Origin of the sequence: Streptomyces sp. NPDC048277 (genome assembly GCF_040652235.1) — a bacterium.
GTDB lineage: Bacteria > Actinomycetota > Actinomycetes > Streptomycetales > Streptomycetaceae > Streptomyces.
This window is the reverse complement of record NZ_JBEZLQ010000015.1, coordinates 189,952-246,845: the sequence shown is the minus strand read 5'-3', so window position 1 is coordinate 246,845 and position 56,894 is coordinate 189,952. Positions and strand designations below refer to the sequence as shown.

The following is a 56,894-nucleotide window of genomic DNA, read 5'->3' as shown; positions in this document are numbered from 1 at the left end:
TGTGCACCCCGCTGCTCGGGGAGGACCTCGCCGAGCTCCTCCCCCGCTACCGCCCCGACTCCCTGCTCGCCCGCGAGACCAACGGCGACCTGGCCCTGTTCCTGCCGCGCTGGCGGGAGCGGATCGCGGCCGCCGGCGACACCGAGGAGGCCCTGCGGCCCCTGGTGCGCTTCATGTCACGGCACCTGGTGCGCACCGGCTTCACGCTCGTCATGCCCCGCTGGAACGGCTGGACCAGCGATCTGCGGGAGATGGCCGGGGCGTTCGCCGGCTACTACCCCGAGCGGGGTGAACAGCTGCGCCGGGCGGCCGAGTCGGGGTACGAGCCGGTCGGCGACCGCGCGGTACTGCGCTCGTACGTCGACGACCTCGGGCCATGGCTCGCGGACGAGTACGCGCGCGTGCACGGCGTGAAGGCGCCGAGGCCCTGACCGACAGGCCCTAGATCAGGCCGTGTTCCCGGAGGTAGTCCAGCTGGGCCCGTACCGACAGTTCCGCCGCCAGCCACAGGGAGCGGTCCACGTCGGCGTAGACGTGGGCGACGACCTCGGCGGGCGCACGGTGGCCGTTCTCGACGGCCGTCTCGACCTGGGCGAGCCGGTGGGCGCGGTGGGCCAGGTAGAACTCGACGGCGCCCTGGGCGTCCTCCAGGACGGGACCGTGGCCCGGCAGGACCGTGTGCACGCCGTCGTCGACCGTCAGCGAGCGCAGCCGTCGTAGCGAGTCCAGGTAGTCGCCCAGACGGCCGTCCGGGTGCGCCACGACCGTGGTGCCGCGCCCCAGGATGGTGTCGCCGGTCAGGACCGCGCGGTCGGCCGGGAGGTGGAAGCAGAGCGAGTCGGCGGTGTGGCCCGGGGTCGGTACGACCCGGAGCTCCAGGCCACCGGTCGTGATCACGTCACCGGCGGCCAGGCCCTCGTCGCCCAGGCGCAGCGCCGGGTCGAGGGCACGCACGCGCGTGCCGGTCAGTGCCGCGAAACGGACGGCGCCCTCGGCGTGGTCGGGGTGGCCATGGGTCAGGAGGGTGAGCGCGACGCGCCGGCCGGCCTTCTCCGCCGTGTCGATGACCGCGCGGAGGTGGTCGTCGTCCAGCGGCCCCGGGTCGATCACCACGGCCAGGTCGGAGTCGGGCTCGGCGACGATCCAGGTGTTGGTGCCGTCCAGGGTCATCGCGGAGGCGTTCGGCGCCAGCACGTTGACGGCCCGCGCGGTGGCGGGCCCCGAGAGGACTCCGCCACGGGGCTGGCCGGGCAGGGCTGCTGCGTCCGTCATGCTCGGGCTCCACCGGTCATCGGGTCGGTCGGTATGTGCTTGGTGAACTCGTCGTGGCCCGGCCAGGTCAGGACGATCTCGCCGTCCGCCAGGCGGGCGCGGGCCAGGACCGGGGTCATGTCCCGCGCGGGCGCCGCCGCGAGCGTGTCGGCGGCGGAGACGTACGGCGTGAGCTGGCGCAGGGTCGCGACGGTGGGCGGCATCATCAGCAGCTCGCCCTTGTCGTAGCCGGCGGCGGCCTCCGCCGGGCGGATCCACACCGTGCGGTCGGCCTCCGTGGAGGCGTTGCGGGTGCGCTGGCCCTCGGGGAGGGCGGCGACGAAGAACCAGGTGTCGTAGCGGCGGGTCTCGAACTCCGGGGTGATCCAGCGCGTCCAGGCGCCCAGCAGGTCCGAGCGCAGCACCAGGCCCCGCCGGTCCAGGAACTCCGCGAAGGACAGGTCACGGGCGACCAGCGCGGCCCGGTCGGCCTCCCAGTCCTCCCCGGTGGTGTCCCCGACCACCGCGTCGGCGGCCGGGCCCGCGAGCAGGACGCCCGCCTCCTCGTACGTCTCCCGCACGGCCGCGCAGACGATCGCCTGGGCGCCCGCCTCGTCGACACCGAGCCGCCCGGCCCACCACACGCGCGTGGGGCCCGCCCAGCGCACCTGGTGGTCGTCGTCGCGCGGGTCGACACCGCCGCCCGGATACGCGTACGCGCCTCCGGCGAAGGCCATGGAGGCGCGTCTGCGCAGCATGTGGACGACGGGACCGTCCGGGGTGTCCTTCAGGAGCAGCACGGTGGCCGCGCGCTTCGGGGGCACCGGCACGAGGGTGCCCTCCGCGTGTGCGCGGATCCGGTCCGGCCACTCGGGGGGATACCACTGTCCATCGGCCATTACCGGAGGCTATCCCGTGGGAAGCGAATGTTCGAGAGGGGCTTCGGGGAAGGCCTCGGAGGGCTTTCGGAGGGCTACGGCAGCAGCTCGACCTGGACCTCGACCTCGACCGGCGCGTCCAGCGGCAGCACCGCGACGCCCACCGCGCTGCGCGCGTGCACGCCCTTGTCTCCGAGGACCTCGCCGAGCAGCTCGCTGGCTCCGTTGATCACGCCGGGCTGGCCGGTGAAGTCGGTCGCGGAGGCGACGAAGCCGACGACCTTCACCACGCGCGCGATGCGGTCCAGGTCGCCGGTGACGGACTTCACGGCGGCCAGGGCGTTCAGCGCGCAGGTGCGGGCCAGTTCCTTGGCCTCCTCCGCGGTGACCTCGGCGCCCACCTTGCCGGTGACCGGGAGCTTGCCGTCCACCATCGGCAGCTGGCCGGAGGTGTAGACGTACGCACCGGACCGCACGGCGGGCTGGTAGGCGGCGAGCGGCGGGACGACCGCGGGCAGCGAGAGACCGAGTTCGGCCAGCTTGGCCTCGACGGCGCTCATTACGGCTTCTCCCGCTTCAGGTAGGCCACGAGCTGCTCGGGGTTGTTGGGCCCGGGCACGACCTGGACGAGCTCCCAGCCGTCCTCGCCCCAGGTGTCCAGAATCTGCTTCGTGGCATGGACGAGCAGCGGCACGGTTGCGTATTCCCACTTGGTCATGGGGCGACTGTAGCCGCTGTGACGGAAGGGACACGTGGCCCACCGCATGCGCGGTTATCCACAGCCTCCCGCGTGAGTGTCCGGCGGACTGGTTAGTCTCGAAGACGTGAGCAGGCTCCAGGTCGTCAGCGGCAAGGGCGGGACCGGAAAGACGACGGTCGCCGCCGCACTCGCGCTGGCCCTCGCGACCGAGGGGAAGCGGACGCTTCTCGTGGAGGTCGAGGGCCGGCAGGGCATCGCCCAGCTCTTCGAGACGGAGGCATTGCCGTACGAGGAGCGGAAGATCGCCGTAGCCCCGGGAGGCGGTGAGGTCTACGCACTGGCCATCGATCCCGAACTGGCCCTTCTGGACTACCTCCAGATGTTCTACAAACTCGGCGGGGCGGGCCGGGCGCTGAAGAAGCTCGGCGCGATCGACTTCGCCACCACCGTCGCGCCCGGCCTCAGGGACGTCCTGCTGACCGGCAAGGCGTGCGAGGCGGTGCGCAGAAAGGACAAGGCGGGCCGGTTCGTGTACGACTACGTCGTCATGGACGCCCCGCCGACCGGCCGCATCACCCGCTTCCTGAACGTCAACGACGAGGTGGCCGGGCTCGCCAAGATCGGCCCGATACACAATCAGGCGCAGGCCGTGATGCGGGTGCTGAAGTCCGGGGAGACGGCGGTGCACCTGGTCACGCTCCTGGAGGAGATGCCGGTCCAGGAGACCGCCGACGGCATCGCCGAACTGCGGGCCGCGCGGCTGCCGGTGGGCCGGGTCATCGTGAACATGGTCCGCCCGGAGGTGTTGGACGCGGCCGACCTGGAACTCGTACGGACGGCACCGCGCACCGCCCTGGCGCAGTCGCTGTCGGCCGCCGGGCTGGGCGGCGCGCGCCGCGGCGGGAAGGCCGAGCAGCTGGTGGCCCCGTTGCTCACGCAGGCCGCCGAGTACGCCGAGCGGTACGCGCTGGAGCACGAGCAGCGCGCGGTCCTCGCCGAGCTGGACCTGCCGCGGCACGAACTGCCGCTGCTCGCCGAGGGGATGGACCTGGCGGGCCTCTACGAACTCGCCCGCGAACTGCGGAAACAGGGGATGTCATGACCACGGACCCGGTCGAGGCGCAGGACGCCGCCCGCCGTCTCACTCCCGCGCCCGCACTCGACGTCGACCCGCTGCTGGACGACCCGAAGACCCGGATCGTGGTGTGCTGCGGATCGGGCGGGGTCGGGAAGACCACCACCGCGGCGGCACTGGGGCTGCGGGCGGCCGAGCGCGGCCGCAAGGTGGTCGTGCTGACCATCGACCCGGCCAGGCGGCTGGCGCAGTCCATGGGCATCGACTCGCTCGACAACGTGCCGCGGAAGGTGAAGGGCACCGACGGCGACGGCGAACTGCACGCCATGATGCTCGACATGAAGCGCACCTTCGACGAGGTCGTCGAGGCGCACGCGGACGCCGAGCGGGCGGCGGCCATCCTGGCCAACCCCTTCTACCAGTCGCTCTCGGCGGGCTTCGCGGGCACGCAGGAGTACATGGCGATGGAGAAGCTGGGCCAGCTGCGGGCCCGGGACGAGTGGGACCTGATCGTCGTCGACACCCCGCCCTCCCGCTCGGCGCTGGACTTCCTGGACGCACCGAAACGCCTCGGCTCCTTCCTGGACGGCAAGCTGATCCGCCTGCTCACCGCACCGGCGAAGCTGGGCGGCCGCGCGGGCATGGCCTTCCTGAACGTCGGCATGTCGATGATGACCGGCACGCTCGGCAAGCTGCTCGGCGGGCAACTGCTGAAGGACGTGCAGACGTTCGTGGCCGCGATGGACACGACGTTCGGCGGGTTCCGCACGCGCGCGGACGCGACGTACAAGCTGCTGCAGGCGCCGGGGACGGCGTTCCTGGTGGTGGCGGCTCCGGAGCGGGACGCGCTGCGGGAGGCCGCGTACTTCGTGGAGCGGCTGGCCGCGGAGGACATGCCGCTGGTCGGTCTGGTCCTCAACCGTGTCCATGGCAGCGGCGCCGTCCGGCTGTCGGCCGAGCGCGCGCTCGCCGCCGCGGAAAATCTTGAAGAGGCCCGCATTGTCGATCAGGGTGGCGGGAAAGCTGGACTTCGTAACTCTCCCGACACGTACGGCAGTTCTGAATCACCCGCGCCCGTGCCGTCCGCGTCCCGGCCCGACGAATCCCCCTCGTCAGGGCCTGAGGACATGACTGACGAATCCCCCTCGTCAGAGACCCCGGACCGCACCGTAGACCAACTGACCGCAGGCCTGCTGAGGCTGCACGCCGAGCGCATGCAGCTCCTCTCCCGCGAGCAGCGCACACGTGACCGCTTCACCGCGCGCCACCCCGAGGTGGCCGTGGTGGAAGTGGCCGCGCTGCCCGGCGATGTGCACGACCTCACGGGGCTGCGGGACATCGGCGACCGGCTCGCGGCCGGCCGGCCGGAGCTGCCCTAGTCACCTGGCGTGTGCGGTTCAGCTCACGGCTGCGTAGTGCTCGTACACCTCGTCGCTGTCGAGGGGGACGATGCCGGTCCCCCGCTCGTATTCCGAGCGCGCTGTCTCCAGGAGCCTGCGCCAGGAGGTCACGGTGGGTCGCCTGCGCAGCAGTGCGCGGCGCTCCCGCTCGGTCATTCCTCCCCACACGCCGAACTCGACGCGATTGTCCAGCGCGTCGGCCAGGCATTCCGTGCGTACCGGACATCCGGTGCACACCGCCTTGGCCCTGTTCTGCGCTGCTCCTTGAACGAACAGTTCATCCGGATCGGTAGTGCGGCAGGCGGCCTGCGCACTCCAGTCGGTTACCCAGCCCATACCGGCGCCGTCCTCTCCCGAATCGAGGCTCCCCCACGGCGGCAGCGGCATATTCACCGCCGCCAGTTGAGGACGTTACGGAAGGTGGGCACAGCGCAACACCCCCTTCGGGCCCAATCTTGAATGGCCCGAACGGACTATGGGTAAGCGGCAGATCACCCGCGGGAGTGAGCTGGCGACATGCGTGATCATCCCGGCAAACCGGGACAGCTATGGTGCGTCACAAAGGACGCCGGGTGACACACGAGGCGGATTCGGACACGTCGCCAACACATCGCCCGAAAAAAAGTGGGCTGGTTCCAGAACGATTCGGGGTCGCCGGACGTATTGATACGTGGCCGCACTGCTGTGACAGTTGAGAGCAGCTTAGGCCAAGGCCTGTACGTGTGTCCGGCGAATGGCAAGGTAGACCGTTCATGTCGCCGTGCCGTGCGCCGAGTCGCGCCCACTCCGCGGGACCTGTTCCCGTATGTCACGATCCGGCACTCGAACATCCCGAGAGCCACCCGCTCACCCGGAATGCTCATCCCCACGGATTAGGCTGCCCCCATGCCAAAGAAGCGCTCGGGCGGTGGTCTGTCGGCCACGCAGCAGGCCGCCAAGTTCCTCGGTGTCAGTGTGCTCGCGGGAGCCGTGATGGCGGGCATCGCGCTGCCCGCGGCCGGTGCCCTGGGCCTCGCGGCCAAGGGTTCGGTCCAGGGCTTCGACGAGATCCCGGCCAACCTGAAGAGCCCGCAGCTCAGCCAGCGGACCACGATCCTCGACAGCAAGGGCAACCAGATCGCCCAGGTCTACTCCCGTGACCGCACGGTGGTGGACCTCAAGGACATCTCGCCGTACATGCAGAAGGCGATCGTCGCGATCGAGGACTCGCGCTACTACCAGCACGGTGCCATCGACCTGAAGGGCGTGCTGCGGGCGCTGAACAAGAACGCGCAGAGCGGCGGGGTCGCCCAGGGCGCCTCCACGCTCACCCAGCAGCTGGTGAAGAACTACTTCATCGAGGAGGCCGGCGACGACCCGACGAAGGTCGCCCAGGCCACTCAGCAGACCCTCGGCCGCAAGGTCAAGGAGCTGAAGTACGCGATCCAGCTGGAGGAGAAGCTCGGCAAGAAGAAGATCCTCGAGAACTACCTGAACATCACCTTCTTCGGCGAGCAGGCCTACGGCGTCGAGGCCGCCTCCCAGCGCTACTTCTCCCAGCACGCCAAGGACCTGAGTCTCCCGCAGGCCGCTCTGCTGGCCGGCATCGTCCAGTCGCCGAGCCGCTACGACCCGGTCAACGACGAGGCCGAGGCCACCAAGCGGCGCAACACCGTGCTGGAGCGCATGGCCCAACTGGGTGACATCTCCCAGGCGGAGGCCGACAGGGCCAAGGAGGCACCGCTCGGGCTGAAGGTCACCCAGCCGAAGAACGGCTGCATCACCGCCGTCAAGGGCGCCGGGTTCTTCTGCAAGTACGTCGAGAACGTCTTCCTCACCGACCCGGTCTTCGGCACGACCCGGGAGGCGCGCGCCAAGCTCTGGAACCAGGGCGGTCTGACCATCCGCACCACCCTGGACCCGCAGGCCCAGGACTCGGTGCAGTCCTCGATCAAGGACCACGTCTACAAGTCCGACTCGGTCGCGGCCGCCGCCACGCTCGTGGAGCCCGGCTCCGGCAAGATCCTGGCGATGGGCCAGTCGAAGCCGTACGGCTACAACAAGAACGAGACCGAGTACAACTTCTCGGTCGACCGGGACTACGGCGGCTCCAACTACGGCTTCCCGACGGGTTCGACGTTCAAGCCGTTCGTGGCCGCGGCGGCCATCGAGGGCGGCAAGTCGGCGACGCAGGAGTACTCGTCGCCGTACAAGATGAACTACCCGAGCCCCGTGCAGCAGTGCGACGGCAAGCAGTGGGTCAACACGACCGGCGAGCAGGTCGAGAACGAGAACGAGTCCGAGGTCGGGCCGTACCAGATGAAGAAGGCGATGGCGAAGTCCATCAACACCTACTTCGTCCAGCTGATCTCCGACATCGGCCTGTGCCCGGTGGTCAAGATGACGGACGCGCTGCACGTCCACCAGGGCGACGGCTCGAAGCTGCCGGAGACGCCGGCCATCGCCCTCGGCGCGATCGGCCTCTCCCCGCTGACCATGGCGAGCGCGTACGCCACCTTCGCCGACCGCGGTATGTACTGCACGCCGGTCGCCATCGAGTCGATCACCCAGAAGGTCGGCAACGAGCAGAAGTCCCTGGCCGTGCCGAAGTCGACCTGCTCGCGTGCGATGAGCGAGAAGACCGCCGACACGATCAACACCCTGCTGCGCGGTGTGATCGACTCCGGTACCGGTCAGCAGGCCGGCCTGGACGACCGGGAGAGCGCGGGCAAGACCGGTACCACGGACTCCCGCAAGAACGCCTGGTTCGTCGGCTACACGCCGAACATGGCGGGTGCGGTCTGGGTCGGCAGCGCCAAGCAGAACGTCGAGATGACCCACATCAGCATCGGCGGCGTCTACCACGACCAGGTCTACGGCGCCGACACGCCGGGCCCGATCTGGAAGGACGCCATGACCGGCGCCCTGGAGGGCAAGCCGGACGAGTCCTTCAACCTCATCGACATCCCGGACGAGAACGACAAGAGCAAGGGAAACGGCGACAACAACGGCGACACCACGGGCGGTCTGATCGGCGGTCTCATCGGCGGCACGAATGACGGCGGTACGACGAACGGCTCGACCGGCGGCTCCACCCCGACCCCGACCTTCTCCTTCCCCGACGGCTTCATCCAGGGGAACGGGAACGGGGGGAACGGCCGAGGCCGAGGCTGACCCCCTTCCGAGTCACTAGCTACGACGGCGGGGCCGCACCTCTGGAAAAGAGGTGCGGCCCCGCCGTCGTACTGCCGTACTCCCGTACTGCCGTACTGCCTGGTGTCAGCCCTGAAGGTGTTAACCCTGCAGGTGCTTCTTCACCGCGGCGGCGACGCGGCCGCCCTCGGCCAGGCCGGCCACCTTCGGGTTCACGATCTTCATCACGGCGCCCATGGCCCGCGGCCCCTCCGCGCCCGCCGCCTTCGCCTCCGCGACGGCCTGGGCCACGACCGCGTCCAGCTCCTCGTCGCCGAGCTGCTTCGGCAGGTACTCGGCGAGGACCCCGCCCTCCGCCTTCTCCCGCTCGGCGCTCTCGGCACGGCCGCCCTGCGCGAAGGCCTCGGCCGCCTCGCGGCGCTTCTTCGCCTCCTTGGCGATCACCTTGAGCACCTCGTCGTCGGAGAGCTCGCGCTTCTCCTTGCCCGCGACCTCTTCGTTGGTGATCGCGGCGAGCGTCATCCGGAGCGTGGCCGAGCGGAGCTCGTCGCGCCCCTTGATCGCGGCGTTGAGGTCGTCCTGCAGCTTCGACTTGAGCGTGGTGGTCATGACACCGATTGTCGCAGGTGCCGCACGCCGGACGCCCGCCGTTTTACCCATGCCCGTTGCGCAGGCCGGTCTCGGGGCCCGCTCCACGTCTGACACGATGGTCGTATGCGCGCTCGATACGGAGTACCCCTGGGAATCGCGGCGTTCGGCGCCGCCGGTGTGTTGTACGCGGCTGGATTCGAGACCCGTTCCTTCCGCCTGCGCCGAGTGACGGTCCCGGTCCTCCCGCCGGGCATGCGCCCGCTGCGCGTGCTCCAGGTGTCCGACATCCACATGGTGGGCGGCCAGCGCAAGAAGCAGCGCTGGCTGCAGTCGCTGGCGGGCCTGCGCCCGGACTTCGTGATCAACACGGGCGACAACCTGTCCGACCCGGAGGGCGTCCCGGAGGTGCTGGACGCGCTGGGTCCCCTGATGGAGTTCCCGGGCGCGTACGTCTTCGGCTCCAACGACTACTACGGCCCGCGGCCCCGCAACCCCGCCCGGTACCTGCTGGAGAGGACGAGCGGCAAGCACGGCCTGAACGGCAACCCGCCGGCGGTCGGCGTGATCCACAACCCGTGGGAGGACCTGCGGGACGGCTTCGACGGCGCCGGCTGGCTGAACCTGACGAACACGAGGAGTGTCCTCAAGGTCGAGGGCGTCTCGGTCGAGCTGACGGGACTGGACGACCCGCACATCAAGCGGGACCGCTATCCGCAGGTGGCGGGTGGCCCGTCCGGTACGGCGGACTTCTCGATGGGCGTCGTGCACGCGCCGTACCTGCGTGTCCTGGACTCCTTCACGGCGGACGCCTACCCCCTGATCCTGGCGGGCCACACCCACGGCGGCCAGCTCTGCATCCCCTTCTACGGCGCCCTGGTCACCAACTGCGACCTGGACACGGACCGGGTGAAGGGCCTGTCGACGCACACGGCGGAGGGCCGCACCTCCTACCTCCACGTCTCGGCGGGCTGCGGCACGAACCGCTACACCCCGGTCCGCTTCGCCTGCCCGCCGGAGGCGACGCTGCTGACGCTGGTGGGCCGGGAGTAACTCTCCCGGCGTAGCCCGATACGCCCCTTATGCCCCCTTCTTCTTACGTTGGGGGCATGACGACTCCCACACCCCCGATACCCAGGGACATCCCGGACCTCCCCGCGGTCCCGGGCACGCCCGTGCTGCTGCACGCGCCCGTTCCGGCGACGGCGGTGGTGGCCCCCGCCCGTCGCCCCGCGATCGCGGTGTTCCGCCTTGCCACGGCCGTACTGGCGGCGGTGGGCGTGGCCCTGGAACTGCTGCTGGGCAGCCCGGACCGGGTCCTGAGCTACTTCGGAGTGCAGGCGGCGATCCTGCTGACCCTGGTCAGCCTCGCCTCGGCCCGCCGCGCGTGGCTGGCGGGCCGCCCCGTGCCCTCGTTCCTGACGGGCGCCGCAGCGCTCTATGCCGTGGTCTCGGCCCTCGTTTACCACCTCCTCCTGGGCCACACGACCCCGCCGTTCCTGATGACGGGCCCGGCGCACCCCCCGGTGACCTGGCACCCGCAATGGGTGGCCCTGCAGCTCCTCTATGTGGCGGCGCCGGCGGCGGCGGTCATCGACTGGCTCCTCCTCACGCCCCCCGGCCGCCTCCACATCCGCCAGACGGCGGGCTGGATGCTCTACCCCCTGGCCTACCTGGCCTTCTCCCTCACCCGGGCGGAGCTGCTCCTCCCCGGCACCCCGGGCCGCTACCTCTACCTCTTCCTGGACGTCCAGCAGCACGGCTACCGCGGCACCCTCGCCAACGCCCTCCTCCTGGGCCTCTCCTTCTACGCCCTGGCGGTCCTCATGGTGACCCTCGACCACATCCGCCCGAACCCGGTCGGACGCCGCCCCTAAACCGGATTTCGTCTCCAGCCACCAGTGGGCTAAAGTAAACGACGTCGCCGCGACAAGCAGGACAGCAGCGACACCGGGGTGTAGCGCAGCTTGGCAGCGCGCTTCGTTCGGGACGAAGAGGTCGTGGGTTCAAATCCCGCCACCCCGACGCCGAAGTACCAGGTCAGGGGCCTGATCCACTTGATGGATCAGGCCCCTGAGTGGTTCCTGGAGATCGCTTGGGAGAAATCTGGGAGAAGATCTTGGTCGGCTTCTCCCAGGAGCAGTCTCCAGTGCCGCGGGAAGAGCGGCGCTCAAGCGCCCTCGGACCTGCGCGTTCGCGAATCCAGGGCTCGTAGCTGACCAGGAAGACCGCGGCGGGCCGCCCCAACGGTCGTTAGGAACACCGCACATGGCAGGTCATCGCTCAGCGCCTCCCCACGACCACGCCCGTGAGCTCGCCCAGCAGGTTCGTGCGTTGCGGGAGGACCGCGGGTGGACGCGTGAACGGCTGGCCAAGGAAGCAGGCATCGCCGTCGGGACGCTGGGCCGCCTGGAGAGCGAGGGAGCGATCCAGCCAGGTTTCTTCACGGTCGGCGCGGTGGCCAAGGCTCTTGCGGTCTCCCTCGATGATCTGTTCCAGGTGGCTCAGGTCCAGCCCGTCACGCCCGGTCTCTGGTCAGCCGGATACGAAGGGCGGGACATCGATTCGTTCGTCGCCTCGCTCGTCGACAGCCGTATCGGGGTCGTGGCGGATGTGCGACTCACCCCGATCAGCCGCAAGAAGGGCTTCAGCAAGACCCGCCTCGGGGAGGCTCTGGCCGAAGCCGGCATTGAGTACACGCACCTGCGTGGCCTCGGCAATCCGAAGGACAATCGGGAGCCCTTCTGGGACGGCCGCGTCGAAGTGGGCCGGGCGCGCTTCCGTGGCCTGCTGCGGTCCGAGGAGGCCCAGGCCGACCTTGACCGCCTCGCAGAGCATGCCCAAGCGTCGCGGGTCGCGGTGCTGTGCTTCGAGAAGGACGAGAGCCGCTGTCACCGGCAGGTCGTCCTGGAAACGATCCGCAGCCGGGTCTCAGTCCCGGTGAATCCCTTGGCCTGACTTCGTCCCCGGCTTTCGCACGCGCCCTTGCCAGCGGTGCATGCCTCTCTTCCAATCAGATCGGGGAGATCGATGGAGGGGGCACACCATGGCGTCGTCGGCATTCGGGAAACGGCAGCGCGCACGGATCATGATCACGGTCAAGACGTATCCGGAGCTGTCCAACAAGTACCGCGAGACCAGCTGCGTGGCCGGCATACGCCTCGACCAGGGCGAGCCGCAGCACGTGCGCCTCTTCCCAGTGCCCTTCCGGCTCCTGAGCGAGGACGCCAAGTTCTCCAAGTACTCGATCATTGAAGTCGACGTCGAACCGCACCGCCGGGAGCGGGACTCCCGACCGGAGAGTCTCCGGCCCGACCTCGACACGTTGGAAATCGTGGGTGAGGTACCGTCCGACGGCGGCTGGAAGAAGCGGTACCGGTATGTGGAGCCGCTGGTCGCCCCGTCGCTCTGCGCCATCAAGCGAGATCAGGAGAAGCGAGGAACGTCGCTCGGCGTCTTCCAGCCCGCCGAGATCACCCGTTTCCGGCTGGAGCCCGCCGAACCCTGGTCCATCTCCAAGGCCGCCCTGGCCGACCAACTCGACCTGTTCGAGCAGGAACTGAACCCGTTGGAGTGGGTGCCGCTCGACTTCCGCTACAGCTTCCGCTGCGCCGACGACGACTGTCCGACCCACGACATGGGACTGAAGGACTGGGAGGCCGGCCAGTCGTACCGCAACTTCCTGCGCAAGTACGGCGAGCGCGGTGTCCGTGAGGCACTGCGCGAGACTTGGTACGACCGAATGTGCGCCCCGAACCGCGCCGTCCACTTCTTCGTTGGCAACATCGCGGCCCATCCCAAGACCTTCATGCTGCTGGCTGTCTTCTACCCGGAGCGGAGGGTCGTCGAGTACGTACAGGACAGTCTGTTCGGTGAGTGATGCGCTCCTGCAGATTCTGGCGGACCTGCCCTACTGCCGCGCGTCGCTCGCTGCTCGTCGCCCGGACTGTTTCGGAAAGTGGTCACCTTCTTCGGGCGGGCTCCCGGCCGGAGAACGCTCGGTACGTCTCGACGGTGTCGATTCCCCTGACGATCTTCTTTACACAGGCAGGCAAGGCTCGGTCTAGGACGCTTTGCGGAACTGTTGTGGCTCCTATAGCCCTAACCAGCTCACAATACTTGCTTTTCACCTTCCAATTAGACTATCTGGGATGCTAGCTAGGCAGGCAACATGCAAGAGGGCAGTGGCCCTACTCGCACAATAGGCAAGATTGTAGCTCCAGGGGCGTATCTCCCCTGCCTCAAGCGCAAGAATCGTATGTGAAATATCGCCATATGTTTCGACGATGGATGGCAACAACTCCTCGAGGCTCGAATCGTTATCTGCAACAGTGCCGTGACGATCTTCACTCCACAGAATTTTACCTATGGAATCATAACGCTCCATAAGAGCCCTGACGGCAGATTCATTCGAGAATTCCACACCAATGTGTCTCAAGCCAAGCCACGCCTCGCGAATTTCGGAATCCAGAGAGTCAGAACCAATCGCCTTCCACAACTGCCTACAGGCCGATGCGAGACGCCACCCACCAGAGTCACCGGGCTCAGGCGAGGCGTTAGCCGCAATCACCTCCAAAAGGTGGCGTCCAGGACTATTCATGGCCGAGTTGATGTCGATGTCCAGGCCCAGATCAAACCCTGAAGGAACATCAGCTTTGTCCAGCGTGTAGAGGCGAGCGTGGACATTGGTGTCAATAACCTGCACGGCAATCTGAGATTTCGGACTATCGCCGAACACAGGAACCAGCGGATTGTCTGCTACCGTGGCCTGTCCACCCACCCATGGAACTGCTCTCCCACCAGCACGCGCGGGGTGGGTATCCAGAGCCAGAAGGGCACCAAGAATTGCTTCCACGTGATACACCGCAGCCCACACTGCGGGATATCCGATCCCCTTAACCGGCACCGCTATAATCACCCATGGCCAGCTGCCCTGCTCGTTATAGTCCTCCAGGATTTCCGGGATCACATCCGGGTCATTTATAGAAGCCCAGTAGTCCGCAGTCCACCAAACTTCATCGAAGCGAAACCCTATCAAGCCAAGGGCACGCGCATGTTTGCTGAGTTCCGTCGCATACGCGTCATCAAGATGACCAGCAATTACTCTATCAGCAATCTTAAGCGGGACTGCGGCGCCCTGTGCATCAATAGCAGAATTAAAAATTCCCCCAACAGCCACAGCAACGAGAGACTTTTCCGTTGCCTCCCGCACGTGTCTCAGCAAGGCTGTAACATCAGTTGGATGGTCCTCCTTGCCAGCGGCAACGTAGGCCAAGCGCCGCAAGAGAACGTCCTCCAGTTCATAAGGACTCGCTTCAACGTTTGGCACGAGCAACTCGCGCAACGTTTCGACAGCTGAGGCCAACGCTGCAACACCCGAAGAGCTGAGTCGCACATCGATGTCGCCCACCACATGCGTTGTCAAGCCACCGTCATCAGCGAGTCGGGGCATCGGAGGTTCGTTCCACTCATCGTCGTCACCTGGTGCCACGATCGCCTCGCCCAGCGCCGCCGTCCAAAGATGCCATAGCTGATCGCTAGAAGTCATGTCAGATTCCTCCCTCATGAGAGATACTGCGTATGTGATCAACGCAGGAGTACCCGACCCTAGTCTGGCGGATGCAGCCGCCGAATTGCAGACACTCGTTGAAACTGACGGACACAAGGACGAGAAGGTTCTACAGGAGTGGCTGGAGCGGCACCCCGCATTTGTACCAGGTGCATTCGGGCCGCATGGCGCCTCAGGATGGCTTCCATGGCCAAATGCAGTAATCACTCAACCGCCCCTCACGGGCTTGCTCGAGCGTCGACCGGACTTCATGTGGTTGGCTAGCGACAGTCGCTACTTGACTGTTGTATGTGTCGAAATCGAAACCCCGGCGAAGAAGTGGTTGAGGGAAGATAATAAACCTCATGGAGACTGGGTTCATGCTCGCGCGCAACTGACCGAGTGGCGTTCTTGGTTTCGCGAACCACTCAATACCGCTCGTCTCCTGGACGAATATCAAGTACCAGAACATATGCGGTCACTCGAGGTCCGGCAGCACTACTTCTTCGTCATGGGTCGACGTTCCGAATACGACGGAGATCGGCGACGGACCCGGCTACTTGCGGCGGATGATCGGCCTGACGAAACCGCAATGTCCTGGGATCGCCTGGTTGAAAGCCCGCACCCACGTGCGACGACACTCGGATGTGTCCGCCTGTCAAAGCACTCTGGGCAGTACGAAGACGTATACCGCCCTCAGACACGCGCACCAGGCGAAAGCGATCCACCTGAAGACCCTCATCCTTCCAGGAAACTTCGCTTTATGCCTCGGCGCCCCAGTTCCGGCCCAGCTTGAACTCAGCCGACTGCTCGGATGAGCTGGCTCGCGGTGCGGGGTGTCTCCGGCTTCCAGGTCAGGAAGGTCCTCAGGCCGCGGGACAACTCACTGCGCTGCCCCCTCCGGTTCATCAGCCGCAGACGGGTGGACGTACCTGCCCTCGTTGAACGGAGTGAACCACGCCTTGAACGCCATCGGTGCGATGCCGAGAGCCGCTCCGACGGCGCTCTCGTCGATGCCGTCCATGGAGTCGTCGTAGAGCCACTCGTGGTCCATGTCTTCGTAGACGTTGTCGGCGAACGATTCGAGCGCGGCCGAGACGCCGTCGTCGAGCAGCCCGAAAGTCTCCAGGGTCACGTTCGTCTCATTCAGCAGCAGCTTCAGCGCGAGTTCCTCAGCGACGCAGCTCAGCTGCTGGAAGCTGCCATCGGTGAAGCGGGTAGTCATCGCGATCACCGTCACCAGGAAGCGTCGGGCGAAGCGGGCGTCGTATTGGAGGGCGTATCGCTCGGGAAGGTCCTCGAAGTGCCACAGGGACCCGTCACATTCGGCAGCGGTGGTGTCCTCCTCCGTCAGGGTCTGCACGTCTTGGAAGAGCTCGTCCACCAGGATGTCCGTCGCGTACACCAAGGCACCGGCAGCGAGTTTGGCGTCCTCCGGCGAGACGGCGAACTCGTTGTCACCGTCTTCTTCCTCGTTGTCTTCGTCGTCGAGGACGCCGAACATCACGGGCGGGAAGGAGCGCAGCTCGTCTGCCAGTGCCAGCATCTGACCGCGTACTGCCCTTGCTTTCGCCTCGGCGTCGTAGCTCTCTTTGTCGTCCTCGGCCGTGGGACGCTCGGTATGCCGGGCCTTACGGTCAGCCGGATCATCGGGCGGGACATCGGGGCCGTCGGCGGCGTCGAGACTCTCCTGCGCGAGCTCTGGGTGCAGCTCGACCTCGCATCGTCCGATGTGCCAGTCGGCCAACAGCTCTGACCGCTCCAGCAGTTCACCCACGACCGACCGCACCGCCTTCTCGGCGAATTCCAGGGCCGGAGCATCAACGAACACTTTCAGAAGCGCTCCGCCCGGGTAGACGGCCACGATGCTGTCGAGGAGATCGACTTCCATGCCGTCGGGTCCCTCAATGGCCTCGACCGAGTCAAAGCCGTCCTGGATGAGCGCCACGGCGCCGGCGCGCTGAAGTGGGTCCATCTCCGGAGTGCCCTCCGCGATGTGGGCATCTACGGTCACTACGTATGTCACGTGTCCGATCCTGGCAGGGATGTCCCACGCGACGGGGAGGAATCCACTCAATCACGAGCGCTGCGCATCGAGCCTGGGCGATCGGCCGGAACTGTCTGCGGCGCAGCCGTCGAGCAGGCCGTGTTCAGCAACTGGCCAATGCTTCGGCGTCTTCACAGTAGGGGCCGTGGGATGCAATCGGCTCCGTCAGGCGCCAAAGCCATCTGCGCACGCACCGTACGCGGGGTAATCCTCGGCCGGCTGCGGATCCGCACGGATCCGTTCCAGGCGTCGCCCCTCATCCCCCGCGTATGTACCGCTGCGCCGACAACGGACGTGGCCGTGATCACGTGTAGAGACTCGGCCAACTTGCCTTATGTGCATACGTATTGGAGAAGGATCACCTATAGGTTCCCTGTGACCAATCTTGACCGTTCCAAGGGGGAACCTTGTCGCGTTCGCGCGCGAGATACTTGGCCTCGGCGTGCGCCGGGGTCACCGCACTCACCGTTCTCGGCACCGCTCCGTCAGCGAGTGCCGCCGCACCCAAGGAAGCCTGCACCGGCATCTACAACGCCCCCGTCACGTCCTGGGCGATGACGTGCAGCCAGCCGGGCGAGCCGATGATCGGCGGCTTCGCCACCTGGCGCAACATACCGATCACCTTCGACCAGGTCGACGCCGGCTCGGCGACCGTGCAGGTGGCCAACTACCTGCGTGTCAGCCCGAACACGTCGAGCAGTCCGCTGGCTCCCAACATCGAGATCGGCCTGTACGCGGAGAAGACGGGGAAGACCACCCACACCTACGGGCCGCGCTGGTCGGAGCTGACCACCAGCGGCGGTCGCACGACAGCCATCAAGGCCGGGGTCGACCCGACCCAGCCGGACAAGCGCAACCACACCTACATGACCGTCCGACAGGACAGCGGTAACCAGTGGGACGTCCTCTACGACTTCAACAAGGTCGGCTCCACCACCAAGCAGCTCAAAGTGATCGGCGGCAATACCAACCGCATCGACGTGGGCCTTGAGGTGACCGGCCCGAAGTACATCAACGTCCCCTCGATCGCGAACCGTATGCAGTTCATGACCGGGAACAAGGCATGGCAGCAGGTGGCGACGGGGAATGTGGCCAAGTCCGTCACGCTTCCCGTGTGCAGCACGACCCACAAGCCACCGAGCTGCTTCACCACCAAGCTGACCGACAACAGCAAGTTCACCCAGTGGACGGTGAGCAAGCCGCGCCGACAGGCCGCCGCCGTAGCCTCCCCGACTGCCGCGCCCGCTGCCCCGGCGCGCACCCCGGGCGCGGCCGATCAGCCCGTCACGTTCAACGGCGTGGACCAGCAGGCGCTCCAAGCCTGCCTGGAGAATGACCCCGACAGCTGCCTGACCACCGTGCCCGGCCTGTCGGAGTGCATCGTCACCGTACGGGTCTGCAACGCCGCCGCTCTGCCGTCTGGCGAGGCATCAGAAGACGCCGCAGCCGACGCAGACGTGTCGGCCGCCGACATCCGCGCCCAGGCCGCAGCCGCCTTCGACGTCCCAAGCGACGCCCTTGCTGTCGAGCCGCCCGCTTCACCCGCCGCGCTCAAGACTCGCTCGAATGCCGCCGACGGCAGCAGGGACGCCGCCTGGACGGTGACCTCAACCAGCTCTACTCCCGGGCTGCAGCGCACCGACCGCCGCTTCGACGGGTTCACCGCCCGCTACTCCGCACACACCGGCGCACTGCTGGAGGCGTGCTGGGGCGACCTCTGCGACGCCTCGTGACCACCGACATCACGACATGCCGCAGACAGCCCACCGCTTCCTCACGCCCGCAAGGAATCCACTGGTGAACATACGCACCGCACTCATACGTATCGCCCGCGCCAGCGCCACCACGGCGGCTCTGACCTTGCTCACCGCAGCTACCACCACCGCCACGCACGCAGCCTCAGCCCCCAACGACCCGGCCGCCGAGGGCACGATGTTCGTTGACGCCGCCTCGCTCCCCGCCGACGAACTGCGCGGCCTCGACCAGCCCATCTCGTACGCTGAATACGCCGGATCTCACGGATCGAACTCCGTGAACCTGAAGGCGACGGCAGACCCGGATCCTGGCGATCAACAGGATCTGCGTCAGCAGTGCGCCAGCCACGAGGCGCAAGCCAAGGCCGCCGCCGGGTGGATCAGGTCCCGCTTCGAAAGCTGCCAGAAGCGCCCCTTCGATCTGGTCCTCCGGGATGTCAGGGGCACCACCACACTCGGCCGCCTCTGGTTCGACCAATGGGTCTTCGGCTTCGCCTACGACGGCAGCCGACGCGTCGACTACGTCGCCAGCATCGAGAACATACGCGTTCAGCCCATACCTACAGAAGACGCGACCAAGTGGCGCCTCGGGCAGCATTTCCGCGACGACATCTACGCATCCACCAGCGATCCGGACCCCCAGGTGACCGCACCGCAGACCGCGGACCGCGACGAACTGCTCGGCGTATGGGACACCAGCCCCCACTGGAGCCTCACCTACACCTCCCCGGACAAAGGCCCCCTGTTCGACCAGGGCAATCAGCAGCGCGTCTTCTCAACCGTCGCGATGGATCTGAGCGCCAGCTCCCCCAACGCCGCCCCCTTCACCGGGGGAGGCAGTGTCTACGACTCCAGCGTCCGCTACGACTACGCCGGAAAGATCGCGGGCAAGTTCAAGGGCACGGTCTTCACCAAGGCCCGGGTGGAACTCGTGATGAGCCAGAAGGACCCGGCCGTCAACGAAAGCGCCCTGCACATCTACGACGCCCTGAACCACCCCGAGCGGACCTTCCCCTCCTGGCCCGGCAAGACCGTTCCAGGGGCGAAGGAGCCGCTGCACCGGCTGGTCGACAAGGAGAAGCAGCAGAAGAACCGCGCGCGTTCGATCAAGGAATGCGAGAAGGTGTGGGGCGACTACAAGGGAACCGACCTGCAGTGCGACGAGTACCCCTTCGCCTCCACGAAGGAAGGTTCCACCAAGGGCGACAACCGCTTCTCCGTCCGGCTGATCGACGGCGACGACAATGAGACCGGCGGCCGCAGGCTCGACCAGATGTACACCCTCAACCGGATCCTCGACGGTGACGCCTTCTACATGAAGATCACCAACTAGCAGAAGGGCAGCGGCTCATGGCGCTCCTGGCCGAATACAGCTGCAAGGCCACACCGGCCCGCCGTGTCGTGGAGGTGTACGACGCCGACGCCTACCTGAGCGACGACGAGGCCATGGCCGCTGCCCGCAGGCAGGTGGTGGCCGGCAACGGCTACCACCTGTACATCCGCAGTCTGCAACCCGACATCGACGTCGAGGTCACCATCCGTGTCTGGGACACCCCGCCGGCCCCGCCCGCCGACGCGGAAGGCCAGGTCCCCGTGAGTATCGAGTCCGAAACCGGCATCCTCGTCGTCAACCAACTCGAATACGGCCCGGCAGGAGAAATGCCCCTGCCTCGCCCCGGCGTCTACGAAGGCCACGCATGGTGGGAAGGCCGCCAGGCGACCGCCGACTACTACGAGAGCAGCCTCGACCACCCCACGGACGACACCTTCGAAGACCACCTCACCCAAGCATGGAACAACTGCCCCGTCACCGAACGTTACGTCCTCGACCTCGCCTACATCCGCGAACCCGAACCCGTTGATGAAGACGACCTCTGAAATCCGTACGTGCCGGCGTGACAGCAGCGTCAAAGGACCTGCCTCGATGCCTGCGAACGCTGGCATGATGCGCGCACATGGGAACCAGAGACGACAGTGACGAGGCGTACGTAGTCGGCTTGTGCGACCAGGTGCTCGGCGAGACCGCGCTGACCCAGCACAAGTTCGACTGGCTGCAGGGCGACCCCGGGACGGGCGGCCGACGTGCCAAACTCCCGGTCGACGCCTACTGGCCCGGCCACCAACTCGTGGTCGAGTAACGAGAACTCCAGCACGACCAGCCCATGCCCCACTTCGACAAGCCCGACAGGCTCACCGTCAGCGGCGTCCACCGGGGCGAGCAGCGGGCACTGTACGACGCCCGCCGTGATGCGGAGATTCCCGCGCACGGACTGCGGCTGATCGTGATCCGGCCGGCCGACCTCGATGCGGACGGTCGCGGACGACTGCGCCGTAACCAGGAGGCGGACCTGGCTGCGCTGAAGAGGATCCTGGCACGCCACAGCGACGAGGACCGGGTCACCGACGCTTTCCAAACGTGGCTTCTTGCCGAGGGCTGGACACCGGTTGATCCCACGGACCGTTGGACCGACCTCGAAGCCGTGCGTGGCGATGAGCGGCTGATCTGCGAAGCCAAGGGCCGCACCAGTGAGAAGGGAATCGACGCCGACATCGCCTACGGGCAGTTGCTGCGGCGGATGACGAGCCAGGAACCCCACACGCGGTACGTGCTGGTGGTGCCGTCCTCGTCCGTGCAGGCCGTCGAGCGTGTTCCGGCGCATGTTCGCAGGCTGTTGCGCATCGACGTGTACGAGGTGACGGACGACGACGTGGTACACCGGCTGCCGGCATAGACAGGTTCCTGTCCCGGACCACTGGGCCCCAGTGCAAGGCGAGCCAGCCGCAGGGCAGCCCGTTCGGCGTTGATTCGCGGAGCTGACGCTGGCGGGCGACCCGGGCTCAGGATGTGGGCCAGTGCTTCGGCGGGGATGCCTTTGGGTCGGTGATCTGCAGACGGTTGTGGCGCGAGGGGTCGACGGCGGTGAGGGCCACCAGCCGCTGCCCGTCGGCCCCTTCGAGTTCGGCAATGGCGTGCGGCAGCGCGGCACACACGGTGGCTATCGCGGTGCCGAGGCCGACCAGGCCGCCGTGCTTGTTGTTCTGGCGGTACTGGATGCGGTGGAGTCCCGACCGCGCGATCGCCTCGACTTCCATGGGCCGGTTCAGTTGCTTGGCGTCATTGGTGATGATCGCCTGGAAGCCCTCTGTCCTGGCCTTCGCGTACAGCTCGATGTCCTTCGTGCCGGCCCAGCCGTTCAGCTCGTGGACGTGCACCACGTCGTGCGCGGTGAGGAGAATGCGCACGATCTCTGCCATGGGCCTGGGGACGTTCTCGTCGAGCAGCAGCTTCAAGCGGCAACCTGCCGAGAGCCATCGACGTAGCTGTCCACGTAGTCGCTGAAATCGACCGCGTCGCGTGCAGCCGCAGCACTGACCCCTGGGTAGAAGTCGCCGACCCGGTCCGGGGGGACACCATCCCGCACCAGGGCGGCCACCTCAGCCGCCGGGATCCGCGTTCCTTCGATGACGGGTTCACCGCCACGCACCGCGGAGTCGACGGCGACGTGGTCACGCGGCTTCAGCAAGTCCGGGATGTGGCGGCCGTCCTTGTAGAAGGGCGCGAGTACATCCACCAACTGGTGGATGACCACGTTCCCGCCTCTGATCAGATCGACCGCCTGTTCGGGCTCCGCAAGGTAGATCGTGTCCGGTCCCGCGACAAGCGCGTAGGAAGACAGGTGCTCACGCTCGCCCAGGTCCTCTCGGAGCGTGTCCACCGCCCTGCGGATCTTCTGCAGCGACGTCTCCTTGCGAAGCTTCACGCAGGCCCGCAGGGCGACCACGTCGCGGAAGGAATAAAGGATCGGACGTGAGTCAGAGACCTCCGGAACGAGGAGCGCGCCCTTCGTGCCGGAAGCACGGCGCCAGTGGGAGAGCTGCCGCAGCGTGGCACCGGAAAGGGCTGCCGCGAGCTTGGGCTCATACGACACCGCGTTCCTCCTCTCCGCCCCCATCGGATCTTTGGTGACCGTACTCCATTCTCATGCCTTCCGCCGAGATCGGAAAAGACAGGCTCCATTCGAGGTAATCGGAGCCCGCCTCCCGGCCATCAGGCCATCGTCGTGGCACGAGCGCGCAGCAGCCGATCGAGTACGGCGACCGGCGAGCGCTGGTGCAGGTTCCGGCGGACGTCGAGCGCTGCTTCCCACTGCACGGTCAGGCCGGCCTTGAGACGTTCACGCATGCCAGGGGTCACGTGGGCGTACCGCGCCGAGACTGAGCCGTCAATGTGGCCCATGCGCTCGTCCATCAGCACCTTCTCGGTGCCGAGATCCTCCATGTGCGTGCGGTGGGAGTGGCGCAGGCCATGCGGGGTGAGCCCTCTGGCGATGGGCAGCCAGCAGGCGTCGGCCCGGCCTTGGGCGTTGCGGCCACGCACTGGGACACCAGGCCAGGGCTCGCCGAGCAGCGGGACCGGGCGGGCCTCCTGAGGCGCCTTCTTCGGGTACCAGCCGGAGGTAGCGGGCGCAAACAGCCAGGTGGCGAAGCCGTTGCGGCGCCAGTGTGCGGCGTTCTCCGTCGGGGTGCCGCCACGGACGAAGTTCAGCTCGACGATGGCGAGGCCGACGCGAGCGCGGGTGTCCGCCCGTACGCGTTCGGGATGGTTGAGGACGTTGGACACGGTGCCGCTGGAGACGCCCGCGCGGCGGGCGACGTCCACCAGCTTGGCGCCGGTGTGTCCGCCGGTGCGGACGGTGCCCTGGCCGTGGAAGACGTAGCGCTTGCCGTGGCAGGGGCACGGCGTCGGTTTCGTACGGGCGATGTGGTCGGCGACCAGGGCCGACAGCCAGTCCATCGCGTCGATGGTGCGGTAGCTGTCATCCTTGGGCGGGCAGCGAATCAGCTCACCCGAGTCCAACTCGTACAGCTGGTGTTCCACGCGTATGGCGCCGGGCCGGGCGAACTCGGTCTCCAGTCCGACGATTTCGCCCCACCGCATACCCGTGTAGCCCTTGAGGATCACGGCGACGAACTCGTCGTCGCGGCCGGACAGCAGGGCCGCGCGTTCGGCGATGAGGAGCAGACCGAGCGGGTCCGTGATGACCTTCTCCGGACCTCGGTCGCGGGAGCGGCCGGCGCGTTTGCCGCGCCCGCGCCGCTTCGCTGCGGGGTTGGACGCGATGAGGCCCTCGTCCACGGCGTCTTCCAGGATGAGGTGGAGCGTCGAGCGCCACGTCTTGACACTGGATGCCGCATAGACGGCCTTCTCCCGCTTCTCCCAGGTGTCCACGTCCGTGCGAAGGATGCCGACGAGAGCCTTGTCCTCGAACTCCGGGAGCAGATGCTCCTCGATGTGGCGCCGGTAGTTCTGCATGGTGGACGCGGCCAGGTCCTGGGCGTCGTACCAGCGGCTGGCGTACTCGCCGAACGTCTCCTGTCCGGCCGCCGGATCGCGCCAGGTGCCGCGCCGGACCTTGGCTTCTTCCTCGTCCGCGGCCTGCTTGGCCTCCCGCTTGGTGGCGAACTTGAGCACCGCGCCCGTCGGGTCGACGACGGTGCCGTACTTGCCCTCGCTGACCTTGTATCGACCGCGCCAGTAACTGCCGCGCTTCTCTGCGAAGCCCACGCCTCGTACCCCTCCTTCCTCGGATGTGCCGGGTACAGCTACGCAGCAGTGCCGTACTGGGACCTGCGGGGCGGTCGAGCCCTGAGACGTGGGACGGAGGACGTGGAGGGCCGCGTCTGCCGAGTCGGACGCGACGACGTCATAGCCGACTCCGGCGGACTGGCCGGTGGCAGCGTCCCCTGGGCTCGCTGTGGCGTCGGCTCCTCGTGGATGCGGATGATCTCGGCGAGGTGGTCCGCGGTGAAGCGGTAGGCACGGCCGACTCGCGTGTGCGGTATCAGACGCCGGCGCGCGCGGTCCTTGACCCACCAGGCCGAGCAGCCGAGGGTCTCGGCGATCTCCTCGGGGCGGTAGAGACGGGGCAGGGCGGCTTCACCATCCGTGCGGTGCGGAAGGCGTGCGTGGGCGGGGGGCATCGCGGGGTGAGGCAAGAGGGGTGAGTCCTTACTCGGTGGATGATGCTCGGTCAGGGGCGGTGGGTGGCGGGCCCGTCTCAGGTGGTGCTCGGTCCCTCCAGCAGCACGAGGGGTGAGACGAGGAGTGCTTCGGCTATCGCGACGAGGTCGTCGACGTCGCAGCGCCGCTGGGCACATTCGATTCGGGACAGCATCGTGTTGGACATCGGACGGCCAAGGGCCGTGACGCGGTCGGCCAACTGGCGCTGGGCGAGACCGCGTTCGGTGCGGAGGATTTCGATGGTGCGGGCGGTCCGTATTCCCGCCGGACCCATTTCCAGAGAACGTGCTGCCATAGCTCCATTTGTAGCGTGCATTCCCCGGTTTGGTTAACCGGGGATCGTCGGCTATGTTGCGCCCGCTTGGTCAGCGAGCAGGGCGAAATTCCAGTCCCTCACCCTGACGTCACGCAACCCGACACAGACACCTCGATGCGCTTCTGAAGTGGGGTGTTGTGTTGTAGCTTCGCCATGGCCAGCGCGTCAACGACTTCCCGGTGTGATGCTTCTGGCTCGGCCGTCAGGGCAACTATTTGGTCAACCGGCGATCGTGCCCTACGGTTTTGGTCCCGCCCGCTACCGGCCTGATTTCCTGCGGCCTTTCTGCCGTGAGAGATTGCGCCGGATCAGGCTGGACTTGCGCGACCCGGGTGTGGCTATGTTGACGACACCCCCGGAAAACGCAGTCGGTTCGCGGCGCACCCCGCGCCAACAGCCCGACCCCTCCGTTCGAATCCCGCCCCGACCGACGGTAAGCCGTGGTGTCCGCCCACAGGCCGCCGAGTAAGGACCGCCCCGCTCTTGGCACGAATCCGCACCATCAAGCCCGAAGCCTTCGTCTCCGAGTCCCTGGCCACCGTCTCCCTGACCGCGGAGCGCACCTTCCTCGGCCTGCTTACCCAGGCCGACGACCAGGGCCGCCATCGCGACCACGCCGCGATCATCGCGGGCCAGTTGTGGGTCCTGCGCCCGGAGCACACCCCACCCGATGTCGAGACGGACCTCGCCCAGCTCACTGACGCCGGGCTGATCTGCCGCTACAAGGGGCCGGACGATAAGCGCTACCTGCACATCGTCACCTGGCACCAGCACCAGAAGATCAACCGGCCCAGCAAGAGCCGCCTCCCCGCCTGCCCCCACCACGACACACCGGTCGGCCCCGCGCCAGGCGTCGTCGCGCTGACCGCGCGGGCCAGCATCACGGAGCCTGCAGTGCAGCCTCACGGAACCCTCCGTGACAGCTCCGGGCAAGTGCGCGAGCCTGCGATGAATCCTTGCGCCGATGACGAACCCGCAGGTCAGAGCGATTTCACGGAGCCCTCCGTGAGCGAGCAGGGAGGGCTCCGTGAGACAGCAGTGACGCCTCACGGTCCGGATCTAGGACCTAGGATCATGGATCTAGGAAATACCCCTTCGGGGGGCGCGAGCGCCCCCGCACCCGACACCGCCTCGGCACAGCAGCTCATCGCCGAGTACGCCGCCGCCTGCGCACACCGCCCGCCCAAGGGCGTTCTGGGCCACCTCGGCCGGGAGATACGCAAGCTCGTCGACGAGGGCATCGCCCCCGCCCACATCCGGGCCGGACTCGAACGACACCGCGCCAAGGGCCTGCACCCCAGCACCCTGCCGAGCCTGGTGCACGAGGCCATGAACGCGACTCCCGCCACACCAACCGCGCCGGTTGCCCACAGGGCGTGGACAAACCCCACCGACGTCGAAGCCGCCTTCGGAGGTGACCTCTGACCCCCACCCTCACCCGCGAGCCCCACCGGGTCGGCCCGCTCGCCGACCGGCTCAACGGCATCCTGGCCAGCCGCGGCATCGACCCTGGTGTCACAGCCGAGAAACCGCTGGCGGAGCCTGTCACGGCCCTGGAGCTGGCGGACGCCCGCATCCCCGCCCGCTACCGCCGTGCCATGGCCGACCAGCCGCAGGTCACCGCCTGGGCTGACGACATCGCCCGCGCCGGACGCCCCGGCCCCGGTGGACCCGGTATCGCCGAAGGCCCGTCGCTGCTGATCGCGGGCCCCACCGGCACCGGCAAGACGTACCAGGCGTATGGCGCCGTCCGCGGTCTCCTCAGCCGCGGCGTCCGCCTGCGCTGGGAAGCGACCACCACCGCCGACCTGCACGCGCGCATCCGTCCGCGTGCCGGCCACGACGCCGAACGAGACCTGCAGACTCTGGCCCGCTGCCCGCTACTGCTCCTGGACGACCTCGGTGCAGCCAAGACCAGCGAGTGGACCGAGGAGCTGACTTACCGGCTCATCAACCACCGGTACGAGCACATGCTCCCCACCCTCATCACCACCAACCTCCCCACCGCCGAACTGCGCACCGCGCTCGGCGACCGCGTCGCCTCCCGCCTCGCCGAGATGACCAAACGCGTCATCCTCACCGGGCCCGACCGACGCCGCACCGCGCCAGCCGTCTGACCGGCCGGCGCTCCCTCCCGCACCGTCTCGCATCGCCCGCCCGCGCTTCCGCCTGCCCTCGAACGTGAGGGCCCCTTGGAGAGCCTCTGCATGACACCTGGCACCACTACGCTCATCAACGCCAACGGCACCGGCACATCCGTCCTGCCGCACTGGATCACCGCTCCTGCGGCCATCGCGGTGCTGCTACTCGTCGCCGCCCTGCCTGCTGCACGGCTCCTGCGCCAGCGCCGACGAAAGCAGGACGCCGGACGGCGCCGCGACACCGCCGCGATCCCAATCGCCGCCGTCGCCGCGATCGGCTGCACTGCCTACAGCGCCGACACCAGCTGGCGGTTCGCCGCCGACTACCTCGACATGGGCAGCACCATCGAGCGCGCCGCGATGTTCGCCGCCGCCGAGCTCGCCCTGTTCGCGACCGCCCTGCTGGCCCGGCAGAACCTCAACGGCCCGAAGCAGGCACCCGGCCTGCCCGGCACCCTCACCTGGGTGATCACCGCCGTGCAGGTCCTGCCCGCCTACGCCGAATCCGGGCCCGTGGGCGGAACGGTGCGGGGCTTCGTCGGCCCGGTCATGGCGGCCATGCTCTGGCACCTGGCCATGGGAATCGAGCTGCGCCACCGCAGCCCGCACGCCGACTCCCGGAGCCTGGCCGCCGTCCTCGCCCGACAGGCACGCGAACGGCTCCTCGCCCGGCTCTCGATCGCAGACCGGGACGCGGACGCCGCCCGGATCATCCGCGAGCGCGCCCTCGACCAGGCCGTCACACTGATTCTCCGCGCAGAAGCCATGACGCCCTCGAAACGCACCAAGTGGCGAGGCCAGCGCCTCACCCGCCGCCTGCACCAGGCCCTGGAGCAGGCCGACATCGACCGCGACGAACGCCAAGACGAGCTGCTGCTACGCAAGCTCGCCACCCGCCAACAGGCCACTGCCCTGGCCTCCAAGCCACTGCCCGCGCGCTGGCCCGATACCACCGCGCTCACGAGCGGCGGCTCCGCGACGGCCCGCCCGCGGGCCACGGCAGAAGAACAGGCAGAGGCTCCGGGCCGCCCGCCCACCAAGGTCCCGGGCGATGACACCGTCGACCGGGCAGCCCGTCCGCACCCCGAAACCCGCCCGCAACAGCCCGCCCGCACCACCGTCAGCCCGGAACCAGAACCGGGCGAGGGGCCACCGAGCGACGCTCCAGGCACGGCCTCGCGGGCGGAGTCGAATCGCCCGGGCTCCAAACCGCGTGCGACACGGGCCCTCCTCAATAAATACGCCCAGGACCTCTACCGCGAGCAAGGACGTCTCTCCCGTGACCTGCTGGAGGAAGCCGTGCGCAAGGACGGCTACAGCGTGGCCAGCGACACCGCCGGAAAGGTGGTCCGCACCGTCAAGGCCGAGCTGCCGACCGCGCCCGCCGGCCACCCGCGCTGAGACGCCACCCAACATCCGAGGAAGACCGCTCAATGCACGACTCGTACCTCGAACTACACGACGCTCAAAGGGAGATCACCACGCCCACGTCGACGGCAGCAAGCAATGGCGATGGACCGTCCAAGGGCCGGTCCATCGCAGACTCCTCCGCTCCGGGGGTGGCGGAGGAAATGCTCCGGCGCGAGGGCGCGCCGGAGCAGGAGGGGGTGGGCGAAGACGCTGTCGCCGAACAGCAGCCAGTCGTCGTACGCGCTGCCGACGAAGCCGCGCTCCACCGCGTCGCCCGTCGCCGAGAACGTGACGACGAGCGCCGCGAAAAGCGCGTCGACGTGCGCTACAGCGTCGAAGAGAAGTCCAAGATCCTCGCCAAGGCCAAGACGTTGGGCATCACCGGCGCGCACCTCGTCGGCGCGGTCGTCATGGCCTTCGTCAACGGCGAGGCACACCTGCCCGACCAGCGCACCGTCTACGACGACGCGATCGACGAGTTCGCCGCCCTGCGCACCCAAATCGCCCGGATCGGCACCAACGCCAACCAGATCGCCCGCCGCCTCAACTCCGACGGCGATCCACACCCTGTGGACGCCGCCGTCCTGGAGCGGGCCGAACGCCTCCTGACCACTGCCCAGGACGCGGTGAAGGCCGTGGACGACGCCGCGTTCCGGGCCGCCGGGCAGAAGGCGGGCCGAGCGTGATCGCGAACATCGTCAAACCGGGCAGCAAGACCCAGGGTGTGCTGATCTACCTCTTCGGGCCGGGCACGGCGACCGTGCACACCGACCAGCACATCGTCGCCTCTTGGGACGGCTTCGCCCCCGACCCCGGCCCCAAAGGCAGCCCGGGCCATACGGAGCGGATGGAGCAGCTCGTCAAAGCCCTCGACCTGCGGGTCAAGCAGGCCGGCGACCAGGCCCCAGAGGGACACGTGTGGCACTGCTCGCTCCGCGCCGCACCCGAGGACCGCACCCTGACCGACGCCGAGTGGGCCACCATCGCCCGCCGTGTCCTGCACGCCACCGGCATCGCCCCAGACGGTGATCCGGACGGCTGCCGCTGGATCGCCGTACGCCACGCGGACGACCACATCCACATTGTGGCCACCAAGATGCGCGGAGACCTGCGCCCACCGCGCAACTGGAACGACTACCACCGCGCCATGACAGAACTCAGCCAGATCGAGACCGACTTCGACCTCCACCAGGTCAACCGCGACCGTGACACCTGGCCCGCCGCCAAGCGCCCCACCCGGGCGGAGACGGAGAAGGCTGCCCGTAACGGACGCGACCAGCCCGTGCGCGAGCAGCTGCGCCTCATGGTGCGCACCGCGCTCTCCCACGCTCACAGCGTGGAGGAGTTCCTCAACCTGCTCGCCGACGCGGGTCTGCAGGTCGAAACCCGCACCCTGCCCTCCGGCGACCTCAAGGGCTACAAGGTCGCCCTCCCTGACGACACCAACACCGACTTCGAACCCGTCTGGTACTCCGGCTCCAGTCTCGCCACCGACCTGTCCCTACCCAAGATCCAAGAACGCCTCGCCGCCATCGAACCCGCCAGCCCACAGCCAGAAAACCGGCCTCGGCCGAATCCATGGCACCAGGCCACCGCCGACATCGATCGCATCCCCCACCACCTCGCCCAGGACGACCCGGCGGCAGCCTCGGCACACCTGGCGGCATTCGGCGAGGTCCTCTACGCCCTGCCCGCCCTCGCCCCCGCTCACCTCCGCGCCGAGTTGCGCCAAGCGGCCTTCGCGTTCGAGTACGCGGTCAACACCCGTGCCTGCGTGGACCATCAGCATGCCCGCCCGCTGCGCGGCGCCCTGAAGACCATGCGCTCCCACCCTGCCGACAACGGCCTCGTGGCCATGCTCGTGGACGCCGCCATCCTCGTGGTCATCGCCGTGCGCCGCAGGAGTGCTCTGCAGCGGCACGATCAGCAGGTGGCTGCAGCTCAACAGACGCTGCTCCACCTTCAGGCCGTGTATGGGCAGGCTGCACCAGTCCCGCTGTCGCGGCTCGCCGAACGAAGGCCGCCGGCCGACGTCACGCGCCGATACGCCGAGCACCTGTGCAAGGCCGTGCCCGCCTACGCCGAGAAGGTCCTCGGCGAGACCGCCTGGGACGCACTGGCGGCCGTGCTCGCGGACGCCGAGCGCGCGGGCCACGACCCCACCACCCTCCTCCAACAAGCAGCCGGGCAACGCCCGCTGGACGATGCCCGCTCCCCGGCGGAAGTCCTCACCTGGCGCATCCAGCGCCTTGGTGAACGCCATGTGCTCAGTCCCCGCGCCCGTGCCGCACAAGCGCGCAGCACCACTGCTAGCGCCCGCTCCACCCCGAGGGCCGCTGAGCAGACCCCTTCGGCGGTCACACCGCCAACGCCTCATCCGCAACGGTCACGATGACCACCCGGTCACGACCAGCGGCTTCCCCAGGTACAGAGGTCGTCAGCTGCGGCGCCGACCCATGGCGCTTTCAGGCACGATACGACTGGGCACTGGAACCAGCGAGGCGAGCACTTGAAGGCATTTCGGCTATTGGTAGCCCTGCTTGGAGTGACCTACAAGCGCCGCCGCGTACACCCCTACCTGGCACCAGCCAGCGCGGAATCGGCCCGGCGGATTCGGGCTTAGCCGCTGGGTGTTGAGCCGTAGACTTCGGCAGTCAACGCCGACGAAGTCCGGCCGTTGCGCGCGCTTGCGGGGGAGGAGATCACATGCAGGACCCTTCGGATTCGATGGAGATCGCCGAGCCTGAGGAGAACGGCCGGAGCAATACCGCAGACTCACCCGTTGTGGACGGTCCGACGTCCAACTCGGATATCGACTCAACGACGGCGTCGACGGTCCTGGTGGAAGTGCTCCCAGGGGTGGCTGTCGTCGCCGGCGAGGTCCCGCCGGAGCTGAAGCCCGACCTGATCGACTTCGGAATCGTGCCAGCTGTCGACCGCAAGCAGATCTCAGCGATCCTCGCCTCGATCGGGAACGCGGCGACCGTGGTCGGCAATCTCGGAATCGCGTTCGCCAGCGTGCAGGGGCTCTACAGGATCGACAACGCGGCACAGGCTCTGCTGAACAGCGGCGCGACACTCGCCGTCAAGGACGGCGGGAACCTCGGAGCGGTGATGGTTCCTGGCCGCATCCTGCGTCAGGCTCGCTTCTACTCCGTGAATACGGTGAGCAAGGCGCAGACCGCGGCCTCGATCGGGCCTACGCTGGCCCTGGTCGGCCTTCAGATGATGCTGAGTGAGGTCTCGGGCCTCGTCAGGACCAACCTCGCAGTGACAAGTCAGGTCCTCACCAGCATCCGCAAGGATCAGTGGGCCGAACTGACTGGGCTCGTCGCCGCCATCGATCGCGCGGTCGACCAAGCACGAGAGATCGAATCGGTCCCGACGTCCTTGTGGGAGGACGTCGCGGGCAGCGGAGCACTGTTGCAGAAGCAGCTTGAGCTCTACCAGGGGAACGTCCGCGACCACGTCAAGCAGATCGATCGGGCCGACACACGCAGCCACCGTGAGTATCTGCAGACGAACGCCGAGGCGATCGCCTTCGACGCCTACGCCCTCCTGTCCTCCCTCAAGGCATGGACCGGGTATCACGCGCTCCGCGCCGCGAGGGCGAGAGCCGCTGGACGCGAAGACGCCGCCGAGGCGCAGTACGCCGAGGTCATCGCCCGCGACGCCCGAGCGGAGTTCGACTCCGTTCTCGCCGAGACAACAAGCCTCGTCAAAGCGTTGACGCGGGAGCTGCGGATCACCGCCGAGCTCTCCGGACCCGACGCATGGCCGCTGCTGGGGAAGCGGAAGGACGGAAAGGCAGCCCGCGAAATCTCCGCCCATCTTCTAGAGGCGGTCGAGCCGCTTGCCGATGCTCTCCGTCCGCCAGCCCCTCCGCTTGAGGCTCCGGACGTCGTCTGCGCACCCAAGTCGCTGGGTATCGAGCCGTACCTTCGCATCCTGCGATGGCTCCTTGAGGACGGTGAGACCCTACGTGTCCTCGGCTTCTCCGACCAGCTCGATGCCCCTGATCCAATTTCTGCGATTCTCGGTGGAGCGAAGGGGATGTTGGCGGCAGCGATGGACAAGGTTGCAGAAAAAACACTGGTCGCCGTCACGGATCGCCGCATCATCACGGCCAAGACGAACGCATTCCTTGAGCAAGGCGCGGTGCTTCAAGGCATCCCGATCGACCAAGTGCGATACGTCCGAGCGCCGACCTCACAGGACAAGAGCACACGCTGGACGATCGACCTCATCACGCGCGACGAGAACATCCAGTGGCTCTTCCACTCTGACATCGACAAGACTCAAGTGGACGCACTCGCCGCCGTGCTTGCCGAGTCGATGACGATCCCGGACGTTGAACGCGAGGAGCTTCATCGGCGGCGCTACGTCCCCATCGAGGCGGGCAAGAAGAGCGACAGTGCTGGCACGAGGTCCACGAAACCGACTGGATCCGAGGCCACGACCCGCGATGCCGAGTAGGTCCCAAGCCGATTGACCAGTTCGCAGCCGGGGCCGATAGCGAAGCGGCCACTGCGTGATCATCAGGAGCTGCGTGAACTTCTGAAGATGGTGCGGTGGACGCGGGTCAGTGTGCCGTGCGGAAGCCGGCGCGCCCCATGGCTCAGACGCGCTCTTGACCAAGGTCTACGAGGACTGTTCCGTTAGGGAAGTTGGGGCGTCGGACTCGGGGGTTGCCTTCGTGACCAGGTCGGTTGGCGGTGCGTGGTGTCTCACCAGCGGCACCACGGGGGAATCGGCCGCTCCCCCGGCTGGTGGGGCCTCCGTATGAGACTCCGGCGCGGGATCGCGATCGCCGTCGTCGCCGGAGGCGGCGCTGTGACAACGCTGCTGGTCGGGCTTGTCACGAATGCCGTGTCCAACCAGTCGCGGTGGCCCGGCTGGCTGGGGTGGTTACAGGAGCACGCCTGGTTCTCGTTCGTCGTGTTGGGCGTGACGATGGCCGGGATGACTGCTCTGCTCGCCGGGCTATCCGAGTCGCGGCCTCCCGCGCCGACGGCGAGGCCGGAGGATGGAACGGGACCGCCGGGGGCCGCCCAGGTACTGCGTTCGTTGCCGCGCGACACCGTCGCGTTCACCGACCGGGCTGCGGAGCTGGAACAGCTGGTGGGCTCGGTACGGGCATCGCAGGAGCAGGGCGAGGGGCTGCCCGTTCACGTGATCGACGGAATGCCGGGCGTCGGAAAGACTACTTTCGCCGTGCACGCCGGCCACCTGCTCTCCGAGCGGTTCCCCGACGGACAGCTCTTCGTGAACCTCAACGGGTACACGCCGGGGCGCACTCCGGTGCAGGCCGGCGAGGCTCTGGCCTCTCTTCTAGCGGCTGCCGGCGTGCCAACGCAGCAGATACCCGTCGGGGATGACGTCGGAGCGGTCACGGAAGCCCGGGCCGCCATGTGGCGGAGCAGGCTCGCGGACAAGAAGGCACTGCTGATTCTCGACAACGCGGCCAGCTACCGGCAGCTGGAGCCTCTGCTTCCCGGTGGGAGCGCATGTCTGGTCTTGGTGACCAGCCGCAAGCGGCTGGTGGCGAACGAGGAGGTGGTCATGTCGGTGGACGCGCTGCCGCCGGATCACGCAGTCGATCTCTTCGTGCGGCTCAGTGGGCGGCCGACCGATGCGCTCGGTCGGGATGTGGTGGACGAGTTGGTACGGCTGTGCGGGTGTCTGCCGCTGGGGGTGTCTCTGCTCGCGGCGCGGTTGCGGCACCATCCGTCCTGGACCGCCGAGGACCTGCGTGGGCGGCTGATGGCGGCACGGGACCGGCTAGGAGAGCTGCGGGCTGGGGAACGCGCCGTCACCGCGACGTTCGATCTCTCCTACCGGGACCTCGCGCCGGAACGGCAGCGCTTCTTCCGGCAGCTCGGCTTCTTTCCCGGCACCGATCTCGACGCGCACGTCGGTGCGGCTCTCGGTGAGGTCCCGGTCGTGGTGGCACGTCGGTACCTTGAGGCGCTCTACGACGACCACCTGATCGACGAACAACCGGGGAGTCGCTACCGGCTGCACGATCTCCTGCGCGACTACGCTCGCGGTCTCGCCGCCGAGGGGGACAGCATGGACCACGTACAGGCCGTCCAGCGTGTGTGTACCTACTACCTGGCCGCTCTCGCCGTCGCGAACGGGCACATCGTGCGTAGCGGTGCCTCGGTGCCACTGGCGCCGGACGACGCCTCGCGGGTGGAAACTCCGGTCCTGGAGTCGCGAGCAGACGCCCTGGGCTGGCTGGAGACCGAACGGGCCAACATCCTCGCCGCCGTCCGGCGGGCGAACGGCTTCTCCCTGTACGACCTCGTGGTCCGGCTCGCTGCGGCCATGGCGCCCTTCCTGCGCCAGGCCGGTCCCTGGGACCAGGCCGTCGGGCTCCATCGCACCGCCGCCGAGGCCGCCAGCCACACCGGCGACCAGCGGGCCCGGGGCGACGCTCTCGCCGAACTCGGCGTCGTACGCCGCTTCATGGCCGCCTATCCGCAGGCGATCGACGCCCTCAGTGACGCCGTGACGGCGTACGAAGCGGTCGACGAACGGCGGGGCAAGGCGGACGCTCTCAACCAGCTCGGCATCGTCTGGTATCTGACCGCTGACAACGAGGACGCGGCCCGTGCCCAGGCCGAGTCACTCGCCCTCTACCGTGAGCTGGGCTACCGGCTCGGACAGGCGAACGCGCTTGCCGATCTCGGCATGACACACCGGCAGCTGAGCCGGTTCGATGCCTCGCTGGAGGCACAGAGCGAGGCCCTGACGATCTACCGGGAACTCGGTGACCGGTACGGGGAAGCGAACTCCCTGCGCGACCTGGGCGTCGTGCACTGCCTCATGGGCGCATACGACGTGGCCGAGCGGAATCACCAGGAAGCGTTCGACATCTACCTGGAGCTCGACGACCGTACTCACCAGGCTTACGCACTGAACGAGCTGGGCGTCGTCCGACGGCTGACCGGAGACATCGAGGGAGCTCGGACGGCACACAGCCAGGCCCTGACGCACTTCACCGAGCTCGGTGAACGGTTCGGCCGCGCGAACAGCATCCGCCACCTTGGCGTCGTGGACCGCGTCTCCGGGGACGCGGCAGAGGCGATCCGGCTGTTGGAGGAGGCCCTGGAGACCTACCGCGAACTCGGCAGCCGCGGGGGTGAGGCCGCCTCGCTGAGTGAGCTGGGCGTGGCACGCGGCATCGTCGGTGGGCTCGACGGAGCGATTGAGGCGTTCCAGGATGGACTGCGGATCTTGCGGAGCCTGGGCGACCGGTGCGGCGAGGCGGAGGTGCTGAACCACTGGGGGATGCTGCTGCTCACCTCGGGTGAACCGGCAGCCGGTCGTCGGCACTTCGATCAGGCCCTCGCACTCGCGCGGGACATCCGCTACCCGCTGGAGGAGGCACGGGCGTTGGAGGGCATCGGCCGCTGCGACTGGACGGTTGACGGGCCTGGTCACGGCGTGGGCTCACTGCGAGCCGCCGTGACCGTGTACCGGCGGCTGGGGGTGAGCGTGGCGGTGGACGACATCGAACGGTTACTGGTGTCGCGGTCCGGTTGACGCCAACCATGTGGCCGAATTTCCGGTGCTGGATGGGCGGTTGAGGATGCTACGTTTCCGGCTGATCTGTCGCTTCAGCCCCGTCGCACCGTGCCGCCTCCCGCACGTATCTCACGAGGAGCGTTGGATGCCGTCACCCACGTCCGTCACCGAGCCACACGCCATCACGCCCGTCAGCCCGGACTCCGCGGAGCCGACGCCTGCCGGAGCCGCCGTCCTGGACCGCGTGGCCGCCCGCGTACGGCAGCGGCTGGAGGCCGAGGAGAGCGTGACGGGTCGGTTCGGTGACGGTACTCACGCGGCCTCCCTCATCTGGCCCTGGCCGTTGTGAGCACGTCCGCTCAATGACAGAACCCGAAGGCCCCGTTCCTTTCCGGACGTTCATCCTCAAGGTCGCCAACCGCTGCAACATCGACTGCGACTACTGCTTCGTCTTCAACTCCAAGGACCAGGTGGCGCGGCGCCTCCCCGCCCGGATGGACCTCGCTGTGGCCCGGGCTGCGGCCCGGAAGATCGGTGAGCACGCCTCCACGCACGGACTTCGGACCATCCACGTCGTCTTGCATGGCGGGGAGCCGCTTCTCGCCGGCGTCCGGCACATGGCCGAGCTGTTGGAGGCCGTCCGGGACGAGGCGCCGACCGAGACCCGGGTTCTCTTCGAGCTCCAGACCAACGGGACGCTTCTGTCCAGTGCCTGGCTGGACCTCTTCGAGCGGTACGAGGTCGCGGTGGGCGTCAGCCTCGACGGACCGCCGCGTGCGAACGACCGGCACCGGCTGACTCACGCCGGACGGTCGAGCGCCGCCTCCGCCGTGCACGGCATCGAACTCCTGCGGTCGCGGCCGCACCTGTTCGCGGGGCTGCTCGCCGTCGTGGACCTGGCTAACGACCCTGTGGAGGTCCACGACTACCTGGCGGCGTTCGAACCGCCCGTGATCGACTTCGGCCTACCGCACGCGACTCACGACGACCCACCGCACCGCGCCGACCCCAGCGTGCCCGAGTACGGGATGTGGATGAGCAGGGTGTACGACGCCTGGCTCGCCCGGCCGGAGTACGGGCACAGTGTCCGGATGCTGGAGGACATCGTGGCCCTCAGCTCTGGCGTGCGCGGCTCGGTGGAGACGCTCGGTCTGGCCGCGCCGACGAGCGTCGTGATCGAGTCCGATGGCTCCATCGAGGCGGTGGACACCCTGCGGTCGGTCGAGGAAGGTGCCTCCTGGCTCGGGCTCGACGTCCTGCGCCACTCCTTCGACGAAGCTCTGTCGCATCCAAAGCTGTTGCACCGGCAGCACGGCAAGGATGCGCTCGCCGAACAGTGCCGCGCCTGCCCACTCGTGGAGGTGTGCGGCGGTGGCTACCTCCCGCACCGCTTCAGCGAAGCCCGGGGCTACCGGAACCCGTCTGCCTACTGCGCGGACCTGGAGTACCTCATCCGGCACGTGCAGGGCTCCCTGTGGCAGCACGGCTGGAACCCGTATGCGCGGGCCGCCGGGTCGCCGTAGGCGCGTGTGCCGTACCGCCGGGAGGGGATCACGCGTTGGAACGAGCGAATACAGCAGATACCGAAGCAATCGAGAATGGACAGGAGGCGCCGATGACCGTGACGATCCGCCCCGCGGAGAAGCGGGACGTGCCAGCCGTGGCCGAGCTGATCGAGGAGGTCGAGCGGTTCTACGGAGCGACCGACACAGATATCCAGCCGATCGAGGAGCGCCGCCTCCAGGTGGAAGAAGCCCTCTTCGGCGCGCCACCGCTGGCGTCCACCCTTCTCGTCGAGGACGAGACCGGGGACATCGTGGGTCTCGCCGCCTACTCCTTCCTCTGGCCGGCCGCCGGCTCCACGCACTCCCTGTTCCTCAAGGAGCTCTACGTCCGCGACAACCTGCGCCGGCAGGGCATCGGTGCTCGCCTCATGGACGAACTCCGCGCCTTGGCCGCCGCGCGCCCCGGGTGCAGCCGGGTGGAATGGATGGCTGACCGCGACAACCCAGGCGCACGGGCCTTCTACGAGTCGCGCGGGTTTACCGAGTCCGACGGGAAGATCGTCTACCGGATCGACTCCGGCACCGCGTGAGGGTGAGTGGGACTGTGAAAGTGGAGCGCTGCGAGGAGTGCGGCAGCCAGATCGTCATCGGGCTCGGATGCGACTGCCCGCCGGGCTCGTCCGCTTCGGCGGCCCCCCGTTCGGCAAGGACGTCCGTGAAGAGGGAGTGGCGTGCTCATCCGGACGACACGATCCTGATCTCCCCAGGGCAGTGCGCGCACCTGCCCGGCTGGTGCGACCACATGACCGAGGACGACGTACGGCCCCCGCGGTGGGGGTGGATCCCGAATCCCCCGCACGGGCTCTGGGAACGGTTGAGCAGTACCTACCCGGCGACTGCCACCGTGGGCAATCCGAAGCGGATGGCCGTGCGGCGGTGCACCACCTGTGAGGCGAACCTCGCCCAGGGATGACCGCTGCCCTCCAGCACCACTGTGCTCCGGCTTCGGTGGGCGCGGCCGTACCTGCCGACAACCGCGCCCGCCTGCGTCTGGATCAGCAGGCTCAGTAGGCGATGACGAGCCGCGCAGACGGCCGGTCGATCACGGCTCCGTCGGCGAGGTCGCTGTCCGGTGTGTCCGCAGGGTAGGCCGTGATCTCGGGTTCGACTGCCCGGGCCGGACTCCAGGCACGGATCTGCGCGCAGATTCGCTCGGCGAGCTCGGCGCCGGCCGGGCCGTAGCCGACGGCTCCCAGCCGGAACCGGGGTTCGGTGGACTGAGGCTCGGCGGTGCGCTCCAGAGTGAGGTAGGCGATGGAGTCGGCCTCGACGAGGGCTGGGCTCAGGGCGGGTGAGGCGGGGCGGTGAAGGCCAACCTCCATCGCTTCGGCCTTCGCGGTGATGCGGCAGGTCGCTCGTTCGGTGGCGCTCAGGCGCAGCCAGACGCCGTCGAAGGACTCGACGGAGCCGACCGTCGCGTCGGTCCAGACGACCGACTTCGGTTGGGTGAGGGCATCGCGCAACAGTTCTGGGGCGATGGGCTGGTCCTCGTCCCAGTAGAGCCTGACGAGCCGATTGTCGTCGATGTAGCCGTTTCGCTCGCCGTCCTGGCCGATTACCGGGAGGAAGCCGCACATCCTGACGGAGTCGGACCGCATCAGGTCCTTTTCCCTCCGGAACGCCACGGACCTGGACAGCCCGCGCCATCGCAGCGGGACCACGAGGCGTCCGCCGTCGGCGAGCTGGTCCCACCAGGCTCCGGGGAGGTCCCACATGCCGACCGCCGCGATCATTCGGTCGTAGGGGCCGAACTCCGGGGCGCCGAGGGCGCCGTCCCTGGTGACCACGTGAACGTCGGCGTATCCGTTCGCGTCCAGCATCCGGCGGGCGTAGGCCGTCACGTCGGGGGCGATGTCGCACGTGGTGACCTGACCGGATTTTCCGGTGAGGTGCTTGAGCAGGGCGGCGTTGTAGCCGGTGCCGGCCCCGATCTCGAAGACGTGGTCGCCTTCGCGGACGGCGAGCTGGACCAGCATGAAGTGCACGACGTCGGGCTGGGAGGCGCAGCTCAGCGGGAGGGCGTCCTCGTCGGGGTTCTCCTTGATGGTCACGCTCTTGTTGGCGTACGCCTCCTGGAGGGGTGCGTCGGGGAGGAAGGCGTGGCGTGGTACGGCCCGCATGGCGGTTTCGACGCGTGCGTCGCGGGGGCCGGAGACGTCCTGCTGCAGGATGGCGTCGACCAGGCGGTTGCGCAGGTCCTCGGGGGAAGCGCCGGTGGTGGTGTTCATCGCGTCCTTCCGGAAGGTGCCCGGCCGTGCGTACGGCAGGGGCAGAGCGTACTCAGGTGATCTGGTGCGGGGTGCGGTTCACGAGCGTCATCCCGCCAGGAGCAGGCAGCGGTCCCAGGGGGCGGTGGTCGCCGTGTTGACAGGGTCGGGGAGACGGACCAGATGAATGCCCGACGTGCCGTCCATCAGGCCGACACCGTCCGGCAGTCCGCTGTGGTCCAGGTGCTCGTCGAGCCGGGCCCGCAGACGGGGCAGATGGGCCGCGAGTTCGTCATCGACGGCGTCGGCGGCGGCACGGGAGGCGGTCTGTACGAGCCCCGCCCACCCGTGGCAGAGGGATGCGTCGGTGAGCTGGGCGAGCTGCTGGTCGTCGGCCAGGCAGCTGGCCAGAGCTTGTTCGGCTCGGCGTTGCCGGTCGCGGTCGCCGAGGGCGATGCCTGCGAGTTGTTGGGCGCGGGCGATGCCCGGGGTGCCGTAGCACCAGGACGGACGTCCTGGTAGCGAGTGCTGGAGAGCGCCGCGTCGGTGTTCGGCTCGGGTGACCAGGCCCGGCCACCAGGCGCGCGAACCCGTACCGTCGCGCCATTGGTCGAGCCAGCCGCATATCCGGATGATGGCTCGTTTCTGTCCGGGCACCGTGTGGCCGTGGCGCACGGCGGTGGCCAGCAGTGCGAGGGGTCCACTGATGCCGTGGGCCAGACCGAGGTTTCCGTGTCCGCCGGGCCAACGCGGCGACGGGCGCAGGTCGGGGCTGTCGCTGCTCCACCAGCCGGGCAGGAGCTGGGACTCGATGGTGATCGGTTCGGTCAGCCGCACCAGGTAGGCGAGGGTGTCCCGTAGTTCTGTCCGGTGACCGCGGTGCAGGTGGTAGACCCCCAGGCCGGTCAGTCCGCTGATGAGGTCGTACTCGCCCAGGCTGGGCGGCGCGCCGCCGTCGATGCGGGCGTTCGCCCGCTTGAGGCGGTCGCGGGTGACGTCGGCGAGGTGTGCGTCCAGGGTCGCCAGAGCGCGAGTGGCGGTGTCCGTGTGCGTGAAGCTGAGGACGTACGCGACGGCTGGCGCGCCCTCGTACAGGCCGCATGCCTCCGGGGCGGCCTGTATCGGGCCCTTGACCATGGCAGCGGCCCACGGCCGGAGCGCATCCGTGTCGTCTTCGCCGGTGTGGGATCTGACGGCGTGCAGCAGGGCGGCTCCCGCCGCGCCGGAGTACAGCGACTGGCCCCAGCCGGGCCTGGTGGGTGTGGGCGACGCGTCGTGGTTCATGGGTGGCTCTCCCCCAGCCGGGCGGTCCACGCGAGAGCGGACTGACGGGCCAGGCGGCGGCAGATCTGCTCGTCCTCCCGGTCCAGGCCGCGCAGGCGGTTGTGGTGCATGTGCAGCAGGGACTCCAGAACCGAGTCGAGGTCCATGTCCTTGGCGAGGTGCTCGCGATACAGCGTCAGGGCCACGGCACGGTGGTGCCACGCGTGTGCGAGCGCTTCGCCCCAGCCGCGGGCGCGGGACGTGGTGTGGCGAACGAGTTCGATGGTCTGGTCTCTGACGCCTCGCTCGACTCGGGCCGGAGGCGCGGGACGGTTGGCCAGCCAACGCATGCCCTCGTCGGGACCGAGCAGGCCGCAGGCGATGTCCACCATGCCGGCCGCGGCCAGTGCGCGTCCGTCGAGGCCGTCGCCTCCCAGGCCCTGCAGGGCGGCGAGGGCGTAGGCCGAGTCGGCGGTGAACACCGCCTCCGCACCGCGCAGGGCGGCGCCGGGGCCGTAGCGGCCGATCTCCGGGGTGTACGTGTCGAACACGAGCCTGCTGCTGAGCCCCTCGTGGCGCAGCCCGGCGGCCCATCGGGCGACAAGCTCGGTGTGAGCGGAGTACTGCCCAGGGCTTCGGGTGCGGATGCGCAGGCGCAGGTGGTCGGGGTCGTGCGGAGAGCGGTAGCGGACGAACCACCACTCGGGTCCGCCCTGGAGCTGGGCCATGAGCCGCGCGAGGTGGGTGCCGATCAGCTCCTCAAACTGGTCGGGGTGCGTGTAAATCTTGGTGTTCAGCCAGGGTGCCCACACCGATCCCGGTACGGGCCCGAGGGCGCTGTTGGTGAGCACGGGGAGGGGGCCGGAGAGCGGGTTAGGGGCCGGCGGGCTGGTGCTGGTCATCGGCAGGGCAATCTCGTGGACGTGGCCGTCGATCCAGCCGTAGCTCTCCTCGGGCGGCGCCTCGGTGAGCACGGCCTGGTCTTCCCTGGCCAGGTGGGCGCGCAGGACGGCGACGTGGGCGGGCACGTCGAGCTGCAGTCGCCTTGTGCGGTCGTCCTCCCGCAGCTCGACGGCATCGGGGCAGTGCCACCGCTTTCGCCAGCGACCGAGGGCGTCCGCCCACTCCGGGGTGTCCGTACCCCGGCCTGGGAGGGCGTCGGCGGTCAGGTTCCAGCGGCCAGGAGAGAGGATCACGCGCCCGTAGCGAACGCGTGGCAGGAACGGCAGCCGTGCGCCGTGCGGACCCCAGTCGAAGCCGGTCCAGGCGGGGCCGAAGGCGCGGGTCAGGTGCGCCAGGAACCGGGCCAGGGGCGGAGGTTGCTTGTCCAGGGCCATGGCGTGGAAGACCTGCGGATCCACGATGCGACGGCGGGAGATGCTGACCAGGTACAGGCGGGTGTGCGTGGCCGTGACCGCGAGGTCGTCGACCCCGATGAGCGTCGGCACGGTGTCGGCAGCGCCGCGGTGTTCACCCAACGGGATCACGTGCGGAAGATAGGCGGGTATACGGGCGACGTTCTCGGTGTGCGGGTACAGCGGCGGGAAGGAGAGCTGCGCGGTCAGCGCGTTCTCGACGCTCGCGGGGACCTGGCGGTAGATCTTGTCGAGTCCCGAGCCGGTGGCGACCGGTGAGAACCGGGACGTGAGCGTTCCTGCGGCGCGGGCCGGCGTCACGGTGAGCGTGAAGTCCCCGCGCTCCAGCACGGGCAGACTGTCGGCGTGCAGGCGCGCGCACATCTCCACGTGGGGCGGCGCCTCCCGCACGGCCATCGTCTCGTCGGCCAGGCGGTCGATTACGTCGTCGGTGAGGACGATCTCCCTGCCGCCGTCGGCCAGGGCCTGCCAGGCCAGGGCCAGCAGCCGCTCGTCCCGCTCGGAGACCACCTTTGGCGGCGCGGTCATGCGGCTGCCGGGGTACTCGGCCGGGTAGCCGAGCCCGGCCGCCGCGTCGACGACCTCCTTCACCGGCACCAGCGTGCCGGTGCCGTACCGCTCCCAGAACGCGACCTGGTACTCCTTCCACACACCCTGGCCCGCCGGCCGACGCGTCAGCCGCAGCAACGCATCAGCAGCCCGCTCCATCTCGCGCGCGACGCTCTCGGGGATCCGTACGTCGGCGTCCAGCCGCAGGTCGATGGCGAGAGGGCTTCGGCCCGCGCCGGAAAGCCGACGCAAGAGTGGCGTCAGCGCCTGCCGTTGTGGCGCCTGGCGGTTCGCGGGAAGCCGGTTGTGCTCGTGCACGGCGCGTCGCACCGCTTCCATTTCGTGCAGGACCCGCGCGGCCTCGGGCACCGTACCCGCGTCCACGCCGTGCAGCCGCTCGATCAGGTGGGACAGCGGATCGGTGTCGGTCATCGGAGGGCGCAGGCTGGTGATCAGGAACTTCTCGCGCACCAGCGTGCCGAGCAGCGTGGTGATGTGGCGTGGCTCGGTTCGGGGAAAGGCGGAGGCCAACTGCTCGGCGAGGGCGGCGAAGCGGACCGGCTCGCGCGCGAGGTCCTCGATCCAGCGGACCGCGCTGGTGCGCCGGACAGTGGCCCCCATCGGTCCGCCGTGCGGGACGTGCAGGCGACCACCTCGGCGTGCCGCCAGGTTGTTCAGGACCACGTCCAGGTGTTCCAGCAGGTCGGGGCACGCCTCCAGACGAGCGACGACGTCGTCCAGCCACTCGGTGTCCACCCGCGCCACGGCCCGGTGCGCGTCTCCCCATCTCGCGTGCGGTGTGGAACCCACGCCGACCGGCGCCACCCCGGCGAAGAGGCCGAACGGGGTCGGCCGCCCAGTGGCTCGCAGCGCGTAGCGGACGGTGGCCAGGGCGGCGCTCCGGACCTGCTTCGGGCGTGCCGGCTGCCCCGCGCAGATCGCGTCGACCCGCGTGGCGAGATCGCCGCTCGTCTGCCGGACGGCGTCGGCGAACCCCTCGTCGGCCCACACCTCCTTCAGCCATCTGCGGCAGGCATCCGTGTCGGCCGGATCGGGCCACCATCCCGGCAGGCTCGTCAGCGGCATCGCGGCGGCCCGGAGCAGGGCCGTGCCCGTGTGCTGGTAGAGCTTTCCGTCACTTCCCATTTCCAGTGCCTCCGCCATAGTTCTGTGACCGGGCGGGGCCGGGAGCGAAAGTGCCCCCGGCCCCGCGTACGAGCCGCTGTCAGACGGCACTCGCGCAGGACGAGGCGCAGGACGGCTTGCAGCCGTCACCGGTGTCGCACGCCCTGGGAAGCAGGTCGGCGTCGACCTCCGTGATGATGGTGAGGTCGATGTCGAAGGGGTCGGCGGGTACGTCGAGGGCGCCTGCCACGACGGACACCTCGGCGCCGGCCGTTACCGGCGGTGGCGCGCTGATCGGGCTGAGTGTGATTGCGGTCATCGCACTTCCTCTCGTGTTGGAAGGGTTCGAACGATTCGTCGTACTGCTGGCCGGCCGGTGTGCGGCTCGCCGCGCCGCACACCGGCCGGGTTCCTGCATTCGCACCTTGCGGTGCGGCCCCTCTCCGTCTGATCGGATTCCGTGGGGGACGGGGATTCGGAGCATCCGGAGAGGGAGTCGAGGACGCGGGCCGTAGCTACCGGATCTGGCCTGCGTAGAGCGTGGTCAACGCTGTGCCGGTCACCAGGACGGGCAGGAACAGCACTTGGAAGGCGCCGAAACCGAACCGGCCGACATACCTCGCCGGGTGCCGCAGCACCAATCCGATCTGGCTGAGCAGTTGCCGCAGAGGCCGTAGCCGCATGGTGGTCATCACGCCGCCGTCCTCCGTAAGAGCGTCGGGTCGGCGGCGTCGACGACCGCCCACGGCGTCGTGATCAACGCCCCGGTCCGGGCCTGCCAGGCTGCGATGTTCGTCCTGTCCTCCTCCAGATGCCCCAGCATCACGAGCAGGGGGGTGACGATCCCGGCCGCCCTCCCCTGCTCGACCGCGGCCAGGGCGTTCTGCCAGCCCCCGCGCAGGGCGCGGCTCTCGAAGGGTGCCGCTCGGTCGACGTGCGTCTCGGCCACCTCACAGCCGGCATCGGCGACGTACCGCCGTGTGCTGGCCAGGCTGTGGTCGGCGATCTCACCGAGCGACGCGGGCAGGCAGGCGTACAGCACCAGACGCGTGCCCGGGGGCACCTCGTGCGGTGCGGTCTGCCTCGCGCTGCCGCTCATTCCGATTACCTCCAGCCGGTTGTGGTCGAGACGCCAAGGGCCGGCGCCTCGAAGAAGAGCCTCGCTGGGGGCGGCCGACGGCGGTACGCCGTCAGGACGCCGTTCGTCCGCCGTCCGGCGGCAAGCGAAGAGGCGGAGCTGCGGCGTACCGTCGCGGCTCACGGATGACGAGGCTGATCGGTCCAGTGCCCAACCGGAAACGAGAGCGGCGATGGACGTGGTAGACGAAGAGCGCCTCTGCAGGCAGACACCATTGAGGCGTCATTGGGTGAAGCTGGCCGACTGCGCCGAGCCTTCGGGCCTCGCACGCCGACACGTACACGAGTCCCTCAAGGGACGTGTCTCACCGGAGCGCGTCGACGACGCCGCTCTGGTCGCCTCGGAACTGGTGGGCAACGCGGTCAGACACACCGCCGGCGGACCGGACTGCATGTGCGTGGAGGTCTACCGGGACGTAGTGGTACTGCGAGTCCACGACGCCGGGCGGGACGTCTCCAAGGTCCAGGCGCGATCAGCGCAGGCGTCGCTGGATGAGCTGACGGGAAATGGTCTCGGACTGCTGCTCGTCGGGGCGCTGGCCTCCGAATGGTCGGTCCGGCCGACCGCGATCGGCAAGGAAGTGATCGTGGTCTTCCCCCTGGATGCCCGTGGGCTACCCGAGCGGGACGCTCTTCCGTACATCCCAGCGGTACGTCCGCCCCTCGCGCCGGAGCTCCACCAACTGAACGGCGGCCACGGAGAGCTCGACAGCGGGGAGAGCACGAAGACCTGAGACCGCCTCTACGACTGGAGCGGCGGGACGCCGACGGTTGTTGTAGGCGAGGCTCAAGTGCGGTCGGAAAGCGGACGTCGGCTTCTTCGGGGCGAGACCGGCGCTGCTTCCGGCCTCGGCCAGCGCGTGGTGCAGCCGAAGCAGGGGCTCCCACGGACCGAGGGACAGGCGGACGGCACCGCGGGAGCCGGCCAGCGGCATGGCGCGACTGGAGAACGCGGGGGGCAGCAGCGCCTCGACGTCCCGCGCCAGGCTGTCCAGCTGACCGGGGGCGACAGCGTCCGGCCTGCCCACGCGGGCGAGGGTGATGTGCAGTCCGTCCGTCGGCACCGGGTCGAGGCCGAGGGGAGCCAGCTTCTCCTGGCAGTGTCCGGCGAGGGTCGCGAGCGGCTGGTCGTCCGGGAAGGTCAGCATCCAGTAGTACGCCCGGCTGCCGTCCGACCAGCCGGGGCGTGCCCAGTGGTCGGTCATCCCATCGAGTGCGCTGAACGCCGCCCAGTCGTGGGCCGCGGTGATCGCCGGATCATGTGTGTCGGCAGGAGGCTCGGCGGGGAACGCGGCGGGATCGGCGCTGAGCAGGGGCACCCGTCGAACTCCTTCGGCTTCACACCGCCCCGGGGCACGACGACACCGACGGCGCCTACGACGCGGATGACGCCATGGCCATGACGGCTGGCTGTGAGCTCCAGGCCCGGAACTCCTCGCCATAATCGCGTACCGCCGGGTGATCACGCCACGGCCCGGCCTGCTCACGCAGGTCACGGGAGCGTTGGTAGACGGAGCTGATCGGGGTGTCTCCGCACAGCCGTAGGGCCTCACCCCCGAGGGCCATCGCGTGGTCGATGTCGGGCGTGCGCTGCTGCAGCAGCGCGGTGGCGACGTCGAGGCGTACGAGCGAACGGCTCCAGGAGGAGGTCGAGTGCTCCACCAGATCGTCGATGTGCTCGGCGTCACGCAGTACCTGGGCCGTGTTGTGCAGGGCCACGTGTGACGTGACGGCGTTGGCCAGCGTCCGGGCCCGTCCGTACGGCTCGAAAGAGATGCAGGAGGTGAGCCCGACGGGTACCTCGTGGAGGTCGGAGAGGCGGAGTGCCTGTCCGATGGCCTGCTCGACGGCACGCCGGTCGCCGGTCTTGCCGAGGGCTCGGGCTCGGCCGTTGGCGAGCAGGCGGATGGACTGGGCGTGACGTGGCGCCCGCTCGACGGCCGCGGCGGCGCAAGCGTCGGCCTCCTCGTACCGGCCGGCGTAGTAGAGGCCGAAGGAGAGGGTTCCGCGCGCCCAGAGCTCTGTGTCCAGGTCGCCGATCTCACGGCTGAGATCCCGGGCTTCGGTGCAGTACGCCTCCGAGAGCGCGAAGTCGCCCGTATTCACCGCCATGTAGCCGAGCAGGCCGGAGGCGCGAGCGGCGAGGCGGAAGAGCTCGCGGCGTGTGCCTGGGGGCTGACGACCGTCGAGGAGGGTGTGGGCGAGCTGCCGCACCTGGCGAGCCTGGGGGCGCAGGGCGTACGGCCCGTCCTGCTCGTACCGGCCGGCAATGCCCTCCAGGGAGGAATCCAGGAACGCGAGCGTCGCGGCGTCGGTGTTACTGGCCGTGAGCTGCCGGGTCCGGGCGACGATGTCCAGTGGGTTCTCGTCGTGCTCTCGTGGCGGAAGGGGACTCGGCGCCTGCTGGCGTGCGGGCGGCTCCTCATAGCAGCCGGACTCGGAGTCGCCGTCGTACACCGCGGAGAAAAGCTCGCACACCGGTCTGCCCAGCATGTGCTCCAGCACCCGGCAGGCGTCAGGACGGGGCAGAGTCAGTAGCTCCCCGCCGTACCAGCGGTCGAACTGGCGTGGAGAGACCTGGAGGGACGCCAGGCGAGGGTCTCGGTCAAGCTCCGCCAGCCGCACGGCGGCCCGCTCGTACTGGGCGGCGAAAGCCTCGTGCGTCGTCAGGTGCCGCTGCTGGAGCAGCTGCCGAAGCAGCGTCGTCCGTGGCATGGCCCACCCTCCTGGTACGGCATGCGGGACCGACGTGGAAGCGCGCCAGTGACGGGGTCGTGGCGAGGCATCATCGGTCGGTCTGCTGCGGCGCGCACTCGTACGAACGCGCGTCGTGACTCCTGACAGCATGCCGACGCAACTATCAACTAGGCAATATGTCTTGAGAAGTTGACCCGTACGGGCTTGTCGAGGTGGCGCCGGTACGGAGAGACTTCCGGCATGGCCTTGAAGAGAAGCCTGGTCCCGCAGTCGGTCTACCGGCGACAGCTCGCGGCACGGCTGAAGGAACTGCGCGACGCGACCGGGCTCACCCTCACCGAGGTCGCCGACCAGCTGGAGGTCAACCAGGGGTCACTGAGCCGGATCGAGAACGGCGAACGCGGTACGACGCCGGTCCTCGTCCGCGCTCTGCTGGACCTGTACGGCGTCGAGGACGAAGGCCGGCGCGCCGACGTGCTCGACCTCGTGCGAGCGGACAAAGAGCAGCAGAAGCCCTGGTGGCGGAAGTACTCGACGGTACTCACCCCGACCCGCTACGACGGGTACCTCGCGCTGGAGGCCGGCGCGACGCACCTCGCCAGCTACCAGCCGATGCTCGTGCCAGGGCTGCTCCAGACCGAGGACTACGCACGTGCCGTGATCTCCCAGATGAGGAAGGACCTGTCCCCGCCACAGGTCGAGTCCCTGGTCAAGGTCCGCCTAGAGCGGCAGAACAGCCGCCTGGGTGGCGAGTCCCCCGCCAGACTCTGGGCGATCCTCGACGAAGCCGTGCTGCGCAGGACGGTCGGCTCTGTAGAAGTCATGCGCGACCAACTGCGGAAACTGGTGGAGGCGAGCGAGCAGTCGAACGTCACCGTGCAGCTGCTGCCGTTCTCGCTCGGCGCGCATCCCGGGCTGTACGGCCCGTTCGTCATCCTCACCTTCCCGCACCCCACGCCGGACCTGGTGTGGCTGGAGAACCCCAAGAACTCCGTGTATCTGGAGTCCACGGAGGACGTGGACAACTACACGGAAATCTTCGATCAGTTGAGAGACAGCGCCCTCGACCCGTCGGAGACTCGCACCCGCATCGCACGCATCAGCAAGGAGCTCGAAGAGTGAGCACGCCCAGCATGGCCGCCCGGCACGACGTCACGACAGATCTGTACGACGTCGATGTCGCGCAGGCGCGGTGGCAGAAGAGCTCGTACAGCGGGGGCGCGAACGACTGCGTGGAAGTCGCTGCGCTGGGCGACCACGCCGCGGTGCGCGATTCCAAGGACGTCAGCCGCGGGCCGTTGCTCTTCTCGAAGCTGGCGATGCGTGCGCTGATCAGCGGGATCGCCCGCGGGTCTGTCAGTGAGCATTGGGGCTGAGGAGAGAGCTGGCGCGCGAGGAGCGAGCTGTGATGGTCGTCATACTGTAGTGGGCGCAGGTGGGTCCGGCCTCACGACATTGCGTGGCGATTTTGGAAGCCAGGTTCTCCGTGCGGCTGGCAGCCGAAGAGATTGCCGGGCCTACTTATCTCGCGGCCGGCGCCACGTGAGAGCTGTACCAGTCTCACCAGCACCGGCATGTGGATCTCACCCCTGCAGCGCCGATGGGCGACTCTGCCACCAACACGCTCCCGCGCACTCGCCTTCGGCTGAGAGGACAGCAGATACCGGCACGCCCCTGGGACGCAGCGAAGCGAACCGCTGAATCAACCCGTGGTCGGAACACTAGACTGGGCCAACTGCGGTTCATGGTGAGCAAAGAGCAACACCCAAGCCGTTACACAGAGTAGCCAGTAGAGGCGGACGTGTGACCTAGGTCGACGCGTCAGAGGGGAAGGCACGGGTCGTGGAGCAGCTGGGCTTCGACGCGGCGGACGGCGAACAGTCGCAAGAGTCAGTGCAGCCTGGAACGGCTACGCCGCAGACCTCGAACGCTACCACCTCGCTGGGGGACGGCGAGCTGATCGACATCGTCACAAACTCGCCGGTCAAGGACACTCCTAAGGAACAAGTGCGCCAGTGGGTGGCGAGAGCCTTGTGGCATGAGTACGGTATTCGCTTCGCCGACATGGAGCGCGACTTTCCGCTCGCCGTCCACTCAGAGGGAGGGCGACGGCGCACCAAGAAGCTCGACATCGCGATCTTCGAGCCGGGTGCGGAGCACACTCTGAAGAACCTGCACCGGGTCGTGGTCTGCAAACCCGAGCCGAAGTCCGGCCGCGCGGTGACCAAGATCCGAACCTTCGAGCAGGCCAACAAGGATCTGGAAGAGCTCAAGGAGCTCATGGGGTCGGAGGAGATGCCCCAGATCCACTACGGCCTGTGGACCAACGGCCTCGACCTCTTTTTCCTCCGCAAAGAGGTCACCCGGATGGGAGCCCAGTTCGAGCCGCGCTCGGACTGGCCGATGGCCGATGATTCCGCGCTGAGCCGGAGCGTTGCTGGCACACTCGCCACGCTGCGGCGCGGTGAGGCAGGAAAGCTGAAGACCGCTTTCCGTCGCTGCCACAACTATGTGCACGGCAACGAGGGCATGCCCAAGGACGCCGCGTTCTGGCAGTTCCTCTATCTATTGTTCTGCAAGATGCATGATGAGCGGACTTCCCGAGCCAGCCGTACTCCGCTGAGGTTGTTCGCTCACCCTGACGAGCCGTTCACAGCTGAGGGCCGCAAGCGGATCCGCGAACGAGTGCTGGAACTGTTCGATGAGGTGAAGCAGACATACGCTCTGTTCACCGTGCGTGACGAGATCTCACTGTCGGACCACGCGCTGGCGTTCATCGTCGGTGAGCTGGCTCCGTACAACCTCTCCGGCACCGACATCGATGTGAAGGGCCTCGCGTACCAGGAGCTGGTGGGTACCAACCTGCGCGGTGACCGTGGTCAATACTTCACGCCTCAGGGTGCGGTCAACCTGATGGTCTCGATCCTCAATCCTCAGGAACACGAGACGGTCCTGGATCCGGCCTGCGGCACCGGTGGTTTCCTCCGGGCCACCTTGCAGCATCTGCTCAAGCAGTGGAAAGAGGCCGAGGGCACGGCGAAGCTGCCGGATGACTTGGACGCTCTGCTCGAGCATCAGACCCGGTTGCGGGAATACGCCGACCAGCATCTCTTCGGTGCAGACTTCGACCCGTTCCTCGTCAGAGCCACCCGGATGAGCACCATGCTGATGACCGGAGCGCCGGGCAAGGTCTTCCACATGGACTCGCTTGCTTTCCCGCATGGACACTTGTCCGGCGTGGCTGAAGCGGAGCGCGAAATCCCGCTGGGCAGTGTCGATGTATTCATGAGCAACCCGCCCTTCGGTACGGACATCAAGATCGAGGAGACCGAGACCCTCGACATGTACCGCGCCGGCGTCGCACGCTCCTTCGTACGTGACAAGACGAGCGGAGGCGTCATCGTCGCGGACCGGCCAGTGACTGCGCTCGCGCCAGAGCAGCTGTTCATCGAACGTTCGGTGCAATGGGTGAAGGAGGGGGGCCGGATCGGTCTGGTCCTGCCCAACGGCATCCTGTCGAACCCCGGGCCGGTCGACGAGGGCATCCGTGAATGGATCCTGGAGAACTGCTGGGTGCTCGCCAGTATCGAGCTGCCGGTAGAGACCTTCATCGCCGACGCCAACGTCAACATTCTCACCACCGTGCTGTGTCTGAAGAAGAAGACGCAGGACGAGATCAACAGCGAGGCGCTGAATGGCCGCCCGATCGACTACCCGGTCTTCATGGCCGTGGCCGAGAAGGTCGGCAAGGACCGCCGTGGGAAGGCGGTGCACAAGCGCCGCCCTGACGGAGAAGTGATCCTGGAGACGATCGAGGAAGTCGAGCGGGTGGGAGACGAGATCCGCACCGTTCCCCGTATCCGTGAGGCCGTCGACGACGACCTGCCGCTGATCGCCGAGGCTTATCAGCGTTTCCGCGCTGTCCACCCCGAGCCGGGGCTTCCGCGATGATCACTCGCATCGAGGCGTACAACTACCGCTGTTTCCCCAGGCTCAGCCTCGGACTTGGTGACTACCATGTGCTGGCCGGCGCCAACGGCGCGGGCAAGACCACACTCCTCGACATCCCAGTGCTCCTCGGTGATCTGCTGCGCGAGCGCCGTGTCACCGACGCCGTGCTGCGCAGACTCGGCGAACACCGGACCGCGCGGGCACACCGGCCGATCGAGCTGCTGCACCGTGGTCAGGGTGAAGCGGTGGACTTCACCATCGAAGCACGCCTGCCGGATGACGTAGCTGCTGAACTCGCAGAGGATTCTCTCCCGTCCCTCGACAACCCGCTGCCCACCCATCTGCGGTACGAACTGCGGCTGACGGTTCAGCCACAACGGATCGAGGTAGGCGCCGAGTATCTGTTCCTATTCACTGGTCCGAAGCCAGACGGCAGCGTCATTCCCGGAGCGCACCAACCGCGACCCGGCGAGTGGGGTCAGGGCGCGCCCGACCAGGGGAGTGGAACTCTGGCCCACCCCGACTGGCAATCGGTGATCGCCCGCAATGGCCTGGCCTACTCGCGGCTCACTCCGGAGACCACCGCGACTGCTCCGCAACTGCCTGCCTTCAAGGTGCCGGTCGACCAACTCGCACTGGAGGCTGTCCTCCCGGATCCTTCGCTTTTCCCAGCTGCCTTGTGGCTGCGTGGCCTTTTTAAGGACGGCACCGTCTTCTACGACCCGGACTGGGAGCGCCTGCGCGAAGCCGCACCGCCTGGCGACGAATTCGCCGTCCGGCCCGACGCGCGTAACACCCCCTGGCTCGCACGCCACCTGTACGAGACTGACCCTCGCCGTCACCGCGACTGGGTCGACCATGTCCGCACCGCGCTGCCCCAGGTCGAAGACATCGGGGTGCGAGTACGAGAAGAGGACCGCCGCGCCTACTTCACAGTGGCTTATCGGGGTGGTCACAAGGTGACGTCCTCCGGCCTCTCCGACGGGACTCTGCGCGTCCTGGCGCTGACCCTACTGCCGTATCTGCCACGCGACGCCGTACCCAGCCTGCTGGTCACCGAGGAGCCGGAGAACGGCATCCATCCCCGGGCAATCGAGACTGTCGTCCAGTCACTCAGCTCGTTGTACGGAAGTCAGGTGTGGGTCTCCACCCACTCGCCCTTGGTTCTCGCCCACACCGAACTGGATCAGGTCCTGGCAGCACGGATCAGGAAGGACGGTGCTGTGGAGGTCCTGCCAGGCGCCGAGCACCCTCGGATGAAGAACTGGAAGGGCACGGTGGACGGGCTCGACCTCGGCACGCTCTTCGCGGCGGGAGTGCTGGCATGACACAGGGGGAGGAGGAACGGCGAGACGTCGTCTTCCTGGTCGCCGACGGCGGCATGCAGCAGATGTTGGACGGCTACCTGGGGCGCGAGTACGCCCACAGGGGGCTTGGCTGTGCGTCGTTCGACTTCGACCCGCTGGAGGACATTGTCGTCGCCCCGCGTTGTGATCCCGAGGTCTACGGGCATCATCGTGGATTACTCAGCTTCTACCAGGAAACCCACCGGCGGGCGATCGTGATGATCGACGAAAAGTGGGAGGGAAGCCCCGGCGCCGATGCGATCGCCGCTCATATCGGACTCGGCATGGCCAAAGACTGGGAGGCCGGTTCCTTTGCCGTGATCGTCCTCAAGCCGGAGCTGGAGTCATGGCTCTGGCAGGAGAACAACCCCAACATCGCCCGGGAGCTCGGAATTCCGAGCGACTACCGGCAGATCTTGGAGAAGAGCGGCCACTGGCCGGCGGATAACCTGAAACCGGTCCTGCCCAAGAAAGCGCTGGAGCACATGAAAAAGCACCACGGTGCCGACCAGTCCAACGCGGCGTTCAGACGGGTCACCGCCACCATTTCGGTGAGGGGATGCGTCGACCCAGCATTCACATTGTTGCGCGACACCCTGTGCGCCTGGTTCCCGGAGACTACGTACTCGTGAAGCTCGTCAATACCGACAACCCCGTGCGCGCGGGCTGGCTCATTGAACAGAGCACGCGGCTGGACGCGGCGCCGTACCTGTCGGGGGCGTATGAGGCGCGGAAATTGCTGGAGCGGCTGTCGGTACCTAAGGAGCCGCTGCACCATCTCACGCAGGGGCACGATGGTGGAATTTTTAATGGCCCAAAGTTTCGCCGTGTGTACATGGACGACAGCAAGTACGGCGTGCCCTTCATGGGAAGCACCGACATGCTGGAGGCCGACCTCAGTTGGCTTCCATATTTGCGGAAGAAGGATGCTGAGAAGCTTTCGTACCTGGAGATTAAGCCGGGAATGACGCTCATCTCTTGCTCTGGCACGGTCGGGCGCACGGCATACGTCCGGGCGGATATGGCCGGCATCTGGTCATCCCAGCATGTCATGAAGGTTAATCCAGATAGCGAGAAAATCCGCCCAGGCTATCTGAATGCCTTCCTGCAGAGCCGCTATGGGATCCCCATCATCGTTTCGCAAGCGGCTGGCTCGATCATCCAGCACATCGAGGCTTCACATCTCACTAATCTGCCAGTGCCGCGATTCGAGGACGAGATCGAAGAGCGAATCCATGAACTGATCCAAGCTGCAGCTGATTTGCGGGCGGGATTCCAGCGGAAGGTCCGAGCAGCGACGGAGGATCTGTTCGAAAGCGCGGGGCTCGCAGCGCTGGCAAACCTGCGATGGCACGAGATGCCCCGTCCGTTGGGTTTCGAGGTTAAGGGAATCAATTCGATTTCTCTCAGGGCACTCAACCACGACGAGCGAGCCAGAGAGATTTCTAAATTGATTCGGGAAGTGCCCCATGTCGCGCTGGGTGAAATTTGCGAGGGAGGTGAACTTGAGCGTGGACACAGGTTCAAGCGCATTGACGTGGAAGGCGAAAACGGAATTCCCTTGGTAGGGCAACGCCAGGTGTTTTGGGTGCGTCCTGTGGAGCGGAGGATCGCGCTTAAGAAGTCGGAGCGAATGCTCGTTCAAGTTGACAAGGGTACCGTGCTTGTCGCCTCGCAAGGTCTGCTCACGGAGAGCGCCCTTATCGGTCGAGCTGCTTACGTCTCAGATGCGTGGCGTGAAAAATATGCCTTCTCCGAACATTTCCTTCGGGTGCGCCCCGAAAAGTATGACGTCTCCGGTGAATACCTATTCGCCTACATGCGCAGCGACGCGTCCTTCCGAGTCATGCGTTCCTTGTGCGTTGGCACAGGCCCGCAGGACATCCACGCCGTGCTCCGCCGTCAAGTTCCCATCCCCCTCTGCACCCCGGCCGACCGCGAACGCATCACCAACACTGTCCGATCGGCGTACCGTGATCGCGACGAGGCCGACCGCCTTGAGGATGAGGCGCTGCGGCTGCTCGACGAGGCAGTACGGGACGCCGCGCGGTAGGCGGTAGGACGGGCGCAGGCAACGGACTAGGACACAGCACCGCACGCCACGCAGCAGGAGGGGGCGCGTCAGCGCATGGCACAGCACATCCCGGGAGGTCCGTTCGCCAATGACGGTGAGCGGAAGGTGGTCCGGCATCTCGTCGAGAACAGTCCGCCGCATTGGATCGTGATGAGCAATGTGGAGGTGCCAACCCGGGAAGGCCCCTACGAGATCGACGTTATCGTGGTCGCCGACCACGCGCTCCACCTGATCGACGTCAAGGGCGTACGGGGCCGGGTGGAGGTGACCGGGCCGAAGTGGGTCACGAGCAGTGGGAAGTCGTATGGGTCTCCGGTGGCCAAGATCCGGAACGTGGCGCGGAAGCTCAAATCGAAGCTGACACAGTCGCATCCGGAGTTGGCCCGGGTGTTCCTGGACTCCCTCGTCGTGCTCCCGTATGAAGCCGACTTCATCGACCGGGACGGCAGAGACGCCGCCGATGTCGTCGAACTCGACGGCCTACTCGCCGCACTCCGCGATCCGGCACGGGTCACCAAGCCTGCCTGTGTCCGTGACATCAGCAGCTACCACACGCCACTGGTGCAAGCGCTTACCGGAGCGGTGACGCTCCCTACCGGCCCTAAGGTGTTCGGCTCCTGGGAGGTGACCGAGAGGCTCGGCGGCAGTCCTGACGGCCGCGTCACGGACTACCGGGCGATAGGCACAGCTTTCCGCGAGGCCAACGACACCGCGTTGCTGCGGGTCTACCGTGCCAATCCGCTGCTGGACGAGGCCGAGCGGAAGACCGAGCGGCACAAGATCGCGAACGCCTACTCGGCGCTGCGCCGGATGCAGGGGCACGAGTGCGTGGTCCGGCACCGGGATTTCTTCACTGGGGAGGACGAGAGTAGTTATGTGCTCGTCCTGGAGGACGTTCAGGCACAACCCCTCCAGCTGTTGCTGGCCAACCCGCGCCAGTCACCCGCGACCGACACCAAGTGGCGGATCATCACCGATCTGTTGAGTGGGCTGGCCCATGTCCACGCGCACAAGATCACTCACCGCGCCCTGAGCCCGGCTGCCGTGCTCGTCCGTTCCGGTGGCCGGGCGCTGCTCACGGATTTCGACTACGCGCGGCCGGATGGGCCCCGTGAGATCACCGTTGCCGATCAGCTCGAAGCGGTACTGGACGAACACTACGTGGCTCCGGAGGCGCAGGGGCGGCCAAGTCAGCTCACCCCGGCTGCCGATGTGTACGCGGCCGGGGTCATCGCGTATCAGCTCGTCACCGGCGAGCTGCCGTTCGCGACGGCGACCGACCAGGCGGAGAAGGGCAGCCTGCTTCCCGCAGCCGAGCTGGAGCGGGCGGGCGTGGACGATGCCGTGTCCCGGCTTCTGCAACGTATGTGCGCCCTGGCGCCGAGCCGTCGTCCGTCTGCGGCGGAGGCGCTGCGGGACCTGCGGCGGGCACTGGGCGGGGGCGGTAGCGGCGGCCGGGGAGGCGGCGGCATGGTGCCGTCCTCCGGCTCCGATGCCGAGGAGCCCGACTACCGCAATCTGGAGCCGGGGTTCCAGCTGACCGCCAAGTACACGGTGGTGAAACAGCTCGGCCGGGGCCGGTTCGGAGCGGTCTATCAGGTCTTCGACGACCTGGCTTCGGCCTACCGCGCTGTGAAGATCATCACCAAGGATCCCGAGTCCCTGGTGGAGCGGCTCAGGCAGGAATACCAGACGCTGCTGTCCCTGCCCCGGCACGATCACGTGGTCCAGGTCATCGAGGCCAACTACGTGGACCGGACCAGGTTTCCCTACCTGACCTTCCCTCATCTGGAAGGTCATGACGTTGCG

Annotated in this window: 53 protein-coding genes and 1 tRNA gene (2 of these 54 only partly in view); 33 read left to right on the top strand and 21 right to left on the bottom strand. The window is 67.8% G+C overall.

The window, feature by feature from the left end; genetic code table 11:
* Positions 1-431, top strand: the 3' portion of a protein-coding gene (locus AB0D85_RS30775) for a nucleotidyltransferase domain-containing protein (protein ID WP_362327295.1). 391 nt of this gene lie to the left of the window's left edge; only the last 431 of its 822 coding nucleotides appear in the window; its start codon lies beyond the left edge, outside the window; the stop codon is at positions 429-431.
* 10 nt (positions 432-441) lie between these two features.
* Here the strand turns inward: AB0D85_RS30775 and AB0D85_RS30770 are convergent, their stop codons facing one another.
* From AB0D85_RS30770 to AB0D85_RS30755, 4 genes are all read right to left on the bottom strand, one after another.
* Positions 442-1,272: an MBL fold metallo-hydrolase gene (locus AB0D85_RS30770; protein WP_362327293.1), complete on the bottom strand. Its 831-nt coding sequence runs from the start codon at positions 1,270-1,272 to the stop codon at positions 442-444.
* The gene (locus tag AB0D85_RS30765) at positions 1,269-2,150 is read right to left on the bottom strand and encodes an NUDIX hydrolase (RefSeq protein WP_362327291.1); all 882 of its coding nucleotides are present in this window, start codon (positions 2,148-2,150) and stop codon (positions 1,269-1,271) included. The genes AB0D85_RS30770 and AB0D85_RS30765 overlap by 4 nt, the downstream gene beginning before the upstream one ends.
* Before the next feature lie 74 nt (positions 2,151-2,224).
* On the bottom strand, positions 2,225-2,689 hold the full coding sequence (locus tag AB0D85_RS30760; RefSeq protein ID WP_362327288.1) for a RidA family protein: 465 nt from the start codon (positions 2,687-2,689) through the stop codon (positions 2,225-2,227).
* Positions 2,689-2,847, bottom strand: coding sequence for a DUF4177 domain-containing protein (locus AB0D85_RS30755; protein ID WP_019992579.1), 159 nt, complete (start codon positions 2,845-2,847; stop codon positions 2,689-2,691). The genes AB0D85_RS30760 and AB0D85_RS30755 overlap by 1 nt, the downstream gene beginning before the upstream one ends.
* A gap of 106 nt (positions 2,848-2,953) precedes the next feature.
* On the opposite strand from AB0D85_RS30755, the gene AB0D85_RS30750 reads away from it, so the two are divergent.
* Both AB0D85_RS30750 and AB0D85_RS30745 read left to right on the top strand, forming a co-directional pair.
* A complete protein-coding gene (locus AB0D85_RS30750) occupies positions 2,954-3,931 on the top strand; it encodes an ArsA-related P-loop ATPase (RefSeq protein WP_362327285.1) in 978 nt (325 codons plus the stop codon).
* On the top strand, positions 3,928-5,283 hold the full coding sequence (locus AB0D85_RS30745; RefSeq protein ID WP_362327282.1) for an ArsA family ATPase: 1,356 nt from the start codon (positions 3,928-3,930) through the stop codon (positions 5,281-5,283). The genes AB0D85_RS30750 and AB0D85_RS30745 overlap by 4 nt, the downstream gene beginning before the upstream one ends.
* Before the next feature lie 18 nt (positions 5,284-5,301).
* Here the strand turns inward: AB0D85_RS30745 and wblA are convergent, their stop codons facing one another.
* The gene (gene wblA / locus AB0D85_RS30740) at positions 5,302-5,640 is read right to left on the bottom strand and encodes a transcriptional regulator WblA (protein ID WP_067046754.1); all 339 of its coding nucleotides are present in this window, start codon (positions 5,638-5,640) and stop codon (positions 5,302-5,304) included.
* A gap of 549 nt (positions 5,641-6,189) precedes the next feature.
* Here wblA and AB0D85_RS30735 point away from each other — a divergent pair.
* A complete protein-coding gene (locus AB0D85_RS30735) occupies positions 6,190-8,457 on the top strand; it encodes a transglycosylase domain-containing protein (RefSeq protein WP_362327280.1) in 2,268 nt (755 codons plus the stop codon).
* 120 nt (positions 8,458-8,577) lie between these two features.
* Here the strand turns inward: AB0D85_RS30735 and AB0D85_RS30730 are convergent, their stop codons facing one another.
* Positions 8,578-9,045: a GatB/YqeY domain-containing protein gene (locus AB0D85_RS30730; protein WP_362327278.1), complete on the bottom strand. Its 468-nt coding sequence runs from the start codon at positions 9,043-9,045 to the stop codon at positions 8,578-8,580.
* 105 nt (positions 9,046-9,150) lie between these two features.
* Between AB0D85_RS30730 and AB0D85_RS30725 the strand changes: the two genes are divergently transcribed.
* The 5 genes from AB0D85_RS30725 (at position 9,151) to AB0D85_RS30705 (ending at position 12,904) form a co-directional block, all read left to right on the top strand.
* Complete coding sequence (locus AB0D85_RS30725) at positions 9,151-10,077, top strand: metallophosphoesterase (protein WP_362327276.1); 927 nt, start codon at positions 9,151-9,153, stop codon at positions 10,075-10,077.
* 56 nt (positions 10,078-10,133) lie between these two features.
* Positions 10,134-10,901 carry a Pr6Pr family membrane protein gene (locus AB0D85_RS30720; RefSeq protein WP_362327273.1) on the top strand — a complete coding sequence of 256 codons (768 nt, stop codon included), beginning with the start codon at positions 10,134-10,136 and terminating at the stop codon, positions 10,899-10,901.
* Positions 10,902-10,975: 74 nt separating this feature from the next.
* Positions 10,976-11,049: transfer RNA gene (locus tag AB0D85_RS30715), tRNA-Pro, on the top strand.
* A 243-nt stretch (positions 11,050-11,292) separates the two neighbouring features.
* Positions 11,293-11,982: a DUF488 family protein gene (locus AB0D85_RS30710; protein WP_362327270.1), complete on the top strand. Its 690-nt coding sequence runs from the start codon at positions 11,293-11,295 to the stop codon at positions 11,980-11,982.
* 88 nt (positions 11,983-12,070) lie between these two features.
* Entirely contained in the window at positions 12,071-12,904 is an 834-nt protein-coding gene (locus AB0D85_RS30705) for a hypothetical protein (protein WP_362327267.1), read from the top strand.
* Positions 12,905-13,150: 246 nt separating this feature from the next.
* On the opposite strand, the gene AB0D85_RS30700 is transcribed toward AB0D85_RS30705, so the two are convergent.
* The gene (locus AB0D85_RS30700; protein ID WP_362327264.1) at positions 13,151-14,572 is read right to left on the bottom strand and encodes a hypothetical protein; all 1,422 of its coding nucleotides are present in this window, start codon (positions 14,570-14,572) and stop codon (positions 13,151-13,153) included.
* Between AB0D85_RS30700 and AB0D85_RS30695 the strand changes: the two genes are divergently transcribed.
* A complete protein-coding gene (locus tag AB0D85_RS30695) occupies positions 14,571-15,368 on the top strand; it encodes a Shedu anti-phage system protein SduA domain-containing protein (protein ID WP_362327261.1) in 798 nt (265 codons plus the stop codon). The genes AB0D85_RS30700 and AB0D85_RS30695 overlap by 2 nt on opposite strands.
* A gap of 87 nt (positions 15,369-15,455) precedes the next feature.
* Here AB0D85_RS30695 and AB0D85_RS30690 read toward each other — a convergent pair whose 3' ends face one another.
* Positions 15,456-16,598: a hypothetical protein gene (locus tag AB0D85_RS30690; protein ID WP_362327258.1), complete on the bottom strand. Its 1,143-nt coding sequence runs from the start codon at positions 16,596-16,598 to the stop codon at positions 15,456-15,458.
* Positions 16,599-17,026: 428 nt separating this feature from the next.
* Here AB0D85_RS30690 and AB0D85_RS30685 point away from each other — a divergent pair, with 428 nt between their 5' ends.
* The 5 genes from AB0D85_RS30685 to AB0D85_RS30665 all read left to right on the top strand — a co-directional run bounded on the left by AB0D85_RS30685 (position 17,027) and on the right by AB0D85_RS30665 (position 21,105).
* The gene (locus AB0D85_RS30685; RefSeq protein WP_362327254.1) at positions 17,027-18,352 is read left to right on the top strand and encodes a hypothetical protein; all 1,326 of its coding nucleotides are present in this window, start codon (positions 17,027-17,029) and stop codon (positions 18,350-18,352) included.
* 64 nt (positions 18,353-18,416) lie between these two features.
* A complete protein-coding gene (locus AB0D85_RS30680; RefSeq protein WP_362327251.1) occupies positions 18,417-19,706 on the top strand; it encodes a NucA/NucB deoxyribonuclease domain-containing protein in 1,290 nt (429 codons plus the stop codon).
* Between the two features lie 17 nt (positions 19,707-19,723).
* Positions 19,724-20,251, top strand: coding sequence for a hypothetical protein (locus AB0D85_RS30675; RefSeq protein ID WP_362327248.1), 528 nt, complete (start codon positions 19,724-19,726; stop codon positions 20,249-20,251).
* A gap of 77 nt (positions 20,252-20,328) precedes the next feature.
* Positions 20,329-20,511: a hypothetical protein gene (locus tag AB0D85_RS30670; RefSeq protein WP_362327245.1), complete on the top strand. Its 183-nt coding sequence runs from the start codon at positions 20,329-20,331 to the stop codon at positions 20,509-20,511.
* A gap of 24 nt (positions 20,512-20,535) precedes the next feature.
* Entirely contained in the window at positions 20,536-21,105 is a 570-nt protein-coding gene (locus tag AB0D85_RS30665; RefSeq protein WP_362327242.1) for a hypothetical protein, read from the top strand.
* Positions 21,106-21,211: 106 nt separating this feature from the next.
* On the opposite strand, the gene AB0D85_RS30660 is transcribed toward AB0D85_RS30665, so the two are convergent.
* The 5 genes from AB0D85_RS30660 to AB0D85_RS30640 form a co-directional block, all read right to left on the bottom strand.
* The gene (locus AB0D85_RS30660) at positions 21,212-21,664 is read right to left on the bottom strand and encodes a DUF5615 family PIN-like protein (protein ID WP_362327239.1); all 453 of its coding nucleotides are present in this window, start codon (positions 21,662-21,664) and stop codon (positions 21,212-21,214) included.
* On the bottom strand, positions 21,661-22,302 hold the full coding sequence (locus AB0D85_RS30655) for a DUF433 domain-containing protein (RefSeq protein ID WP_362327236.1): 642 nt from the start codon (positions 22,300-22,302) through the stop codon (positions 21,661-21,663). Before AB0D85_RS30655 ends, AB0D85_RS30660 begins: the two co-directional genes overlap by 4 nt.
* Positions 22,303-22,421: 119 nt before the next feature.
* The gene (locus AB0D85_RS30650; protein WP_362327233.1) at positions 22,422-23,939 is read right to left on the bottom strand and encodes a LacI family DNA-binding transcriptional regulator; all 1,518 of its coding nucleotides are present in this window, start codon (positions 23,937-23,939) and stop codon (positions 22,422-22,424) included.
* A gap of 38 nt (positions 23,940-23,977) precedes the next feature.
* Positions 23,978-24,355, bottom strand: a complete 378-nt coding sequence (locus AB0D85_RS30645; protein WP_362327344.1) for a helix-turn-helix domain-containing protein — start codon at positions 24,353-24,355, stop codon at positions 23,978-23,980.
* Positions 24,356-24,432: 77 nt separating this feature from the next.
* Positions 24,433-24,690, bottom strand: a complete 258-nt coding sequence (locus AB0D85_RS30640) for a helix-turn-helix transcriptional regulator (RefSeq protein ID WP_362327230.1) — start codon at positions 24,688-24,690, stop codon at positions 24,433-24,435.
* 504 nt (positions 24,691-25,194) lie between these two features.
* On the opposite strand from AB0D85_RS30640, the gene AB0D85_RS30635 reads away from it, so the two are divergent.
* The 10 genes from AB0D85_RS30635 (at position 25,195) to haaN (ending at position 37,890) form a co-directional block, all read left to right on the top strand.
* Complete coding sequence (locus tag AB0D85_RS30635) at positions 25,195-26,136, top strand: hypothetical protein (RefSeq protein WP_362327227.1); 942 nt, start codon at positions 25,195-25,197, stop codon at positions 26,134-26,136.
* Positions 26,133-26,828, top strand: a complete 696-nt coding sequence (locus tag AB0D85_RS30630) for an ATP-binding protein (RefSeq protein ID WP_362327341.1) — start codon at positions 26,133-26,135, stop codon at positions 26,826-26,828. The genes AB0D85_RS30635 and AB0D85_RS30630 overlap by 4 nt, the downstream gene beginning before the upstream one ends.
* 90 nt (positions 26,829-26,918) lie before the next feature.
* Positions 26,919-28,253, top strand: coding sequence for a hypothetical protein (locus AB0D85_RS30625; protein ID WP_362327224.1), 1,335 nt, complete (start codon positions 26,919-26,921; stop codon positions 28,251-28,253).
* Between the two features lie 206 nt (positions 28,254-28,459).
* Positions 28,460-28,948 carry a plasmid mobilization relaxosome protein MobC gene (gene mobC / locus AB0D85_RS30620; RefSeq protein ID WP_362327221.1) on the top strand — a complete coding sequence of 163 codons (489 nt, stop codon included), beginning with the start codon at positions 28,460-28,462 and terminating at the stop codon, positions 28,946-28,948.
* Positions 28,945-30,657 carry a relaxase/mobilization nuclease domain-containing protein gene (locus AB0D85_RS30615; protein ID WP_362327218.1) on the top strand — a complete coding sequence of 571 codons (1,713 nt, stop codon included), beginning with the start codon at positions 28,945-28,947 and terminating at the stop codon, positions 30,655-30,657. Before mobC ends, AB0D85_RS30615 begins: the two co-directional genes overlap by 4 nt.
* Before the next feature lie 311 nt (positions 30,658-30,968).
* Positions 30,969-32,738 carry a hypothetical protein gene (locus AB0D85_RS30610; protein ID WP_362327215.1) on the top strand — a complete coding sequence of 590 codons (1,770 nt, stop codon included), beginning with the start codon at positions 30,969-30,971 and terminating at the stop codon, positions 32,736-32,738.
* 306 nt (positions 32,739-33,044) lie between these two features.
* Positions 33,045-35,813, top strand: a complete 2,769-nt coding sequence (gene haaT, locus AB0D85_RS30605) for a cyclophane-containing RiPP biosynthesis TPR protein HaaT (protein WP_362327212.1) — start codon at positions 33,045-33,047, stop codon at positions 35,811-35,813.
* A gap of 127 nt (positions 35,814-35,940) precedes the next feature.
* Positions 35,941-36,144 (top strand): HaaA family cyclophane-containing RiPP peptide, encoded by a 204-nt coding sequence (haaA, locus tag AB0D85_RS30600; protein WP_362327209.1) that lies wholly within the window; start codon positions 35,941-35,943, stop codon positions 36,142-36,144.
* A 13-nt stretch (positions 36,145-36,157) separates the two neighbouring features.
* The gene (locus AB0D85_RS30595) at positions 36,158-37,318 is read left to right on the top strand and encodes an FxsB family cyclophane-forming radical SAM/SPASM peptide maturase (RefSeq protein WP_362327206.1); all 1,161 of its coding nucleotides are present in this window, start codon (positions 36,158-36,160) and stop codon (positions 37,316-37,318) included.
* A 92-nt stretch (positions 37,319-37,410) separates the two neighbouring features.
* The gene (haaN, locus tag AB0D85_RS30590; RefSeq protein WP_362327203.1) at positions 37,411-37,890 is read left to right on the top strand and encodes a cyclophane-containing RiPP N-acetyltransferase HaaN; all 480 of its coding nucleotides are present in this window, start codon (positions 37,411-37,413) and stop codon (positions 37,888-37,890) included.
* Between the two features lie 474 nt (positions 37,891-38,364).
* Here the strand turns inward: haaN and fxlM are convergent, their stop codons facing one another.
* The 6 genes from fxlM to AB0D85_RS30560 form a co-directional block, all read right to left on the bottom strand.
* Positions 38,365-39,588, bottom strand: a complete 1,224-nt coding sequence (gene fxlM / locus AB0D85_RS30585) for a methyltransferase, FxLD system (protein ID WP_362327200.1) — start codon at positions 39,586-39,588, stop codon at positions 38,365-38,367.
* Between the two features lie 87 nt (positions 39,589-39,675).
* Complete coding sequence (locus AB0D85_RS30580) at positions 39,676-40,851, bottom strand: lanthionine synthetase C family protein (protein ID WP_362327197.1); 1,176 nt, start codon at positions 40,849-40,851, stop codon at positions 39,676-39,678.
* Entirely contained in the window at positions 40,848-43,901 is a 3,054-nt protein-coding gene (locus tag AB0D85_RS30575) for a lantibiotic dehydratase (RefSeq protein ID WP_362327194.1), read from the bottom strand. Before AB0D85_RS30575 ends, AB0D85_RS30580 begins: the two co-directional genes overlap by 4 nt.
* Positions 43,902-43,980: 79 nt before the next feature.
* A complete protein-coding gene (locus AB0D85_RS30570) occupies positions 43,981-44,199 on the bottom strand; it encodes an FxLD family lanthipeptide (protein ID WP_362327191.1) in 219 nt (72 codons plus the stop codon).
* A 196-nt stretch (positions 44,200-44,395) separates the two neighbouring features.
* The gene (locus AB0D85_RS30565) at positions 44,396-44,575 is read right to left on the bottom strand and encodes a hypothetical protein (protein ID WP_362327353.1); all 180 of its coding nucleotides are present in this window, start codon (positions 44,573-44,575) and stop codon (positions 44,396-44,398) included.
* Positions 44,572-44,979: a hypothetical protein gene (locus AB0D85_RS30560; protein WP_362327188.1), complete on the bottom strand. Its 408-nt coding sequence runs from the start codon at positions 44,977-44,979 to the stop codon at positions 44,572-44,574. The genes AB0D85_RS30565 and AB0D85_RS30560 overlap by 4 nt, the downstream gene beginning before the upstream one ends.
* 211 nt (positions 44,980-45,190) lie before the next feature.
* Here AB0D85_RS30560 and AB0D85_RS30555 point away from each other — a divergent pair, with 211 nt between their 5' ends.
* Positions 45,191-45,751 carry an ATP-binding protein gene (locus AB0D85_RS30555; RefSeq protein ID WP_362327185.1) on the top strand — a complete coding sequence of 187 codons (561 nt, stop codon included), beginning with the start codon at positions 45,191-45,193 and terminating at the stop codon, positions 45,749-45,751.
* On the opposite strand, the gene AB0D85_RS30550 is transcribed toward AB0D85_RS30555, so the two are convergent.
* Both AB0D85_RS30550 and AB0D85_RS30545 read right to left on the bottom strand, forming a co-directional pair.
* Entirely contained in the window at positions 45,632-46,336 is a 705-nt protein-coding gene (locus AB0D85_RS30550) for a 2'-5' RNA ligase family protein (RefSeq protein WP_362327182.1), read from the bottom strand. The genes AB0D85_RS30555 and AB0D85_RS30550 overlap by 120 nt on opposite strands.
* Positions 46,337-46,391: 55 nt before the next feature.
* On the bottom strand, positions 46,392-47,732 hold the full coding sequence (locus AB0D85_RS30545) for a hypothetical protein (protein ID WP_362327179.1): 1,341 nt from the start codon (positions 47,730-47,732) through the stop codon (positions 46,392-46,394).
* Between the two features lie 222 nt (positions 47,733-47,954).
* On the opposite strand from AB0D85_RS30545, the gene AB0D85_RS30540 reads away from it, so the two are divergent.
* The 7 genes from AB0D85_RS30540 to AB0D85_RS30510 form a co-directional block, all read left to right on the top strand.
* Positions 47,955-48,836, top strand: coding sequence for a helix-turn-helix transcriptional regulator (locus AB0D85_RS30540; protein WP_362327175.1), 882 nt, complete (start codon positions 47,955-47,957; stop codon positions 48,834-48,836).
* On the top strand, positions 48,833-49,090 hold the full coding sequence (locus AB0D85_RS30535; RefSeq protein WP_362327171.1) for a DUF397 domain-containing protein: 258 nt from the start codon (positions 48,833-48,835) through the stop codon (positions 49,088-49,090). The genes AB0D85_RS30540 and AB0D85_RS30535 overlap by 4 nt, the downstream gene beginning before the upstream one ends.
* A 466-nt stretch (positions 49,091-49,556) precedes the next feature.
* Positions 49,557-51,665, top strand: coding sequence for an N-6 DNA methylase (locus AB0D85_RS30530; protein ID WP_362327168.1), 2,109 nt, complete (start codon positions 49,557-49,559; stop codon positions 51,663-51,665).
* On the top strand, positions 51,662-52,993 hold the full coding sequence (locus tag AB0D85_RS30525) for an AAA family ATPase (protein WP_362327165.1): 1,332 nt from the start codon (positions 51,662-51,664) through the stop codon (positions 52,991-52,993). The genes AB0D85_RS30530 and AB0D85_RS30525 overlap by 4 nt, the downstream gene beginning before the upstream one ends.
* Entirely contained in the window at positions 52,990-53,643 is a 654-nt protein-coding gene (locus tag AB0D85_RS30520; RefSeq protein ID WP_362327162.1) for a hypothetical protein, read from the top strand. Before AB0D85_RS30525 ends, AB0D85_RS30520 begins: the two co-directional genes overlap by 4 nt.
* Positions 53,640-55,064 (top strand): restriction endonuclease subunit S, encoded by a 1,425-nt coding sequence (locus AB0D85_RS30515; protein ID WP_362327159.1) that lies wholly within the window; start codon positions 53,640-53,642, stop codon positions 55,062-55,064. Before AB0D85_RS30520 ends, AB0D85_RS30515 begins: the two co-directional genes overlap by 4 nt.
* Positions 55,065-55,139: 75 nt before the next feature.
* Positions 55,140-56,894: the beginning of a protein kinase gene (locus AB0D85_RS30510; protein WP_362327156.1), read on the top strand. 2,361 nt of this gene lie beyond the right edge of the window; the window shows 1,755 of its 4,116 coding nt (coding positions 1-1,755); the start codon lies at positions 55,140-55,142; its stop codon lies beyond the right edge, outside the window.

What these genes read in the sequence shown, in the direction of transcription:
- AB0D85_RS30760 (WP_362327288.1), bottom strand. Translation starts at nt 2,689, where the DNA reads ATGAGCGCCGTCGAGGCCAAGCTGGCCGAACTCGGTCTCTCGCTGCCC.
- AB0D85_RS30625 (WP_362327224.1), top strand. Translation starts at nt 26,919, where the DNA reads ATGACACCTGGCACCACTACGCTCATCAACGCCAACGGCACCGGCACA.
- AB0D85_RS30725 (WP_362327276.1), top strand. Translation starts at nt 9,151, where the DNA reads ATGCGCGCTCGATACGGAGTACCCCTGGGAATCGCGGCGTTCGGCGCC.
- AB0D85_RS30665 (WP_362327242.1), top strand. Translation starts at nt 20,536, where the DNA reads ATGCCCCACTTCGACAAGCCCGACAGGCTCACCGTCAGCGGCGTCCAC.
- AB0D85_RS30580 (WP_362327197.1), bottom strand. Translation starts at nt 40,851, where the DNA reads ATGAACCACGACGCGTCGCCCACACCCACCAGGCCCGGCTGGGGCCAG.
- AB0D85_RS30675 (WP_362327248.1), top strand. Translation starts at nt 19,724, where the DNA reads ATGGCGCTCCTGGCCGAATACAGCTGCAAGGCCACACCGGCCCGCCGT.
- AB0D85_RS30695 (WP_362327261.1), top strand. Translation starts at nt 14,571, where the DNA reads ATGTCAGATTCCTCCCTCATGAGAGATACTGCGTATGTGATCAACGCA.
- AB0D85_RS30520 (WP_362327162.1), top strand. Translation starts at nt 52,990, where the DNA reads ATGACACAGGGGGAGGAGGAACGGCGAGACGTCGTCTTCCTGGTCGCC.
- AB0D85_RS30670 (WP_362327245.1), top strand. Translation starts at nt 20,329, where the DNA reads ATGGGAACCAGAGACGACAGTGACGAGGCGTACGTAGTCGGCTTGTGC.
- AB0D85_RS30745 (WP_362327282.1), top strand. Translation starts at nt 3,928, where the DNA reads ATGACCACGGACCCGGTCGAGGCGCAGGACGCCGCCCGCCGTCTCACT.
- AB0D85_RS30570 (WP_362327191.1), bottom strand. Translation starts at nt 44,199, where the DNA reads ATGACCGCAATCACACTCAGCCCGATCAGCGCGCCACCGCCGGTAACG.
- AB0D85_RS30645 (WP_362327344.1), bottom strand. Translation starts at nt 24,355, where the DNA reads ATGCCCCCCGCCCACGCACGCCTTCCGCACCGCACGGATGGTGAAGCC.
- AB0D85_RS30700 (WP_362327264.1), bottom strand. Translation starts at nt 14,572, where the DNA reads ATGACTTCTAGCGATCAGCTATGGCATCTTTGGACGGCGGCGCTGGGC.
- haaA (WP_362327209.1), top strand. Translation starts at nt 35,941, where the DNA reads ATGCCGTCACCCACGTCCGTCACCGAGCCACACGCCATCACGCCCGTC.
- haaT (WP_362327212.1), top strand. Translation starts at nt 33,045, where the DNA reads ATGAGACTCCGGCGCGGGATCGCGATCGCCGTCGTCGCCGGAGGCGGC.
- AB0D85_RS30640 (WP_362327230.1), bottom strand. Translation starts at nt 24,690, where the DNA reads ATGGCAGCACGTTCTCTGGAAATGGGTCCGGCGGGAATACGGACCGCC.
- AB0D85_RS30755 (WP_019992579.1), bottom strand. Translation starts at nt 2,847, where the DNA reads ATGACCAAGTGGGAATACGCAACCGTGCCGCTGCTCGTCCATGCCACG.
- AB0D85_RS30705 (WP_362327267.1), top strand. Translation starts at nt 12,071, where the DNA reads ATGGCGTCGTCGGCATTCGGGAAACGGCAGCGCGCACGGATCATGATC.
- AB0D85_RS30545 (WP_362327179.1), bottom strand. Translation starts at nt 47,732, where the DNA reads ATGCCACGGACGACGCTGCTTCGGCAGCTGCTCCAGCAGCGGCACCTG.
- AB0D85_RS30540 (WP_362327175.1), top strand. Translation starts at nt 47,955, where the DNA reads ATGGCCTTGAAGAGAAGCCTGGTCCCGCAGTCGGTCTACCGGCGACAG.
- AB0D85_RS30720 (WP_362327273.1), top strand. Translation starts at nt 10,134, where the DNA reads ATGACGACTCCCACACCCCCGATACCCAGGGACATCCCGGACCTCCCC.
- AB0D85_RS30765 (WP_362327291.1), bottom strand. Translation starts at nt 2,150, where the DNA reads ATGGCCGATGGACAGTGGTATCCCCCCGAGTGGCCGGACCGGATCCGC.
- AB0D85_RS30555 (WP_362327185.1), top strand. Translation starts at nt 45,191, where the DNA reads ATGGACGTGGTAGACGAAGAGCGCCTCTGCAGGCAGACACCATTGAGG.
- AB0D85_RS30710 (WP_362327270.1), top strand. Translation starts at nt 11,293, where the DNA reads ATGGCAGGTCATCGCTCAGCGCCTCCCCACGACCACGCCCGTGAGCTC.
- fxlM (WP_362327200.1), bottom strand. Translation starts at nt 39,588, where the DNA reads ATGAACACCACCACCGGCGCTTCCCCCGAGGACCTGCGCAACCGCCTG.
- AB0D85_RS30575 (WP_362327194.1), bottom strand. Translation starts at nt 43,901, where the DNA reads ATGGGAAGTGACGGAAAGCTCTACCAGCACACGGGCACGGCCCTGCTC.
- AB0D85_RS30560 (WP_362327188.1), bottom strand. Translation starts at nt 44,979, where the DNA reads ATGAGCGGCAGCGCGAGGCAGACCGCACCGCACGAGGTGCCCCCGGGC.
- AB0D85_RS30735 (WP_362327280.1), top strand. Translation starts at nt 6,190, where the DNA reads ATGCCAAAGAAGCGCTCGGGCGGTGGTCTGTCGGCCACGCAGCAGGCC.
- AB0D85_RS30595 (WP_362327206.1), top strand. Translation starts at nt 36,158, where the DNA reads ATGACAGAACCCGAAGGCCCCGTTCCTTTCCGGACGTTCATCCTCAAG.
- AB0D85_RS30730 (WP_362327278.1), bottom strand. Translation starts at nt 9,045, where the DNA reads ATGACCACCACGCTCAAGTCGAAGCTGCAGGACGACCTCAACGCCGCG.
- wblA (WP_067046754.1), bottom strand. Translation starts at nt 5,640, where the DNA reads ATGGGCTGGGTAACCGACTGGAGTGCGCAGGCCGCCTGCCGCACTACC.
- AB0D85_RS30525 (WP_362327165.1), top strand. Translation starts at nt 51,662, where the DNA reads ATGATCACTCGCATCGAGGCGTACAACTACCGCTGTTTCCCCAGGCTC.
- haaN (WP_362327203.1), top strand. Translation starts at nt 37,411, where the DNA reads ATGACCGTGACGATCCGCCCCGCGGAGAAGCGGGACGTGCCAGCCGTG.
- AB0D85_RS30770 (WP_362327293.1), bottom strand. Translation starts at nt 1,272, where the DNA reads ATGACGGACGCAGCAGCCCTGCCCGGCCAGCCCCGTGGCGGAGTCCTC.
- AB0D85_RS30610 (WP_362327215.1), top strand. Translation starts at nt 30,969, where the DNA reads ATGCAGGACCCTTCGGATTCGATGGAGATCGCCGAGCCTGAGGAGAAC.